Source organism: Aquimarina sediminis (genome assembly GCF_002895435.1).
Taxonomy (GTDB): Bacteria; Bacteroidota; Bacteroidia; order Flavobacteriales; family Flavobacteriaceae; genus Aquimarina; species Aquimarina sediminis.
Genome location: NZ_POYJ01000008.1, coordinates 115,343 through 173,013, shown reverse-complemented (window position 1 = coordinate 173,013; position 57,671 = coordinate 115,343). Strand labels below are relative to the sequence as shown.

At 33.0% G+C, this 57,671-nt stretch carries 47 protein-coding genes and 6 tRNA genes (2 of these 53 running past the window's edge); 13 read left to right on the top strand and 40 right to left on the bottom strand.

The genetic code is table 11. The features are described from left to right. On the bottom strand, window positions 1-655 hold the 5' end (the start) of the coding sequence (locus C1X07_RS17070) for a Fic family protein (protein WP_103071240.1). 656 nt of this gene lie to the left of the window's left edge; 655 of the gene's 1,311 nt are visible here — the first part of the coding sequence; its start codon is at window positions 653-655; the stop codon falls past the left edge of the window. 178 nt (window positions 656-833) lie between these two features. On the opposite strand from C1X07_RS17070, the gene C1X07_RS17065 reads away from it, so the two are divergent. The 3 genes from C1X07_RS17065 (at window position 834) to C1X07_RS17055 (ending at window position 5,295) form a co-directional block, all read left to right on the top strand. Beyond that, a complete protein-coding gene (locus C1X07_RS17065) occupies window positions 834-1,823 on the top strand; it encodes a response regulator transcription factor (RefSeq protein WP_103071239.1) in 990 nt (329 codons plus the stop codon). A gap of 83 nt (window positions 1,824-1,906) precedes the next feature. Then, on the top strand, window positions 1,907-4,225 hold the full coding sequence (locus C1X07_RS17060) for an outer membrane beta-barrel protein (protein WP_103071238.1): 2,319 nt from the start codon (window positions 1,907-1,909) through the stop codon (window positions 4,223-4,225). A gap of 215 nt (window positions 4,226-4,440) precedes the next feature. Next, window positions 4,441-5,295 carry a DUF6503 family protein gene (locus C1X07_RS17055; protein ID WP_103071237.1) on the top strand — a complete coding sequence of 285 codons (855 nt, stop codon included), beginning with the start codon at window positions 4,441-4,443 and terminating at the stop codon, window positions 5,293-5,295. Window positions 5,296-5,378: 83 nt separating this feature from the next. Here the strand turns inward: C1X07_RS17055 and C1X07_RS17050 are convergent, their stop codons facing one another. Then, complete coding sequence (locus C1X07_RS17050; protein ID WP_103071236.1) at window positions 5,379-6,440, bottom strand: M12 family metallopeptidase; 1,062 nt, start codon at window positions 6,438-6,440, stop codon at window positions 5,379-5,381. A 196-nt stretch (window positions 6,441-6,636) separates the two neighbouring features. Here C1X07_RS17050 and C1X07_RS17045 point away from each other — a divergent pair, with 196 nt between their 5' ends. Next, the gene (locus C1X07_RS17045) at window positions 6,637-7,098 is read left to right on the top strand and encodes a hypothetical protein (RefSeq protein ID WP_206604250.1); all 462 of its coding nucleotides are present in this window, start codon (window positions 6,637-6,639) and stop codon (window positions 7,096-7,098) included. Window positions 7,099-7,562: 464 nt separating this feature from the next. Here C1X07_RS17045 and C1X07_RS17040 read toward each other — a convergent pair whose 3' ends face one another. After that, a complete protein-coding gene (locus C1X07_RS17040) occupies window positions 7,563-7,880 on the bottom strand; it encodes a hypothetical protein (RefSeq protein ID WP_206604249.1) in 318 nt (105 codons plus the stop codon). 307 nt (window positions 7,881-8,187) lie between these two features. On the opposite strand from C1X07_RS17040, the gene C1X07_RS17035 reads away from it, so the two are divergent. Next, window positions 8,188-9,045, top strand: a complete 858-nt coding sequence (locus C1X07_RS17035; RefSeq protein WP_103071234.1) for a helix-turn-helix domain-containing protein — start codon at window positions 8,188-8,190, stop codon at window positions 9,043-9,045. Between the two features lie 4 nt (window positions 9,046-9,049). Here C1X07_RS17035 and C1X07_RS17030 read toward each other — a convergent pair whose 3' ends face one another. Next, on the bottom strand, window positions 9,050-9,832 hold the full coding sequence (locus C1X07_RS17030) for a S1/P1 nuclease (protein WP_103071233.1): 783 nt from the start codon (window positions 9,830-9,832) through the stop codon (window positions 9,050-9,052). A gap of 225 nt (window positions 9,833-10,057) precedes the next feature. On the opposite strand from C1X07_RS17030, the gene C1X07_RS17025 reads away from it, so the two are divergent. From C1X07_RS17025 to C1X07_RS17005, 5 genes are all read left to right on the top strand, one after another. Then, window positions 10,058-10,984, top strand: coding sequence for an alpha/beta hydrolase (locus tag C1X07_RS17025; RefSeq protein WP_103071232.1), 927 nt, complete (start codon window positions 10,058-10,060; stop codon window positions 10,982-10,984). 40 nt (window positions 10,985-11,024) lie between these two features. Continuing rightward, window positions 11,025-11,831, top strand: a complete 807-nt coding sequence (locus tag C1X07_RS17020) for a Cof-type HAD-IIB family hydrolase (protein ID WP_103071231.1) — start codon at window positions 11,025-11,027, stop codon at window positions 11,829-11,831. A 2-nt stretch (window positions 11,832-11,833) separates the two neighbouring features. After that, complete coding sequence (locus C1X07_RS17015; RefSeq protein WP_103071230.1) at window positions 11,834-13,732, top strand: M61 family metallopeptidase; 1,899 nt, start codon at window positions 11,834-11,836, stop codon at window positions 13,730-13,732. 85 nt (window positions 13,733-13,817) lie between these two features. Further along, a complete protein-coding gene (locus C1X07_RS17010) occupies window positions 13,818-15,122 on the top strand; it encodes a DUF819 family protein (protein ID WP_103071229.1) in 1,305 nt (434 codons plus the stop codon). A gap of 90 nt (window positions 15,123-15,212) precedes the next feature. After that, a complete protein-coding gene (locus tag C1X07_RS17005) occupies window positions 15,213-15,938 on the top strand; it encodes a DUF4369 domain-containing protein (RefSeq protein ID WP_103071228.1) in 726 nt (241 codons plus the stop codon). Between the two features lie 401 nt (window positions 15,939-16,339). Here the strand turns inward: C1X07_RS17005 and C1X07_RS17000 are convergent. The 8 genes from C1X07_RS17000 to C1X07_RS16965 all read right to left on the bottom strand — a co-directional run bounded on the left by C1X07_RS17000 (window position 16,340) and on the right by C1X07_RS16965 (window position 23,794). Next, window positions 16,340-16,413: transfer RNA gene (locus tag C1X07_RS17000), tRNA-Thr, on the bottom strand. A gap of 59 nt (window positions 16,414-16,472) precedes the next feature. Beyond that, window positions 16,473-16,739 carry a hypothetical protein gene (locus C1X07_RS16995; RefSeq protein WP_103071227.1) on the bottom strand — a complete coding sequence of 89 codons (267 nt, stop codon included), beginning with the start codon at window positions 16,737-16,739 and terminating at the stop codon, window positions 16,473-16,475. Window positions 16,740-16,862: 123 nt separating this feature from the next. Then, window positions 16,863-17,273: a 6-pyruvoyl trahydropterin synthase family protein gene (locus tag C1X07_RS16990; protein WP_103071226.1), complete on the bottom strand. Its 411-nt coding sequence runs from the start codon at window positions 17,271-17,273 to the stop codon at window positions 16,863-16,865. Next, window positions 17,270-17,836, bottom strand: coding sequence for an isopentenyl-diphosphate Delta-isomerase (gene idi / locus C1X07_RS16985; protein WP_241507277.1), 567 nt, complete (start codon window positions 17,834-17,836; stop codon window positions 17,270-17,272). The genes C1X07_RS16990 and idi overlap by 4 nt, the downstream gene beginning before the upstream one ends. A gap of 190 nt (window positions 17,837-18,026) precedes the next feature. Continuing rightward, complete coding sequence (locus C1X07_RS16980; RefSeq protein ID WP_241507276.1) at window positions 18,027-19,952, bottom strand: OmpA family protein; 1,926 nt, start codon at window positions 19,950-19,952, stop codon at window positions 18,027-18,029. Between the two features lie 65 nt (window positions 19,953-20,017). After that, a complete protein-coding gene (locus C1X07_RS16975; RefSeq protein WP_103071224.1) occupies window positions 20,018-20,974 on the bottom strand; it encodes a PorP/SprF family type IX secretion system membrane protein in 957 nt (318 codons plus the stop codon). Between the two features lie 52 nt (window positions 20,975-21,026). Next, window positions 21,027-23,510 (bottom strand): T9SS type B sorting domain-containing protein, encoded by a 2,484-nt coding sequence (locus C1X07_RS16970; protein ID WP_103071223.1) that lies wholly within the window; start codon window positions 23,508-23,510, stop codon window positions 21,027-21,029. Beyond that, a complete protein-coding gene (locus tag C1X07_RS16965; RefSeq protein ID WP_103071222.1) occupies window positions 23,504-23,794 on the bottom strand; it encodes a hypothetical protein in 291 nt (96 codons plus the stop codon). The genes C1X07_RS16970 and C1X07_RS16965 overlap by 7 nt, the downstream gene beginning before the upstream one ends. Window positions 23,795-24,350: 556 nt before the next feature. Between C1X07_RS16965 and C1X07_RS16960 the strand changes: the two genes are divergently transcribed. Then, entirely contained in the window at window positions 24,351-25,937 is a 1,587-nt protein-coding gene (locus C1X07_RS16960) for a peptide chain release factor 3 (RefSeq protein ID WP_103071221.1), read from the top strand. Between the two features lie 86 nt (window positions 25,938-26,023). Here the strand turns inward: C1X07_RS16960 and C1X07_RS16955 are convergent, their stop codons facing one another. From C1X07_RS16955 to C1X07_RS16820, 28 genes are all read right to left on the bottom strand, one after another. After that, window positions 26,024-26,338 (bottom strand): DUF3467 domain-containing protein, encoded by a 315-nt coding sequence (locus C1X07_RS16955; RefSeq protein ID WP_103071220.1) that lies wholly within the window; start codon window positions 26,336-26,338, stop codon window positions 26,024-26,026. Between the two features lie 67 nt (window positions 26,339-26,405). Further along, window positions 26,406-30,704 (bottom strand): DNA-directed RNA polymerase subunit beta', encoded by a 4,299-nt coding sequence (gene rpoC / locus C1X07_RS16950; RefSeq protein WP_103071219.1) that lies wholly within the window; start codon window positions 30,702-30,704, stop codon window positions 26,406-26,408. A 95-nt stretch (window positions 30,705-30,799) separates the two neighbouring features. Further along, the gene (rpoB, locus tag C1X07_RS16945) at window positions 30,800-34,609 is read right to left on the bottom strand and encodes a DNA-directed RNA polymerase subunit beta (RefSeq protein WP_103071218.1); all 3,810 of its coding nucleotides are present in this window, start codon (window positions 34,607-34,609) and stop codon (window positions 30,800-30,802) included. Between the two features lie 132 nt (window positions 34,610-34,741). Continuing rightward, entirely contained in the window at window positions 34,742-35,116 is a 375-nt protein-coding gene (gene rplL / locus C1X07_RS16940) for a 50S ribosomal protein L7/L12 (protein ID WP_103071217.1), read from the bottom strand. 68 nt (window positions 35,117-35,184) lie between these two features. Further along, a complete protein-coding gene (gene rplJ, locus C1X07_RS16935; protein ID WP_103071216.1) occupies window positions 35,185-35,706 on the bottom strand; it encodes a 50S ribosomal protein L10 in 522 nt (173 codons plus the stop codon). Between the two features lie 15 nt (window positions 35,707-35,721). Beyond that, window positions 35,722-36,417, bottom strand: coding sequence for a 50S ribosomal protein L1 (gene rplA, locus C1X07_RS16930; RefSeq protein WP_103071215.1), 696 nt, complete (start codon window positions 36,415-36,417; stop codon window positions 35,722-35,724). 18 nt (window positions 36,418-36,435) lie between these two features. Further along, window positions 36,436-36,873 (bottom strand): 50S ribosomal protein L11, encoded by a 438-nt coding sequence (gene rplK / locus C1X07_RS16925; protein ID WP_103071214.1) that lies wholly within the window; start codon window positions 36,871-36,873, stop codon window positions 36,436-36,438. A gap of 75 nt (window positions 36,874-36,948) precedes the next feature. Then, window positions 36,949-37,503: a transcription termination/antitermination protein NusG gene (gene nusG / locus C1X07_RS16920; RefSeq protein WP_103071213.1), complete on the bottom strand. Its 555-nt coding sequence runs from the start codon at window positions 37,501-37,503 to the stop codon at window positions 36,949-36,951. Between the two features lie 9 nt (window positions 37,504-37,512). Continuing rightward, window positions 37,513-37,710: a preprotein translocase subunit SecE gene (secE, locus tag C1X07_RS16915; RefSeq protein WP_103071212.1), complete on the bottom strand. Its 198-nt coding sequence runs from the start codon at window positions 37,708-37,710 to the stop codon at window positions 37,513-37,515. A gap of 104 nt (window positions 37,711-37,814) precedes the next feature. Further along, window positions 37,815-37,887, bottom strand: a tRNA-Trp gene (locus C1X07_RS16910). Between the two features lie 57 nt (window positions 37,888-37,944). Continuing rightward, window positions 37,945-39,132, bottom strand: a complete 1,188-nt coding sequence (gene tuf / locus C1X07_RS16905; protein ID WP_103071211.1) for an elongation factor Tu — start codon at window positions 39,130-39,132, stop codon at window positions 37,945-37,947. A gap of 57 nt (window positions 39,133-39,189) precedes the next feature. Next, window positions 39,190-39,261, bottom strand: a tRNA-Thr gene (locus C1X07_RS16900). 242 nt (window positions 39,262-39,503) lie between these two features. Next, window positions 39,504-39,576, bottom strand: a tRNA-Gly gene (locus C1X07_RS16895). A 105-nt stretch (window positions 39,577-39,681) separates the two neighbouring features. Continuing rightward, a tRNA-Tyr gene (locus C1X07_RS16890) sits at window positions 39,682-39,763 on the bottom strand. A 124-nt stretch (window positions 39,764-39,887) separates the two neighbouring features. Beyond that, window positions 39,888-39,961: transfer RNA gene (locus tag C1X07_RS16885), tRNA-Thr, on the bottom strand. Window positions 39,962-40,062: 101 nt separating this feature from the next. After that, a complete protein-coding gene (gene hpf, locus C1X07_RS16880) occupies window positions 40,063-40,365 on the bottom strand; it encodes a ribosome hibernation-promoting factor, HPF/YfiA family (RefSeq protein WP_103071210.1) in 303 nt (100 codons plus the stop codon). Window positions 40,366-40,432: 67 nt separating this feature from the next. Continuing rightward, the gene (locus tag C1X07_RS16875) at window positions 40,433-41,323 is read right to left on the bottom strand and encodes a tyrosine-type recombinase/integrase (protein WP_103071209.1); all 891 of its coding nucleotides are present in this window, start codon (window positions 41,321-41,323) and stop codon (window positions 40,433-40,435) included. 127 nt (window positions 41,324-41,450) lie between these two features. Next, window positions 41,451-41,645: a 30S ribosomal protein S21 gene (gene rpsU, locus C1X07_RS16870; RefSeq protein WP_024768892.1), complete on the bottom strand. Its 195-nt coding sequence runs from the start codon at window positions 41,643-41,645 to the stop codon at window positions 41,451-41,453. 88 nt (window positions 41,646-41,733) lie between these two features. Further along, the gene (locus tag C1X07_RS16865) at window positions 41,734-43,113 is read right to left on the bottom strand and encodes an alpha-amylase (RefSeq protein WP_103071208.1); all 1,380 of its coding nucleotides are present in this window, start codon (window positions 43,111-43,113) and stop codon (window positions 41,734-41,736) included. A 266-nt stretch (window positions 43,114-43,379) separates the two neighbouring features. Then, window positions 43,380-44,546: an acyl-CoA dehydrogenase family protein gene (locus C1X07_RS16860; RefSeq protein ID WP_103071207.1), complete on the bottom strand. Its 1,167-nt coding sequence runs from the start codon at window positions 44,544-44,546 to the stop codon at window positions 43,380-43,382. 140 nt (window positions 44,547-44,686) lie between these two features. Beyond that, the gene (locus tag C1X07_RS16855) at window positions 44,687-45,559 is read right to left on the bottom strand and encodes a ComEA family DNA-binding protein (protein WP_103071206.1); all 873 of its coding nucleotides are present in this window, start codon (window positions 45,557-45,559) and stop codon (window positions 44,687-44,689) included. Window positions 45,560-45,573: 14 nt separating this feature from the next. Next, complete coding sequence (locus C1X07_RS16850) at window positions 45,574-47,175, bottom strand: alanine/glycine:cation symporter family protein (RefSeq protein ID WP_103071205.1); 1,602 nt, start codon at window positions 47,173-47,175, stop codon at window positions 45,574-45,576. Window positions 47,176-47,274: 99 nt separating this feature from the next. After that, window positions 47,275-48,294 (bottom strand): potassium channel family protein, encoded by a 1,020-nt coding sequence (locus C1X07_RS16845; RefSeq protein ID WP_103071204.1) that lies wholly within the window; start codon window positions 48,292-48,294, stop codon window positions 47,275-47,277. Next, window positions 48,291-48,512 (bottom strand): PspC family transcriptional regulator, encoded by a 222-nt coding sequence (locus tag C1X07_RS25315; protein ID WP_103071203.1) that lies wholly within the window; start codon window positions 48,510-48,512, stop codon window positions 48,291-48,293. The genes C1X07_RS16845 and C1X07_RS25315 overlap by 4 nt, the downstream gene beginning before the upstream one ends. Before the next feature lie 29 nt (window positions 48,513-48,541). Then, window positions 48,542-49,828, bottom strand: a complete 1,287-nt coding sequence (locus C1X07_RS16835; protein ID WP_103071202.1) for a DUF2851 family protein — start codon at window positions 49,826-49,828, stop codon at window positions 48,542-48,544. Between the two features lie 641 nt (window positions 49,829-50,469). Continuing rightward, complete coding sequence (locus C1X07_RS16830) at window positions 50,470-51,450, bottom strand: helix-turn-helix domain-containing protein (protein ID WP_103071201.1); 981 nt, start codon at window positions 51,448-51,450, stop codon at window positions 50,470-50,472. A 142-nt stretch (window positions 51,451-51,592) separates the two neighbouring features. Beyond that, complete coding sequence (locus C1X07_RS16825) at window positions 51,593-52,954, bottom strand: pyridoxal-phosphate dependent enzyme (RefSeq protein ID WP_103071200.1); 1,362 nt, start codon at window positions 52,952-52,954, stop codon at window positions 51,593-51,595. A 96-nt stretch (window positions 52,955-53,050) separates the two neighbouring features. Continuing rightward, window positions 53,051-54,292, bottom strand: coding sequence for an ABC transporter permease (locus tag C1X07_RS16820; protein WP_103071311.1), 1,242 nt, complete (start codon window positions 54,290-54,292; stop codon window positions 53,051-53,053). An 8-nt stretch (window positions 54,293-54,300) separates the two neighbouring features. On the opposite strand from C1X07_RS16820, the gene C1X07_RS16815 reads away from it, so the two are divergent. Continuing rightward, on the top strand, window positions 54,301-55,581 hold the full coding sequence (locus C1X07_RS16815) for an exo-beta-N-acetylmuramidase NamZ family protein (RefSeq protein WP_103071199.1): 1,281 nt from the start codon (window positions 54,301-54,303) through the stop codon (window positions 55,579-55,581). 69 nt (window positions 55,582-55,650) lie between these two features. Further along, on the top strand, window positions 55,651-57,671 hold the 5' portion of the coding sequence (locus C1X07_RS16810) for a tetratricopeptide repeat-containing sensor histidine kinase (protein WP_164914185.1). Its footprint extends 145 nt past the window's final position; 2,021 of the gene's 2,166 nt are visible here — the first part of the coding sequence; the start codon lies at window positions 55,651-55,653; the stop codon falls past the right edge of the window.

Below are 57,671 nucleotides of genomic sequence, written 5' to 3'. Positions count from 1 at the left end.
TAAAATTAGTTAGTATCCTTGTCATTCTTCCATTTCCATCATCAAAAGGATGAATTGCAACAAATCTGTGATGAAAAACAGAAGCCAAAACAAGAGGGTGTATATCCTGATTACCCGCAGAAGTATTGTACCAATCTACTAATTCCTTCATCTTAATCGGAGTCTCCTCTGGGGTAGCATAATAATGAATCTCACCTGTTGCGGTTTGAACATGATTTGGAGAAGTTTTATATATACCTGATTGTATGAGCTTCTTGGTTTTTAAACCGTCTTTTGTAACTGCATCGTTATGATAATCTTTTCCAAGTACAAGTTTATGTAAACTTCTTATATCAGTTTCATTTAAATCTCTTTTACTAGCCACCATATCCATCATAAAATCAATAGCTTCATTGTGACCTTTGATATCTAAAGCATCTTTTAAAGGTTTCCCCTTTGCTGTTATTCCCTCCATTAGCAGAGCAATAGTTTCTCCATAAGTAAAAGAATTCCCTTCAATAGCATTTGAATTATAATTCCAATCTAACCTAAGTTTTTGAAAAATCTTGTCCTTTAACTCATTAGGTAGTGGTCTATGTTTATCTATTTCTTCTTTTAAAACATCAACTTCTTTCAAAAAAGGAAGTTCTTTACTTAATTTAACTACTGTATCCATTTTATCATTTTCTAACAATTGTAAATTTAGTTTATATTTTCAAAAGTGCGACTAAGAAAATTAATACAAAAGTTTGACTATCTTCCAATGACTATACTTAAACTGTTTTTTATATCCCACTTTGTTATATACTACAAAACTTTTACATTCGTATAGATATCTTCTATACATTGTAACAATGAAGAACTGGAAAAATATTTTTTTACCATTGTGCCTGATTAGTATACATCTATTTGGTCAAAATAGTGTTTCTGGCTATGTATCTCTTGAAAATCCAGAGGATTGGGAAAATAAAGTCTATTTAAGCAAAATTCATCTAGAAGAAGGTGCTAATTCTTTTACTGCTACTCCGATCGATTCATCAATAATAACAAAAGAAGGTTTTTTTGCATTTGATCAAGACTTATTTACAACAAAAGAGCATATTTACAAAGTAAAGCTTAAGCCCATTTCTACGAAAGACAAAAAAAATATTTCAAACAAAATAGAACATTTTAAATTATTCATTCTTTCTAAAAAAGATACACTACATTTTAATAAAGGTGAAGCCCTTTTTAAAAAATATACTACAAACAATGTTGCAGATCTAGAATGGCAAAAATTAAAAACATTTGAAGCTCAATATGAAAACTTAACCGATGATTTTGATCCCAAACAATACTTACTGGAAACCAAAGGGTATGTCAAAGATTCTTTGCAAATACTTTTAGTAAAACTCATAGGTATCAAAAAACTTGACGATCAAAATCTATTAGAAAAAGATGCCAGAGCCAATCCCGAATATTATGTAAGTTTATTACAAGAACTAAAATCCAGTGAACTCGACCCTTCTACATATCTATATTTAGAAAATAAATTAAGGATCATCACTCAGGAAATTACTGATCAAAAATATAAAATGAGTTTATGGATTAATGGTGTGACTAGTTTGGTTATTCTAATTCTAGTTCTAGTAGTGATTAAATTCTTTAAAAGGTTAAAAGAAAAAAAATCTATACCTTTAAGTAAGCAGGAAAAAATTATAAAAGATCTTATTCTTTTGGGTAAAAGCAATAAAGAAATTGCAAATGAATTGTTTATTAGCCTAAGTACTGTAAAAACTCATATAACTAACATTTACAGCAAATTAAATATTTCTAACAGAAAAGATTTATTACTTAAAAAGTAAAATCATACTGGTACTAGTACTTTTTCAGGCATAGCTTATTCTGCTTTTTTATCATTTTGGATAGTTATTTGCTTCAAAAAACAATGAAGCGAATCTTTTCCTACTTCCTCTTATTACTCTCTTATATTGTATATGGACAATCAAATTATACCTTATCAGGTTTTGTGTCGAATCAAAACAATATACCTGTAAAAACTGGAAATGTATTACTACTTGATGAAAACTCTAACCTTGTAAAGTATGCCCTTATCATAGAAGGAAAATTTACTTTTACGCACCTAAACACCAACAAATATATCGCAACCATCACCTCTTTAGGCTATAACAAAGAATCAAGAACTCTTTTTTTGGATGAAGATAAAATCCTTAACATCCAATTAAAAAAAAGTGTAATCGCTCTCGATGAAGTTACTATTAAAGCAAACAAGAACAACGTAACTATAAATAATGGTAACTTGAAAGTAACTATCAAAAATTCTATTTTCGAATCGCTACCATCAACTATAGACATATTGTCTAAACTCCCAGGGATTCAAATCAACCCCAATCAGGAATCTATTTTTGTAGTAGGAAAAGGAAGCCCTCTTATATATCTCGACAACCAACGAATTAGCCTGGATCAACTTAAATCATTATCCGTAGAAGATATAAAGGACATAGAACTCATAAGTAACCCTTCAGCCAAATATGAAGCTCAGGGAAGAAGTCTTATTTTTGTCACAAGAAAACATAACACTATTGATGGGTATAAAATTCAATTATCTGAAATAGCATCAATAAAAAAAAGGTTCAATAACTATCTAGAAGTAAACTCAAATTATAAAAAAAACAAATTAGAACTTAGATCTAATTTTAATTACAATCAACTAGGCTTTTGGGAAGGCGCTAGTTCTGAGCTTGCTCTTTTAGAAAACAATATCAAATCTCAATATCAAGTGACGGCAACAGGTCCCAGACCACAGTATATTATAGGTAGTGGTATATTTTACCAATTTAACAAAAATGATTATATCTCAGGGCAAATAAACTTAAGAGCACAAACCGATAAATTCCCTCTTAAAACCAATAGTATACTGCAACAAGAAACAAGAGAGGATCATATATTAACCGAAGTACAAAATGATGAAAAAAGAAATTTCTTAAGTAGTAATATCAACTTCAACAAAAAGATCAATCCCTCAACCAGTTTATTTTTTGGTTTTCAATATTCTAACTACATCAGACATCCTAAAAGCAGTATTTTTAATAATTTCAATAAAAAAGGTTTTGAATTATTACAGAATAGAGATCAACGATACGAAATAAGCTCTTTTGCCAGTAAAATTGACATTGAAAAAAGAATCAGTAAACGTGTGAAATTAGAAATCGGTGGTAGTATATCTAATGCCAATGCCCTTGCTTACTCCAACTTTAGCTTCATAAACCCCATTAATACGACTATCTCCAATTATGATTATAAAGAATCTAATTATGCCTCCTATGGTCAACTGTCAGGAAATTTGAACATAATTGAATATTCTATGGGTATGAGACTAGAAACCAATATTGTAAAAGGAGGGTTCAGAAGTGATAATGATTTATTAATAAATAGAAAACAAACTCAATATTTTCCAAAAATAAAAATTAATATACCTATTGATAGTACCAAAAGTATTTCTTTTAACTATAGCAAGACAATAAGAAGACCGCATTACTTAAATGCCAGTTCAATTAGCACGTTTATTAACCCTTTAGTAGAATTCTCAAGAAATGTAAACCTAGAGTCAACCATAATAGAAGAAGTATCTACTATTTTTCAATACAAAAAATCCACACTTGACATCAATTATTATAAGGAAAACAACCCTGTTTTCTACGATGTAATTTATGATTCTTTAGAAAATAGAGTTATATCTTCTCCACAAAATTTTGAAAAAGAATCTGGATATCAAATACGGTTTACGAATTTAGCATCATATAAATTTTGGAACTCTACAAACTCATTAACATTAACTCACAATAGTATTAAAAACTCTACGGCAATTAGTAATGAGGCAAAGCCATATCTTTATTACCACTCAAGTAATGAATTCAAACTTTCTTCTAAAACAACCTTAGGTTTAATTTTTTGGGGATTTACTAAACGAAATCAAAGTGTTTTTAAGAGAAATGCTCTTTTTGTGGCAAATGCATCTTTTTCAAAAACCTATTTTAATACTCTAATGGTGGCTATAAATTTTAACGATATTTTTAAAAACTTTGTGTATCAAGATAATTTTACTTCTAATAATATTGCTGTTCAGAATAATTTTTATGTGGATGGAAGAGAAGTTTCATTCACTATTAAATATTCCTTTGGACAAACAAAAAAATCATCCTTCAGAAATAAGAATATAGACCCAAATCTAGATCGAATACAATAACAATTTACACAGCTTATTCTCAACACCTTTTTCAAATCATATGGGGCAAGCGCCCCTACAATCTATTAAGAACATACAATTATTTTAAAAGCTATACCAAAAACGGCTAACACATAAATATACTTTAACCTTCTGTTACAATTTTCCTAAATGCTATTTTTCGAATATTGCTTTTTAGTAATTTTGATATACATAATACAAACCAACCATTACTTATGAAACATTTATTGATTCTGATTATTTCGATCGTAATTTTAAGCTGTACCAAAAACAAAAAAGAAGAAAACCAAACCTCTGTTACTACTGATAACAAAAAGGAAATGATTCCTACAGAACCAGATGGAGGCATTGGAGATGGCGGTTTACCTATAATAGACAACTATATCCAAAGCATCGAAAAAGCTCATAAAAAACCTGATTTTTTAAATCATAAAGCAATAAGTTTTAATATCAATGTTTTTTTTGATGGAAAACAGCATCTCGATGGAAAAATTACAATGCTTACTAATTCTACCAAAATTAGAATTGATAAAACAGATGATAGTAAATTGATCTATACAGGTAAAAATGTTTTTTTATGCCCTGAAGATGCCAAAGATGCAGGGGCTCGTTTTGATATGTTTACCTGGTCATATTTTTTTGGTTTTCCTTATAAACTAAATGATCCTGGAACAAAACTAGAACTTGAAGATTTGAGAATTCTTGATGGTATAAAATACCAAACAGCCAAACTTTCTTTTGAAAAAGAGGTTGGAGATTCACCAGAGGACTGGTATATTTTGTATACCGATCCAAAAGATAAAATTTTAAAATCGGCAGCTTATATTGTAACTTACGGGAACGATGGTGATATATCAAAAGCTGAAGAAGACCCCCATGCTATCTACTATAAAGATTTTATTACTATCGAAGGAATTCCATTTGCTACCAAGTGGGAGTTTTTTGGTTGGACCGAAGAAAAAGGTATAACGGATAAATTAGGAGAGGCTACAATTACAGATATTACCTTTCTAGAAGAAGAAGGTTCTATTTTTGAGACTCCGGAAAATGCTAAGGAGATTAAGTTGTAATACTACCACTATTTAAATGTAATATAGCCCTCTAAAATAAATTTTAGAGGGCTATATTGTGATATTTTCTTATTAGCCTCCTTTTAGTTATTTGCTATATCATTAAGATCAGGTATATCTTGAGTTTTTGATGATCTAGAAGTACCACATTGCCCTATTCGATTCCAGCCGCTAGAGGTTCTTTCATATAAATAGCCTCTGTAAGTTACACGATCACCAGGCTGATAATTTTGTGAGCTTGACCAAGGAGCAACTCCTTCACAAATATCATTTCCTCCTCCTCCAGGATACATAATACCTGTACCAGAGATATCACCAGAAGACAGTCCATTTCTTTGCGCATTATATGTAGATCCATTTTTTCGAACTATGGTTGGTTGACCATTAGCAGAAAAAGCGTAAGAGCCATATAACATAATCGAATTAAAATCTAAAGAATTCGTATACTCATCTCCATCATTTCCTTGTTGAGTATACGTCTGAAAGTTAAATGATCTTCCTGATTGTATATTCTGAAAATTAATGGTTATGTACTGATCTCTATCTTTTCTACTTTGTTCATGCCATAACCCAATAGCATGCCCAATTTCATGTATTGTATTACCTGTAGAACATCCACTTGCCAAATTAATATCTTGTCTACCTCCTGTACGCCCTACATAAGATGAACACCCATTACCAGATTTGAAATAGATATAAGCACTTTGATTTGTTCTTCTTACAAATTTAAGGCTTGTTTTGGCTTCCCAATGTGCTATTGCATCGGTAACCCTTGCTTGATTAGGCAAGCTACTTTGTATACTGTAATATACTGTATTATTTGGCCACCTTCTTCCAGTTCGACCAACACTTTTGCCATTTTTTGAAGACGCCATATTATCAGGAATAACATGCATATCTCCTTGCATAATATACTCACCATTTATCTTCTCTACCTCAACGGATTGTCCATTAAGTTGAATAGTTACCAGCTTTCCGGTAGTTTCAGGATAAGCCTGTTCTTGTAAAAAACCTTTTTCAGTTGTTGTAATAGTTTCTAATTGCCCCTGAGCATTGTCAAATTGTTCACTTTCGCAAGAAATAAAAGTTGTGCATGCAGTGAAAGCTAAAACACCTATTACGGTGTTTTTAAATACTGTTTTCATAATTAATAATATTTGAGTTTGTGTAATTCTTTTAACTCTGATCAATTCCTTTTATTGTTGCAAATACAATAAATTATTGCCTAAAAAATTGTAGTAAACTCTTGTTTTATCACACATTATCTAATCACATAGTGTAAAAGATGCCAGTATTTTTTGTATCTTTAAGAAGCACACATTTTTTTAAAACTTTATTCTCATGACTCCGCTTTTTAAAAAACTACAGCTCCCGCCCTCATTAGATGAGATATTGATCCTTAATGAACCTAAGGGATTTTGTAAGGAACTAGATTGCCTTAAAGACGTAATGGTAAAAGAATCTTTGATTCAGGTATCAGAAGTTGATTTTGCTATTGTGTTTATAACCGAAAAAAAACAAATAGAAAATCGTATCGAAACAGTTTATCCCAAATTAGTGGGTGATGCTATATTATGGTTTGCTTTTCCTAAAAAGAAATCTAAAAATTACACTTCAGAAATTAGTAAAGATTATGGTTGGGGTGTATTGGGTGATTATAATCTCAAACCAGTAAAACAAGTCTCTATAGATTCTGACTGGACAGCACTTCGTTTTCGAAAAGTCAGTTTTATTAAAGAAAATACAGATAAAAAAAGTTTTAGCCTTAGTAGAGCAGATAAGAAAAAACCAACTAGTGTTTAATAAGTTAGTACTTATACACTTTAGCTTTAATTTTTATAATCGCAAAGGTTTTCCATTTAATTCGGTCTAAAGAATTAACGAGAATAATACCATTTTATCTTCCACATCATAAACTACTGGTTTATTTAAGCGGTATTGCAGATTTTTTTGCAGATCTTGAAATACTATTTGTAGAAACCAAAACTATTTCGATTTGGGTTCTGATCGTAATGTTAATTTTATTTTCCCCGTGCATATCCAGATACTTATAAATAAAAAGGCTAGTTTACATCTACCTAAATCAATTTTAATATTCAGATTATTATTCCAATTCCCTCTATTGTATTGGGTACGCCAATACCTATAGCCTTATCAAAGGTTTATAACTAAAGGCAGAAAGTAACATCCAACTGACAGACGGCGTAGTAAAAACAAAAATCACTTATATGAAATGCCTCTCTGCAAAGAGGTAAAAACACTTTTTCTTATTTAATGACCCGATAGGGCTCTTTATTATAACTCATTGAGTTAATATCATAATGACTATTCTTAAGTAATACTATTGCAACAAAGCTTAATATGCAATATATAGAAGCCAAAAACCAATAATTGACATCCAAAAAGAACAGCATAAAAAATGTAAATAATGTTATGGTTGCAATTAATACTTCTTTGGTAAAAATTCCTAAAATCAAAAACATTCCGATTACGAATTCTTCAAAGGGCACTAAAGGAGCTAGAGCCTCTATAAGCTCTATATTGAATACTTTAGCACTACCAAAATACACATCCAATCTATCCAAAAATTTTGAATACCTAATAACATTATAAATACTGTAAAAAATCAAAAATATCCCTAGTGATATTCTTGTAGCCCGATATATAAAAAATTTAATCCTCATTATGAGATTTGTGTAAAATTTTGTGGTGCAAATTTAAAACTCACTTCAACTTCTATTCTTGTAAAAAATTACGGATAACTTGTACATAAATCCTGTAATCTATTCGTTATCAACAGCATCAAACCACGCTACCAAAACCACTTGGGCAAAAAGAATCCTTTTTTATTGATTTTATTTTTGTAACTTTAAAAATGTTAAATAATTCTTTATGAACCGTTATACCTTGCATGAGACTTTTGTAGTGCATCAGTATGCTATTGATGAATGGGAAGCAAAACCTCATAACCATAACTATTTTGAGATAATTTTTATCGAAAAAGGTTATGGGTATCATACTATTAATGGTATTCGGTTTCCCTATAAAGAAAATGATATTTTTTTGCTAGCGCCTGAAGACACTCATCATTTTGAAATCGAGAAACGTACTAGTTTTACCTATTTCAAGTTTACAGAACTTTTATTTTCCAGTAAAGTTAATTTGCCCGACAGGCAATACTGGCTGCAGAGAATTGAACAATTACTGCATCAACCCAATATTATCCCAGGGGATGTAATCTCTCATGAAGATGATAGAAAAATCATTTGGGATATACACAATGTTGTATTAGAAGAATTTAGAAATGAGAAAATCTATTATCAGGAGATTATTTCTAATGCAATAAGTACTATTTTAAGTATCATTGTTCGTAACATTTCTGAAAAATACAACTCGCATCAAAAGAACATTCCTGTAAATCATACCAAAATTGACTTAATTTTAAGCCATATTAGACAACATGTATATGACAATGACCTTACTAAGATCAATTTTTTGGCCAATAAATTTAATATGTCACAAAGTTCAATTAGCACATATTTTAAGAGAAAGACAGGAGAATCAATACACCAATATGTTACAAAGTATAAAATGAAGCTTGTAGAATACCGCTTGCAACATACAGAATTTACTATTGCAGAAATTGCATATCAATTGGGGTATACAGATGAAAGTCACCTTACAAAAACTTTCAAAAAGTATTTTTCAATGTCTCCAAAGCAATATCGAAAAGAACTCGCCATCCAATAAGAAGCTATCCAAATATTTCATTTAGTATTTTTGCTAATCGAACTCCTCCTTTTTGTAATTGAGTTCGTACTACCGGGAAATAATTATACATGTATTTATATCCAAGTTTTTCTCCAACATTTGCAGAAGCATATACTTCTTGAGCTAATTTTTGAGATTCATACACCCAATCTAAGATAGTGCCACTTTGGATATCTTTAATTTGTTTTTTTGATAGTACATTAGCATTTACAGCTAATTCAGTATAACTCATCCCATAATAATCTATCATCTCACTATCCCAAACCCTATGAAGATTGGAGCCTTCTCTAAACCAACGCACTTGAATATCATTTCCTCCCTTATCTTCTCCTCTACCAACATGCAACGGTTGATGAAGATCTCCAACAAAATGCACCAGCATTTTAAGATAAAATTCCTTATCCTTACTAGTAGATTTTTTATTTTTAAGAACCTCTATGCACTTATCAATTCCCTGAACCAAATCTCCATATTCGTTAGGGCTTTCTTCTCCATACTTTTTATCAAACGAAAAGTTAACATAATGCCACGGGCTATATCCTTTGTACTGCTTATCACTTTTAATTTCATCTGCAAAAACAGAAACAAAAGCAAGCCCTTTTCCGCTAAGAATGTTAGCTACATTGCGTTTAGCTTTCTTCGTCAAATATGTATCCGCAATCTGTCCCGTTACTCTATGACCAGTCTTGCCCCAATCATAATCTGACGAAAATCCAGATAACGAAATTAATAACAGTACAAATAAGCATTTATGTTGAAGTTTCATTTGTTTATATTTTGAGACAAAGATAAAAAAGGGTATGTTAGTGATTCGTTAAAATAATCATTATCACATAAACAATTTGTAATTGCATCTTAGTAATAATCCAAACCAAAATATACTAATAAATTTATCGTTCTATTGTTTATGCTTATTATTTTAACCGTAAGGCAATTTTACCGTTAAACAGTTTGTTATAAATTATTTATCCCATATAAACAAACATACATTATGAAGAGTAAACTTTATCTACTGATGACCTTGATCACTGCATTATGCCTCGCTCAAGAAAAAGAATATAATTCTGCTGTGGTCAAAATCAACAAATATATAGAGGGATCTTTGGTTACTCCATACTCTGATCACAATGTTCCTTTAGTTATTTTTATTATGGATTCGGGTGCTATTAATAGAGATGGCAATGATAGAATGTCTAAAAATGATACTTTTAAAAAGCTATCACATGAGCTAGCCAGATTAGGAATTGCTTCATATCGCTACGACAAAAGGCTTTTTAAAATGGATCATCTAGGTATTAAAGAGCATGAAATTTCTCTGGATCATTTTATAGAAGATGCTATATCAGTTATAGATTATTTTAATAAAAACGAAAAGTATCAAAAGATTGTTATTGCTGGACATGGGCAAGGTTCTCTTATAGGAATGATTGCTGCAAAAGGAAAAGCAAACGGTTTTATATCTATTGCTGGAAATGCTGTTTCGATTGATCAAGTAATTATAGAACAAATTGCCAAACAAGCTCCTGGGCTAGACAAAAGTGCATATGTCGCTTTTAAACAACTAAAAGAAAACGGAAGAGCAACTGGTTATGATCCTGCACTTGAATCTATTTTTAGATATGACTTACAATCTTTCATGAGATCATGGATGAAGTATGACCCTTCTGAAGAAATTCTAAACCTAGAAATGCCAATCTTAATCATACACGGTGATAAAGACCTACAGGTAGAACTAGCACAATCAGAAAAATTAAAAGAAGTAGCCCCACAATCTGAATATCTATTTGTCCAAAATATGAATCATATTCTGAGAGAAATTAAAGGATCTCGATTAGAAAATCATAAATCATATAATGAACCCTTTAGAAAAATAATACCTGAAGTTCTAACAGGTATTGCTAACTTTGTTAATCAATAGTTAATTTATAAAATTAAATAACTCAAACCATAAAAATCTAATGTCGCATCGTATTGTATTCACAGACATTGATGGAACTTTGTTAAATCCCCAAAGAGAACTTTCTGACTTTACTATTTCTCAAATCAAAAGAATTAAAAACACTATACCGGTAGTTCTTATTTCTTCAAGAATGCCAGATGCAATGCATCACTTACAGGAAGAATTAGAAATACAAAATCAGCCTTTAATCTGTTATAATGGGGGATTAATCTTAGTAGATCAAAAACCAGTTCATTCTACATTTATATCTCCTGATATTATAGAAAAAATTAGTAACTTTAATCTAGAACAGAAATTTCATATTAGTCTGTATCACAATAACGACTGGTTTGTTCCTGAAATGGATTTTTGGGCTAAGAGAGAAGCTAACAACACTAAGGTAAATCCGGTGGTAAAACCGATTCAAAATGTGATAAAGGAATGGAGAACGAATAGTAAAGGAGCTCATAAAATTATGTGTATGGGTGAAGAGGCATATATAGATCAAGCATATGCTTTTTTAGAAGACTCTTTTGGTGACACCTTACACCTATATCGTTCTAAACCAACCTATATAGAAATAGCGCATAAGAGTATTTCCAAATTAACAGCAATAGAAATCTTGCTAGACACTCATTTTGAAATCCCTATCTCCGAAGTAGTCGCATTTGGAGATAATTATAATGACATCGATATGCTAAAAGCTGTAGGAACAGGGGTAGCTGTTGCAAATGCAAAACCCGAAACTATAGAGATAGCAGATACCGTAACACTGGAGGGAAAACAAGATGGAGTAGCAACTTATATTCAAAAAAACATTTTATAACTGTGCGAAAAACGATTAAAACCATAAAAAGCTTAGTATTTGTAGTTGCAATATGTAATTTGATAATTAGTTGTAAAACTACTAAGCCTGTTAAGAATACTAAACCAATAATTATAAGTGCCACATTAAATCTTGTCAACGTAGTAGATGACAAAATAAAGGTAGAAGTTAAAATAAAAAACCTTGATCAGGACACTATTAGCTACTACTTGCCAAAAATTGTTCCTGGAACGTATCAGAATGATAATTATGGGAAATATGTTGAAGATTTCCAAGCTTTTGATCTTCAAGGCAATCCTATTCCTGTTCAAAAATTCAATGACAATCGCTGGAAAATTGATAACACCAAACAGTTGGATAAAATCACCTACTGGGTTAATGACACTTTCGATTCTGAAGACTCCCATGATGTCTTTTCTCCTACTGGAACCAATATTCTTAAAGACAAGAATTTTGTTTTAAACCTATACGCATTTGTAGGATACTTTGGTAACATGAAAGAGAATAAATACAAACTATTTATTAAGCACCCCTCTTTTTTAGAAGCTTCGACTTCGTTAGTAGAAGAATTGCCTGGCAACTCTTCTGCTGCTAAGAACGATATCGACTACTTTGTTTTCAAGAGATATGCAGATGTAGTCGATAATCCAATCATGTACTCAAAACCTAACAAAGTCACCTTTACCGTAAACGATATCGAAGTATTATTAAGTGTATATTCTTCTTCTAATAGCAAAGTTTATAAAGCGGCTTATATAATGCCTCAAATGGAGCGTGTAATCAGAGCACAAAAAAGTTTCTTGGGTGATATTAATTCCACAAAAAAATACAGTATTCTACTCTACTTATCATCTTCAAAATCAAACGATGCAAGAGGTTATGGAGCCTTAGAACATAATACCTCTACAGTAGTTGTATTGCCAGAATCTCTCTCTCCAGAAAAACTTGATGAAGCGCTAACTGATGTAGTTTCTCATGAATTTTTTCATATCGTAACCCCACTAACTTTACATTCTGAAGAAATACATAATTTTGATTATAATAACCCAAAAATGTCTGAACACCTTTGGCTATATGAAGGTACTACAGAATATTTTTCGATGTTGTTTCAAATTACTCAGGGGTTAATATCAAAAGAAGAATTCTTTGAAAGGATAATTGATAAAATAGAAGCTTCATCTTCTTTTGATGACACTGTTGCTTTTAGTACAATGAGTAAAAATATTCTGGTCAATCCATACCGTAAAAATTATAGAAATGTATATGAAAAAGGGGCGTTAATCTCCTTATGCCTTGATATCATTATGCGAGAAAATAGCGGAGGTGTCCTTGGCATATTAGATCTCATCAAAAATTTATCCAACGAATATGGAATTGACACTCCTTTTGAGGACAAAAAACTAATTGCGGCAATAGAAAAAGCTTCATACCCCGAAATTCGTTTGTTTTTAGAAAAACATGTTACTGGAAACACCCCTATAGATTATGAATATTATCTCAACAAGGTCGGCATCCATTATGGAATAAAAAACATACCTTCTTCTTACTTTATTTTTAAACAAGAGCCTTTTGTTACAGGGTCTGAAGCTTCTAAAGAGGTAATTTTTACTTCTGATATACCTTTTAATAGTTTTTTAAAAGGTCTTGGTATCATCGAAGGAGATGTTTTGATAAGTATTAACAAGAAAAAATACCGTCTCAAAAATATTTATGACCTATTCGGGGATTCTAATAAATGGAAAATAGGAGACGAAATTACTTTTAAAATCAAGCGGAATGGTAAAGTTATGACCCTTACATCTAATGTTGTAAAGCCTACTGTAGAAAAAATAATACTACAGCAAGATCCAAAAGCTACAGAACTTCAAAAAAAGTTATTCGAATATTGGGTTAACGAGTAAAAAATCCTCTTCAATGGTGGTATGCTTTGGTCTTCTTTAAATTAAATGTATTTTGCAATACATCTTTTTAATCACACAATCACTAATGAAGAGCATTCCTTTTTTTACAGATGACACTATTGTATTTGGTATTTTATTACTTTGTTTAGGGTTAGTTTTTTACACTTCTTCTATCAACAAGGGTTTCTGGAAAACTTTCTACAAATTTGTTCCTGCCATTTTATTATGCTATTTGCTACCTGCAATATTTAATTCTTTAGGTCTTATAGCTCCCAAATGGGAAGAGTTAGACGCTGATGGCAATATAATTGAGAAATCAACTAAAGTATACGATGTTGCCAAAAATTATTTATTACCTGCCGCTTTAGTATTGATGACACTAAGTATTGATCTCAAAAGCATTTACAATCTGGGTCCCAAGGCGCTCATTATGTTTTTAACTGGTACCCTGGGTGTTGTCATAGGTGGGCCAATCGCGGTTCTTCTTATCTCTTTTGTTTCGCCCGAGACGCTTGGTGGATCAGGATTCGATGCTATCTGGAGAGGACTCTCTACATTAGCAGGTAGTTGGATTGGTGGTGGTGCCAATCAGGCTGCAATGCTAGAAATTTATAAATACAATCCCGAGAAATATGGAGGGATGGTAATAGTAGACATTGTAGTTGCTAATATATGGATGGCTATATTATTGCTAGGTATTGGTAAGAGTGAAAGAATTGATCGCTGGTTGAAAGCCGATAATAGTGCAATCAAAGCTTTACAACAAAAAGTATCCAGTTATTCTGAAAGCATAACCCGAAACCCTACTTTAACAGATTATATCATTATGCTTTCGATAGCATTTACTACAGTGGGGCTTGCACACTGGGGAGCTTCAGGAGTTTCTGATCTATTATCTAGTAATTTCGAAATATTTAATGACAAGAGTTCTGCATTATCATCATTTACATCCAAATTCTTTTGGATGGTAACTATATCTACCGCAATAGGAATTATCTTATCATACACAAAAGCCAAACGATATGAAGGGGCTGGCGCTAGTAAAATAGGTAGTGTTTTTATTTATATCCTCATCGCCACAATAGGAATGAAAATGGATATTAGTAGTATTTTTGAAAAACCTGGACTCATAGCAATTGGTCTTGTATGGATGGCTATCCACGTTTTACTTCTTATCGGAGTTGCCAAATTAATTAAAGCTCCCTACTTTTTTCTTGCAGTAGGTAGCAAAGCTAATATAGGAGGAGCCGCTTCTGCCCCTGTAGTCGCTGCTGCTTTTCACCCTTCTCTGGCAACTGTAGGCGTTCTTCTTGCCGTTTTTGGGTATGTAGTAGGAACTTATGGCGCAATTTTATGCACTATCCTAATGCAAATAGCAGCTGGGAGTTAACAAAAGTAGGTTAGATTATAAAAATCTATGTCTCATTTTAAAATAAAACTTGCATCTTTGTGTCCCCAATTAAAAACCAAAAAATTGAGCATGAAGTATTTTTCTATTCTATCATTATTAATTGTTATTTTAATCAGTTGTACTTCTCCAAAAGAAGGAAATCTTACAATTTCGGGTAATATAAAAGGATTAAAAAAAGGAACTCTTTATTTGCAAAAAATACAGGACACTGTTTTGGTCAATTTGGATTCGGTAAATATCGATGGTAATTCTGAATTTATGTTCGTATCCAACCTTGAAGAACCTGAAATTCATTATTTATATCTTGATAAAAATGATGGAACCAGATATAATGACCGTATTGATTTTTTTGCAGAACCAGGGGAAATAATTATCACCACTAGTGTTCTTGACTTTGAAAGAGATATAAAAATACAAGGGGGTAAAAATCAAGATAAATATCTTGAATATAAAAAAATGCTAAAAAGATTTAATGAAAGAAATCTTAGGCTTATTAAAGAGAATTTTGAAGCTAGTAAACAAAAAGATGATGAAAAGCTTATAGAAAATGATAAAGCTTATAAAACTTTATTGAAACAAAAATACTTATACACTATCAATTTTGCAGTAAACAATAGGAAGTTAGAAGTAGCGCCTTACATAACTCTTAACGAAGTATACGATGCAAATATCAAATTTCTGGATACTGTAGCTAAATCTCTAAGTCCTAAGGTAAAAAAATCACTGTACGGCAAACAATTAATTAAGTATATAAAAGATAGAAAAGAGAAAGAGGCAGAAAATAACGATAAGTAATTTTCTTACATATATTTAGCGCGATTACCTATTGGAGAAGATCTACCCATAGACTTCTCCTTATTCTTTTTTCGAATATCTTCACAAAAACAGCTTATAATTGGTTTTTATCCTTACCATATGATATAACAGATAAAGCTCTAAACCATAACTATCCAATTTTTATAAGGTTTTAAAAAATTACTATCGTAACTTGTTTAAAATCTACAACTCTATAATAGGTTTTCCTTTTTTAAAATACTACCTCTTCAAATTGCACTGTCTATATTTCTACAGGAAACGTTTCCTTTAAAAACATAGAGGTTTCGTTTTTTTGCTGACTAAAATTGATCTTATTTATTAAAAGCTAGACCTTTAAACAAAAAAAAGTCCTAAACATTATATTTTAGGACTTTATAAAGAGCCGATGGAGGGACTCGAACCCACGACCTGCTGATTACAAATCAGCTGCTCTAGCCAGCTGAGCTACATCGGCAAAAACGGTTGCAAATATAATACCTACAACCGTTTTTACAAATATTTTTTAGAAAAATTTTACAACGCATTTACTTTTTCTACCAAAGCCTTTGCTGTTTTTTCTAAATCCTCGCGAAGTGCTTTAAAATGCTTTGAAGGATTTTCTAGTTTACGCTCATTAGCTCTAGCCATAAAACCATCAAAAGATGTTATTGCTTCATCAATAATTGCTTCTCCAGCCTTTCCATCCTTACCAGGGTTTTCTAGTTCCCACACATAAACTTCTTCTATAATATCTCCTAAAACGTAGTTTATATCTTTCTTAAGGTCTCTCTTATTTGCCATATCAAATTTGTTTTATGCAAAATTAGTGTTTTCAATTAAATATAAGAGTGTTAAAACTTAACTACTCTCTGTTTTTTTATGTATTAGTATAGTTATTGGTGTTGATAGTCTTATACAAGTTTCTTATTTACCATCATAGATTACAAAATTACGTGGGGTTTCATACAAGGTTATTTCTATATCGTATGAATCAGCAATCTTATTACGCAACCTGTTCCATATAACCACAGCAATATTTTCTACAGTCGGATTCATATTTTTAAATTCTTCTACCTCTTCATTAAGGTTTTTATGATCCATATACTCTTCTACTTCTGTTTTGATGTAGTCTTTTAAAATTTTAAGATCCATTAAAAACCCTGTTTCGGGATCAATTTCTCCTATAACGGCTACAACAAGTTCATAGTTATGACCATGATATTTTGGATTACTGCATTTACCAAATACCTGAAGGTTTTTTTCATCACTCCAATCCTTCCTATACAATCTATGTGCAGCATTAAAATGAGCTTTTCTACATGCTTTAATCCTCATAAGGTTATATGTGAATAAAATTTATTAAAGATGATCTTAAACCATTCTGTATATACGTCTGGGTGTTGAGAAATATCATTTTTAACCGCTTCAATTGACATCCATTTCCAATCTGCTACTTCTTCGGGGTTGATTTTTGGATCCTCTAGGTACTCTCCTATTAATACATGGTCATATTCATGCTCTGTAAGACCATTATCAAAAGGTGCTTTATATATAAATGATACCGAATCTTTTAATGGGGTAACAAATCCCATCTCTTCCTGCAGTCTTCTCATACCTGCTTCTATATTGCTCTCACCTTCTCTTTGATGGCTACAACACGTATTTGTCCACAAACCTGGAGAATGGTATTTGTGATGAGCCCTCTGCTGAAGCATTAATTCATTCTTATCATTAATAACAAATACCGAAAAAGCTCTATGTAGTACAGCTTTTTGGTGTGCTTCAAGCTTAGGCATTAATCCTATTTGCTCATCATTCTCATTAACCAGGATAACTTTTTCTTCTTCTTTCATTCTTTTTAATTGCTCCAAAATTACAAAATCATATGAGTAATTCATAATCCTTGAGATCAGCTGGTAAATTTGAACTTTAGGATAAAAAACACAAAAGAGTATTACCTTATAAATTGATTCAAATAAGATATTACCTCTTTAAACTTATTAAAAAAACTCTTACGATATATATGATAATAAAAAACACCTTAACAAGTAAGGCGTTTTTATATTTATTTGATTAACGTGATCAAAATCATTTAAGAATAATAAACTCACTTCGTCTATTTAACTGATATTCATCTTTTTTACAATTAGTCTCGTTACCACAATCATTAACCGGCTGTGACTCTCCAAATCCTTTTCCTGTCAATCTATCTGATGAGATACCTTTATTAACCATATATTTTACGGTTGCTTCTGCTCTTTTTTCTGATAAATACAAGTTGTATGCATCTTCTCCATGGCTATCTGTATGTGATCTAACCTCTATTTTCATGTCAGTATATTGATTCATCACTTCTATCACTTTAGCCAGCTCTACTTTTGCATCAGAACGTATATTATACCCTCCAAAGTCAAAGTAGATAGGTTTTAGGGATAATACTTTTGCCAAGTCATCACCTACATCAGCAGATTTTATTTTCTTCTCTAAAGCAAGTGGAGTATCTAATATCTGACTTTCCTTAAGCGTATTTATCAACTTTTCTAAAGTCACATACTCTTCTTTTTCTGCTCTTACAAAATAAGAAGACTCGCACTCTACCACTTGTTTATAACTTGCTTGGTCATCAGTCACAAAGCTTTGCACCAAATTATTATTACTATCGTATATAGAAACTTTAGTTCCTGGAAGTAACTCCTTGGTATCCTTATCTGTTACTAATCCTTCTATAGTAATTTTACAAGGTTCTTTTAAATCTTCTAACTGTAGAAAACCATAAATATCATCACTCCCTTTTCCTCCGTTACGATTAGATGAGAAAAACCCTCTTTTAGATTTTACATCAACAACATAAGCAAAATCGTCTTTTGAACTGTTAATAGGTCGCCCAATATTTATAATCTTTTGCTCTCTCCCAGGTTCTAAATTAAGGTTTGCAACATATACATCTAACCCTCCTAATCCAAGGTGACCATCTGATGAAAAATACAATCTATTATCAGCACTTATAAAAGGAAATGTTTCTTTACCTTCTGTATTAATAGCATCTCCCATATTTTTAGGAGTACCAAAACTTCCATCGTCATTAATCACTACCTCGTATATATCGGATAACCCTTTACCTCCTGGCATATCTGAAGAAAAATACAATATCTTTTCGTTATCACTTAATGCAGGGTGAGCAACAGAATATTCATCATCATTAAATGGCAAGCTTTCTGGAGAAGTCCATTTACCTTGATCATTCTTATACGAACGATATATTTTTAATTTATTAGTCCCTTTTTCATCTCTTCCTATTTTTCCATTATTAAAATTATTTCTAGTAAAATAAATAGTTTTTCCATCTTTGGTAAAAACAGGTGTAGATTCATGAAATTTTGAGTTTATTTCTCCATCTAATCTTCTTACTTTAGAAAAAGTATTACTAATAGAATCGTATTCCGATTTAAATAGATTTAAAAAAGCTTCATCATTCCATTGATGAATTGTTTTCTTCAATGATAGCGTATCTCTCGAGGAGCTAAAAACGACGCTTTCTCCATAAAAAGCAGTTCCAAAGTCAGCAAATATCGAATTGATTGGCGAATTTTCTATTTCATACCTACCAGACTGAAAATCAATTTGTTTCAAATAATCAGATCCGTTTTTAAACAGTTTTGCGCGTTTATCACCATCACTAAGCTCTGCAAATTTCTGCATATATTTATCAGAATCTTCATACCTTTCTACTGATTTTAATGTCTGAGCGTATCTGAAGTAATATTCTGGCTTTACTTGATCAGGAAACGAATTCACCAATTCTTCATACCACTTTAACGCATCTTCAAATTGGCTATTGAAGTAATAGCTATCCCCTAGATTCATAAAAAGATCCGCACTTCTATATCCCTTTTTGACTACCTTAAGATATGTTTCTTGAGCATCGATATATTGATATCTATCATATTGATCTTTTGCTTTTTGAAGTTTTTTTTCTTGAGAAAAAAGAGTGCTACTTCCTGAAAAAAGTAACATAAAAACCAATAGTGACTTGAGTAAATACCGCCCCATAATTTTGTGTAATATTGTTTAAAGTTTAATTAAAAGAAACGTGGTGTTAACATTCTATTGTATTTCTTAAAGAGTTCGAATCGTAACATAACTTCGTAACTCCCATCATTAAATTGTGTTTGCCCTAATTCTGTTGTCTCTCTATCATAAGCAAAACCTATCATTAAAGAATCGGATATCTGAAAGCCTGCCATTGCACTTACAGCTGCACTCCATCTATATGCGGCTCCAAGAGTTAAACGATCATACAACAAAAAATTAGCAGAAAGATCTACTTGCAAAGGTGCTCCAAAAACAAGCTTACTTAAAACGGCTGGCTTAAATTTTACATCGTCACTTAAATCAAATACATGCCCAGCAATCAGATAATAATTAACACGTTCTTCTGCCAAAAAACTAACTGCCGTACTACTATTACTGGTCGTGCTTTCATCAAAATGATCTGTTTCCAAAAGATTAGGAGCACTTAAGCCGACATAAAATCGATTTGTATGATAATATATTCCTACTCCAACATTAGGGCTAAATTTATTATCAATATTGTTTTCAAACAAAGCATCATTACTATTAAATTGAGTTAACTTTTGAAAATCTACATTCAACAAGTGTCCTCCTGCTTTTAGTCCTAAACTTAATTTCCCATATTCTGAAGTTGGTATCGTATATGAAAAATCTATATCAAAATAAGTTTCATCAGTAGGACCAATTTCATCATTTACAATTGACAATCCCAAACCAATACGCTCACTACCTCCAATAGGTGTATTAAGGGTTATGGTTTGAGTTTTAGGAGCTCCATCTAATCCTACCCATTGGCTACGATGAAGTCCCATAACACTAAGCACCCCTCGACTACCTGCATATGCTGGGTTAATACTTACAGTGTTGTACATATATTGAGTATACTGTGCATCTTGCTGAGCACTTATAGAGGACGTAGTCATACTAATAACTACGAGCATAAAAATTAATAATAATTTATTCATAAGTGTTTTAATTCGATTAGGGAATAACAAATATATAATATTCCGAATACATTTATTTATTTAAATACAAGTAACCAGCCTTTGACTTACTAGTATTGCTTGCGTTTTGATATTTCAATACATAATAATATGTTCCTACAGGTAACCCATCATTCTCTTTGATAGTTTGTCTTCCTTCACTTATACCTTCAAAATATGCCACTCCTGGTTGTTCATATCCATCTCTTTCAAAAACTTTTACCCCCCATCGGTTAAATATTTCTAAGGTGTTATCAGGAAAATTTTCTAAGCCTACAATTCTGAATTGGTCATTGATACCATCTCCATTAGGGCTAATTCCATTATACACTCTAATTTCATCATCAACATCACCAATACTAACAAATCCATTATTCTCTTCAGTAGTAGTACCCACAACTGTTACTGTTGTTGGATCTGTTCCCTCTGTTTGAAAGCTACCTACTGGCAATGTTGTATTATCTATATCCACTATGGTTATACCTTCAGGCACATTAGCCAAGTAATCACCATCTGCATTTGTAGCTACTGTTTGCTCTACACCATTCACGTCTGTAATAACAATAGTAATCCCTTCCAGGTCCGGCTCATTAATACCTTGTATTCCATTACCGTTTAAATCATTATAAACATGTCCAACAACTGTAGCATTTGGAATAGCATTAACAGTAATTATTATAACCGCATCATCGCAAACCACAGGAGTCGCAACACTACATAACGTATATGTTATTGAATACTCTCCCGGAGGTGTATTTGGCGCAACAGATATTTCTCCTGTAATCATATCCAAGCTAACTCCATCTCCCAAATCAGGGTCTGCAATAGCAGTAATGGTAACATCAGTCCCTAAGCTTGCAGCATTATTATTTAATACATCATTATCATTAACAATATTTATAGAAGTACCTCCTACAGTACCATCTATACTTACACTATCATCATTGGCAATTATAGTTCCTGTCACTGTTATTACTATAGTCGCATTATCACAAACAACAGGCGTAGCCACACTGCATAAAGTATAATCTATTGTATAATCTCCTGGAGGAGTATTAGGAGCAACCGATACCTGACCGGTTACTGGATCAAAAGTAACACCATCTGTAGGGATAGGATCTGTAAATGTAGTAACTGTTACATCTGTCCCTAAACTTACCATATTAGCATTTAGCGTATCATTATCATCCACAACATTAATAGAGTTTCCTCCTATATTACCATCAACACTTACACTGTCATCATTTGCAACAATAACTCCTGTTACTGTTATTGTTACGGTAGCATTATCACAAACTATTGGCGTTGCTGTACTACACAATGTATAATCTATTGTATATTCTCCCGGAGGGGTATTTGGTAACACCAACACTTCTCCTGTAAAAGCATCTAAGCTAACACCATCCCCTGGATTTGGATCTGTAACACTCGTAATCGTTACATCTACTCCCAAATTTACAGGGTTACTATCTAATGTATCATTATCATCTACAATATTAACTGAGTTACCTCCTACATTACCATCTATACTAACACTGTCATCATTAGCTACAATAATACTTGCTACTGTAACCGTAACTGTAGCATCATCACAAACCAATACCCCACTCTCATCATTACACACGCTATAAATTATTGTAACAGAACTACCTTCTTCTCCAATAGCAGGAGTGTATCCCATCTCTCCAGTTGACGCATCAAAGGTCACAGTACCTCCAGCAGTACCTCCAACCTGAGATATACTGGTTGTGCCCAAGTTGGCAGCATCACTATTATCCAAATAATCATCATTTCCTAAAATATCAATACTTTCACTAACACCAACTGTTCCTGTAGCGGTATCATCTACTGCAGTAGCAACTAATGGGTTAGGATCACTTACATCAGGATTACCATCACCATCGGTATCGGGATCAACAATCTGTAAAACTAAATCATCTATAAAATTCCAGGTACCCTGGCAAGTCCCTGTTGCCATTACCTGAAATGAGAAAACACCACTCGAAGGAGCTGTGAATGTAACTGTAGGTCTACTCCAAACATCCTCAACGGTAGTCGTAGGAACGGTAGCTGTTAATGTCCCATCTAATCTAACTTCTAATTGGGGTACGCATGCAGCATGTCCAGGTCTTGTTTCTATAAGATAGTCAAAAGAGAATGAATACAACTCCCCCCCCACCAATGTAACATTTTGGCTTATTCCTTCTTGAATTGCTCCAAACATCCTAACTCCAACATAACAACCACCATCAGGAGAAGCAGTTCTGGGTTCATTTACAATATACCAAGCTCTCTGTGTTTCTGTAGATCTATCAGGAGTACCCATTCCGGTCCAACCATCTGGCACTACATCAAATGCAGCATTATCTGAGGTACAGTCAACACCAGCGACATCAAGACCAGGGTTTGTTAATATATTTTGAGCAAATCCACTATTAGAAAAAATTAAAACAACAAAAGCTACAATTCTAAAAAGTAACTTAAATTTTCTTTGCAAAAACTGAGTAAAATCTAACATACGCAATATACTAATCGATTAACATTATTTGGATTATCCTTTACATCAAGGCAATATTCTAAAGTGTCGTATCTATGCTCAAAATAGAGAGCAATAGATTTGTAGAGTGTTAACCCAATTGCATTGCCAACACATTCAAAAAAATACTTTTTGTAATCGAAAAGAGATTTACTTGGTCTAGTTTTTTCTTTAGAAAGAAAAACTAAAAGAGAAAAAACAAAGGTATCTAATTGTATATCCTTGTTTTGCCCCCACCAAAATTGTAATGATGTATTTTTTTTCATTTTGACAATGTATTTGTATTGTAAAGTAAAAACCAGAGGGGGCAATTAGTTTCTACAAATTCTTGTATTCAAAAAAACCTCACTAAAAGTAAGGTAATACCACATTAATATTTATTGCAAATATGATGATAGATTTACATTTTTCTTTATTTTTTTTTTAAAAATTATATTTTTTCGATAAGAAACTCAAATAATCGATAAAGACAAGTATAATTACTCAGCAAGCATCCATTTCTTACGAAAAAAAAACGCCAAAGTTTTGATATTTAGAACACTTCGTATATTTAGTATCCTTTTGACTAGATTGCATTTTTGCACTAGAATAGGGAAGTATTTTACAACATCCGATGAATAAGTCGTATTGTTCATTTTAGTACTATATTTGCATCCTCATTAGATCTAACACAAAACAGGTTATTGGTTTTTATAATATTATTAAGATATTCTTTAAAGCACCTTAATGAGAACTTGAAGATGCTATATTAAATTTTGCTCTAATACAGAATAGAAATTCTAATTACAACATTTTCAGATTTAGAACAATAAACAAACGAAGATGAAATTCATAGATGAAATTGGGAGACGAAGAACCTTTGGGATCATCTCTCATCCCGATGCAGGTAAGACTACATTGACAGAAAAATTATTACTTTTTGGTGGTGCAATCCAAGAGGCTGGTGCAGTAAAGTCTAATAAAATTAAAAAAGGAGCTACCAGTGACTTTATGGAAATCGAGCGTCAACGTGGTATATCTGTGGCTACCTCTGTTCTTGCTTTTGAATACAAGGACATAAAGATAAATATTCTCGACACGCCTGGTCATAAAGATTTTGCTGAAGACACCTTTAGAACACTTACTGCTGTCGATAGTGTTATCGTAGTTATTGACGTAGCAAAAGGTGTTGAGGAACAAACCGAAAAATTAGTGTCTGTATGTCGGATGAGAAATATTCCGATGATTGTTTTTATCAATAAATTAGATAGAGAAGGGAAAGATGCTTTTGAACTTCTGGATGAAATTGAACAAAAATTAGGTCTTACTGTAACTCCTTTAAGTTTTCCTATCGGGATGGGATACGATTTTAAAGGAATATATAATATCTGGGAGAAAAACATCAATCTTTTTAGTGGGGATAGTAGAAAAAATATCGAGGAGACTATTAAAATTTCAGATTTATCTTCTCAGGATCTCAATGATACTATAGGAGATACGGCGGCAGACACATTGCGTGAAGAATTAGAATTGGTTGAAGGTATATATCCTCAATTTGATAGAGAATCTTACCAAGAAGGCACACTACAACCTGTATTCTTTGGTTCTGCACTAAACAACTTTGGAGTTAGAGAATTACTCGATTGTTTTATTTCCATTGCTCCTACTCCCAGACCTAAAGAAAGTGATATTAGGTTAGTCAAACCTGAGGAAAAAGATTTTACCGGATTCGTCTTTAAAATTCATGCAAACATGGATCCAAAACATAGAGATCGATTAGCATTTATTAAAATAGTATCGGGAACCTTTGAAAGAAATGTGCCCTATCTACATACTAGGCATAATAAAAAGTTTAAATTTTCAAGCCCCAATGCTTTTTTTGCTGAGAAAAAGGAGATTGTAGACATATCATATCCTGGAGATATCGTAGGCTTGCATGATACAGGAAATTTTAAAATAGGAGATACTCTTACCAAGGGAGAAATACTTCATTATAAGGGAATTCCGAGCTTTTCTCCAGAACATTTTAGATATATCAACAATGCCGATCCTTTGAAGTCTAAGCAACTAGCTAAAGGTATTGATCAACTAATGGATGAAGGAGTTGCTCAGCTTTTTACTTTGGAACTAAATGGACGAAAAGTGATTGGTACGGTCGGTGCTCTCCAATATGAAGTTATTCAATATAGGTTAGAGCACGAATATGGAGCAAAATGCACCTATGAAAATCTAAATGTTCATAAAGCTTGCTGGATTGAAGCTGAAGATGAAGACAATGATGAGTTTAAAGATTTTAAGCGAGTAAAAAGTAAATTTCTTGCAAAAGATAAACAAGGTCAATTAGTCTTTTTTGCAGACTCTTCCTTCAGTCTTCAAATGACTCAGCAAAAATACCCTTCAATTCAGTTTCATTTTACATCAGAATTTTAGAGTAAAAACACTAAAAAATATTAAAAAGCCTTCTTTGATAAGTTATCAAAGAAGGCTTTTTAATATTTTTTATAACTTTCGTTTTATTAAGCTTCTCCCGTAGGTCCAAAATTCATAGGTATTGGTGCCTGCTCATAGTCTTTTATCTCTCCATGGGCAGATTCAAATCTATTCACATTATCGGCAAGAGCTTTTAATAACCTTTTGGCATGCTGAGGAGTTAAAATAATCCTACTCTTCACCTTACTTTTGGGTCTTCCAGGCATAATATTCACAAAATCAACTACAAATTCAGAAACCGAGTGGTTAATAATAGCAAGATTGCTATATGTTCCATCTGCTACGGTTTCATCAATTTCAATATTTAATTGATTTTGTTTTTGATTTTTATTATCTGCCATATCAAATATATTTTAATTCCTTTTTGTATCAAAAAAGAAAGCCTGCCTAGAGAGGCAGGCTTTTATTTTAGTTATAATTAACTTCTTGTCTTTGTTCCATTCGTTCTTCAAACTCTTCATTTGAACCAACAATGATACTTTCGTAATCTCTCATTCCTGTTCCTGCTGGTATTCTATGACCAACAATTACATTCTCTTTAAGACCCTCTAGTGTATCAATCTTACCACTTACAGCAGCTTCGTTTAATACTTTTGTTGTTTCCTGGAATGAAGCAGCAGAGATAAATGACTTAGTTTGCAGCGAAGCTCTGGTAATACCTTGTAGTATTGGAGTCGCCGTAGCTGGAGAAACATCTCTTGCAACAACTAAATTTTTATCATCTCTACGTAAAGAAGAATTTTCATCTCTTAAATCACGAGGAGAAATTATCTGTCCTGCTTTAAGATTTGCACTATCACCAGCATCTTCGACAACCTTCATTCCAAAAATCTCATCATTCTCTTCAATGAAATCAGATTTATGAACTAATTGATTTTCTAAGAAAATAGTATCTCCTGGATCCTGAATTCTCACTTTACGCATCATTTGGCGTACTACTACCTCAAAGTGTTTATCGTTTATCTTCACACCTTGTAATCGATATACTTCTTGTACTTCATTAACCAAATACTGTTGTACAGCTGAAGGTCCTTTAATCTTAAGGATATCTTCTGGTGTAGTAGATCCATCTGATAATGGCATTCCGGCACGAACATAATCATTCTCCTGAACAAGTATTTGATTAGAAAGTTTAACTAGATACTTTTTAATTTCACCTATTCTAGATTCTACTATAATTTCTCTATTACCACGCTTAATTTTTCCGAAAGATACTACACCATCTATCTCACTTACAACAGCTGGGTTAGATGGATTACGCGCTTCGAATAATTCAGTTACTCTAGGAAGACCCCCTGTAATATCTCCTGCTTTAGCAGATTTACGTGGTATTTTCACAAGAATTTTACCTACTCCAATCTTATCGCTATCATCCACCATAAGGTGAGCTCCTACCGGTAAGTTATAAGAACGTAGTACTTCATCTCCTTTTCCTAATACATGTAATGTAGGAATCTTTTTCTTATCTCTAGATTCAGATATTACTTTTTCCTGGAAACCAGTTTGCTCATCAATTTCTACCTGATAAGTAGCACCTTGCTCTATATTTTCATATTTAACTTTACCAGCAAATTCTGAAATAATAACCCCATTATACGGATCCCATTGGCAGATAACTTGATCATTTTCGATCTTATCTCCATCCTTAATAAACAATTGAGAACCATAAGGAATTAAGTTCGTACTTAAAACAATTTTTGTTTTAGGATCGATTATCTTCACTTCAGAAGTACGAGAAATTACTACATCAATCTCATTCCCTTCGTTATCTTCACCTTTTACTGTTTTAAGTTCTTCTATTTCCGCTTTTCCTGGGAATTTAGATCTAAGTTGATTTTCTTCAGAAATGTTACCTGCAATACCTCCTACGTGGAATGTACGTAAGGTAAGCTGTGTACCCGGCTCTCCAATTGATTGAGCCGCTACAACTCCTACAGCCTCTCCTCGTTGCACAGTTTTACCTGTTGCGAGATTACGTCCATAACATTTTACACAAATTCCTTTCTTAGCTTCACAAGTAAGTGCAGAACGAACTTCAACTGATTCTACAGGAGAATCTTCAATAAGTTTAGCGGTAACATCATCAATTTCTACCCCTGCCTCTACTAGAATTTCCTGTGTTAAAGGATTTATAACATCTAGTAATGCTGTTCTACCAACAATTCTAGCTGCAAGTCCTTCAATAATCTCTTCATTTTTCTTTAATGGGCTTACTTCAACACCACGAAGTGTTCCACAATCCTCTATATTGACAATAACATCTTGCGCAACATCTACCAAACGACGTGTTAAGTATCCAGCATCTGCTGTTTTAAGAGCGGTATCTGCAAGACCCTTACGAGCACCGTGAGTAGAGATAAAGTATTCAAGGATCGAAAGTCCTTCTTTAAAGTTAGAAAGAATTGGGTTTTCGATAATTTCACCACCAGCAGAACTAGCTTTTTTAGGTTTTGCCATCAATCCACGCATACCTGTTAACTGTCGTATCTGCTCTTTAGATCCCCTTGCACCAGAATCAAGCATCATATATACCGAGTTAAATCCTTGTTGATCTTCTCTAATACGTTTCATAGACAATTCTGTCAATTCTGCATTAGTAGAAGTCCAAATATCAATAACTTGATTATAACGTTCGTTATTGGTAATAAGACCCATGTTATAATTAGATACAATATTATCTACCTGAGAGTTTGCATCTGCAATCATGGTGTGCTTCTCTGCTGGGATAATAATATCTCCCAAACTAAATGATAGTCCACCTTGGAAGGCAAAATTATATCCTAAAGTCTTGATTTCATCTAAGAACTCTGCAGTTTCAGGAACACTTGTCACTTTCAAAATCCCTCCGATAATATCTCTAAGTGATTTTTTCGTCAATACTTCATTAATATATCCTGCTTTTTCCGGAACCTTTTCATTAAATAATACTCTACCTGCAGTAGTTTCAATTATTTTAGTAACTAACTCTCCGTTTTCAATATCTTTAGTACGTACTTTGATATTTGCATTAATATTAAGTCGTTTCTCATTATATGCTATAACAACTTCTTCTGGAGAATAAAAAACAAGGTCTTCACCTTCTATTTTCAATTCTGGAGTAGATCTACGTGATTTGGTCATATAGTATAGACCAAGAACCATATCCTGAGAAGGTACTGTTACTGGCGAACCATTAGCTGGATTAAGAATGTTATGCGATGCTAACATCAATAACTGAGATTCTAAAATTGCTTCAGGTCCTAATGGTAAGTGAACCGCCATTTGATCTCCATCAAAATCGGCATTAAATGCAGTACATACTAATGGGTGTAGCTGTATTGCTTTACCTTCAATAAGCTTAGGTTGAAATGCCTGTATCCCCAAACGGTGAAGTGTTGGCGCACGGTTTAGTAATACTGGATGTCCTTTTAAGACATTTTCTAGGATATCCCAAACTACAGGTTCTTTTCTATCTATAATTTTCTTTGCAGATTTTACTGTCTTTACAATACCACGCTCAATCAATTTTCTGATTACAAATGGTTTGTATAATTCTGCAGCCATATTTTTTGGAAGACCACATTCGAATAATTTCAATTCTGGTCCTACAACAATTACAGAACGTGCTGAATAATCCACACGTTTACCTAGTAAGTTTTGACGAAAACGTCCTTGCTTACCTTTTAATGAATCAGATAAAGATTTTAAAGGTCTGTTAGAATCTGTTTTAACAGCAGAAGCTTTACGTGTATTATCGAATAATGAATCAACAGATTCCTGAAGCATACGTTTTTCGTTACGTAAAATAACTTCCGGAGCTTTGATTTCCATCAAACGCTTTAAACGATTATTACGGATAATCACACGACGATACAAATCATTCAAATCAGATGTTGCAAAACGACCCCCATCTAGAGGAACTAATGGACGTAATTCTGGTGGAATTACGGGTACCACTTTAAGAACCATCCATTCTGGGTGGTTTTCTCTGTTTTTATTAGCATCTCTGAAAGATTCTACAACCTGAAGACGTTTTAACGCTTCTGTTTTTCGTTGTTTTGACGTTTCATTGTTTGCTTTATGTCTTAACTCATATGACAGTACATCAAGATCGATTCTTCTAAGAATCTCAATAAGACACTCTGCCCCCATCTTAGCGATGAATTTATTAGGATCTGTATCATCTAGATAAAGATTCTCTTGAGGAAGACTATCTAAGATATTTAGATATTCTTCTTCTGTAAGGAAATCCATTTTTTGTACTGGTTCTCCTTCTTCATTTTTTGCAATACCAGGCTGAATTACTACATATCGTTCGTAGTAAATAATCATATCTAATTTCTTAGATGGAAGCCCTAACAAGTATCCTATCTTATTTGGTAAAGAACGGAAATACCAAATATGTGCTACAGGCACAACTAGATTAATATGACCAACACGGTCTCTTCTTACTTTCTTTTCGGTTACTTCTACCCCACATCGATCACAAACAATACCTTTGTACCGAATTCTTTTATATTTACCACAAGCACATTCAAAATCCTTTACAGGTCCAAAAATACGCTCACAGAACAAACCATCACGTTCAGGTTTGTGAGTACGATAATTGATAGTTTCGGGTTTTAGCACTTCTCCCTGAGATGCCGCTAAAATCGACTCAGGTGAAGCTAAACCTATAGAGATTTTATTAAACCTCTTTACTGTATTCTTATCATTATTTCTTGCCATAATATATGGTTACTTAAGAATTATTGTAATTTAAAATTGAATAAATGATGTTAATCGTACCCTAAGCAGTGGCAAAGGGTACGAATGAACATATATTATTCTTCTAATCTGATATCCAGTCCCAGACCTTTCAATTCATGCATTAATACATTGAATGATTCTGGTAATCCAGGTTCTGGCATTGGTTCTCCTTTAACAATACTTTCGTATGTTTTAGCTCTTCCAATAACGTCATCAGATTTCACCGTCAATATCTCACGTAGAGTAGCTGAAGCTCCATATGCTTCAAGTGCCCATACTTCCATCTCTCCAAAACGCTGACCTCCAAATTGAGCCTTACCTCCAAGTGGTTGTTGTGTAATCAACGAGTAAGGTCCTATAGAACGTGCGTGCATCTTATCATCTACCATGTGACCAAGCTTAAGCATGTATATTACACCTACTGTAGCTGGTTGATGGAAACGGTCTCCTGTTCCTCCATCATAAAGATAAGTATGTCCAAATCTAGGAATACCCGCTTCATCCGTAAGTTCATTAATTTGATCTAATGATGCTCCATCAAAAATTGGAGTGGCAAACTTTCTCTGTAATTTTTGCCCAGCCCAACCTAATACGGTTTCATAAATCTGTCCGATATTCATACGTGAAGGTACCCCAAGTGGATTCAATACGATATCTACTGGTGTTCCATCTTCCAAGAATGGCATATCTTCTTCTCTTACAATACGCGCAACGATACCTTTGTTACCGTGACGACCTGCCATTTTATCTCCTACCTTAAGTTTACGTTTCTTAGCGATGTAAACTTTTGCAAGTTTTATAATTCCTGAAGGTAACTCATCTCCTACAGAGATCGTAAACTTCTCTCTTCTTAGATTACCTTGTAAATCATTTTCCTTAATTTTATAGTTATGAATAAGGTCAGCAACCATACTGTTTAGATTATCATCAGTGGTCCATGTTCCTTTGGTAAGATGCGCATAATCATCTACGCTATTAAGCATTTTCTGAGTATACTTTTTACCTTTAGGAAGAATTTCTTCTCCCAAATCATTCATAACTCCTTGAGATGTTTTACCACCAACGATAACAAATAGTTTATCTACTAAATCGGATTTTAACAATTCGAATTTTGTATCGTATGATCTTTCTAAAATCTCAATATCTTCTTTATCTTGAGAACGTTTTCTTTTATCCTTTATAGCACGAGCAAATAATTTTTTATCAATTACCACACCATGCAATGAAGGAGAAGCTTTTAATGAAGCATCTTTAACATCCCCAGCTTTATCTCCAAAAATTGCTCTTAATAATTTCTCTTCAGGAGTAGGATCACTTTCTCCTTTTGGAGTAATTTTACCTATTAAGATATCGCCAGGTTTGATTTCGGCACCTACACGTATCATTCCGTTTTCATCAAGATCTTTAGTTGCTTCTTCAGAAACATTAGGAATGTCGTTTGTAAGTTCTTCGTTACCTAGTTTAGTATCTCTAACTTCAAGAGAATACTCATCGATATGTATTGAAGTAAAAATATCTTCTCTTACTACTTTTTCAGAAATCACGATTGCATCCTCAAAGTTATACCCTTTCCACGGCATAAAGGCTACTTTCATGTTTCTACCAAGAGCTAGTTCTCCTTTTTCTGTAGCATATCCCTGACACAATACCTGCCCTTTATTCACTCTGTCCCCTACATTCACAATAGGTTTTAGGTTAATATTTGTACCTTGGTTGGTCTTACGGAATTTTATTAATTCATATGTTTTAGAATCCCCGTCGAAGCTTACCATTCTTTCTTCTTCGGTTCTATCATACTTAATAGTAATTCTTTGAGCGTCTACATACTCTACAACTCCATCACCTTCAGAGTTAATCAATACTCTAGAATCTGAAGCCACCTGGCGCTCTAAACCTGTTCCTACGATAGGTGCATCAACTCTTAAAAGCGGTACAGCCTGACGCATCATATTCGACCCCATCAAAGCACGGTTTGCATCATCATGCTCTAAGAATGGAATTAAAGATGCAGAAATAGAGGCTATCTGATTAGGTGCTACATCGGCGTAATTTACATTAGTTGGATCAATCACAGGGAAATCACCTTCCATACGTGCAATTACCTTATCAGCAGTAATATCTCCTTCATCTGTCTGAGGGATATTAGCTTGTGCAATAAGTTTCTCTTCTTCTTCTTCTGCACTTAGATATCTAAATTCTTCAACATCTACTTTACCATCGGTTACTTTACGGTAAGGAGTTTCTAAGAATCCCATTGAATTAACCTTAGCAAAAACTGCTAGAGAAGAAATCAAACCAATATTTGGTCCTTCAGGTGTTTCAATAGGACATAAACGTCCATAATGTGTATAGTGAACATCACGTACCTCAAAACCAGCACGCTCACGAGATAAACCTCCAGGTCCAAGAGCCGAAAGTCTACGCTTGTGTGTTATCTCTGCCAATGGATTCGTTTGATCCATAAATTGAGACAACTGGTTTGTTCCAAAGAATGAATTAATTACAGAAGATAAGGTTTTAGCATTGATCAAATCAATTGGTGTAAATACCTCATTATCTCTTACATTCATACGCTCACGAATTGTACGAGCCATACGTGCCAAACCAACTCCAAACTGTTGAGATAATTGTTCTCCTACGGTTCTAACTCGACGATTAGAAAGGTGATCGATATCATCGATCTCAGCTTTAGAATTAATTAATTCTATTAAATATTTTATGATGGTAATAATATCTTCTTTGGTAAGCACTTGCTTATCCATTGCAATATCAAGACCAAGCTTTTTATTCATTCTATAACGACCTACTTCACCTAAATTGTATCGTTGGTCTGAGAAGAATAGTTTATCAATAATACCTCTTGCAGTTTCTTCATCAGGCGGTTCTGCATTACGTAATTGACGGTATATATGTTCTACTGCTTCTTTTTCTGAATTAGTAGGGTCTTTTTGTAATGTATTATGGATAATTGCATAATCTCCCTTTTGATTATCCTCTTTGTGTAACAAAATAGTTTTTGCTCCTGAGTCAATAATCTCATCCAGGTGATCTTTATCAAGAATCGTATCACGATCTAATACGATCTCGTTACGCTCTATTGAAACAACTTCTCCTGTATCTTCATCAACAAAATCCTCGTGCCATGTATTTAGTACACGAGCAGCTAATTTACGTCCTAAAACTTTTTTCAATCCGGATTTAGAAACTTTTACTTCTTCTGCAAGATCAAATATTTCTAAAATATCTTTATCACGTTCAAAACCAATTGCACGGAAAAGTGTTGTTACCGGTAATTTTTTCTTTCTATCGATATAAGCGTACATTACACTGTTTATATCGGTAGCAAATTCTATCCAAGACCCCTTAAAAGGAATTACTCTTGCAGAATATAACTTAGTTCCATTGGCATGGAATGATTGTCCAAAGAATACTCCTGGTGAACGGTGTAATTGAGATACCACAACTCGTTCTGCACCATTGATACAAAACGTACCACTAGGAGTCATATAAGGGATTGTACCTAAATAAACATCCTGAACAATAGTTTCAAAATCTTCATGTTCTGGGTCTGTACAAAATAGTTTCAGACGTGCTTTTAAAGGGACACTATAAGTAAGACCTCTTTCTATACACTCCTGAAGATCGTATCTCGGAGGGTCAACGAAATAATCTAGAAATTCTAATACAAATTGATTACGTGTGTCTGTAATCGGGAAGTTTTCCATGAAGGTATTATATAGACCTTCGTTTCCTCTTTCTTCAGATTTTGTTTCTAATTGAAAGAAATCCTGAAAGGACTTGATCTGAATATCCAGAAAATCTGGGTAGTCAGGTCTATTCTTTACAGAAGAGAAATTCAATCTTTCAGTTTGCGTTGCTAACATCAATGGACGGAATTAAATTAAAATTTTTAAAAAAGGTGCGTATTTTAATACTAAATATTTATATACGCAAAATGGTTTAGACCTTAGAGAATATTCTCCAGGTCTAAACCTATATGTCAATATATGGCAAGCTTACTTAAGCTCAACCTCTGCTCCAGCCTCTTCTAATTGAGCTTTAAGAGCTTCTGCTTCATCCTTAGCTACTCCTTCTTTGATTGCACTAGGAGCATCATCTACTAATCCTTTAGCATCTTTAAGACCTAGACCAGTAAGTTCTTTAACTAGTTTTACAACAGCTAACTTAGCACCACCTGGAGCCTTAAGGATTACATCAAATTCAGTTTTTTCTTCAGCAGCTTCTCCACCACCAGCACCACCAGCAGCAACAGCTACTGCAGCCGCAGCAGGTTCGATACCATATTCTTCTTTTAATATATCAGCTAACTCATTAACTTCTTTTACTGTTAAGTTAACTAATTGTTCTGCGAAATCTTTTAAATCTGCCATTTTCTATCGTTTTAAATAATTTTTTAATTGAAATATAATTTGTTAAAAAAGTGCGTACACTACTATTATTATCCTTCTTTTTCGGATAATGTTTTAAGGATACCGGCTAGTTTTCCTCCGCTAGACTTTAACGCAGATACTACGTTCTTAGCAGGAGATTGTAACAATCCGATAATATCTCCGATAACTTCTTCTTTAGACTTAATATTAACTAAAGCTTCAAGGTTTTCGTCACCTACAAATACTGTTTCCTCAACATATGCTCCTTTAAGCACAGGTTTTTCAAATTTCTTACGAAATTCTTTAATAACCTTTGCTGGTGCATTCCCAGTTTCAGAAAACATTATTGAAGTATTACCTTTTAATGTATTTGATAAATCTTCAAAATCCTTATCAGAATTCTCCATTGCTTTTGCAAGGAGCGTATTCTTAACTACTTTTAATGATACATTAGCTTTAAAACAAGCTCTACGTAAGTTTGAAGTTGTTCCTGCATCCAAACCTGAAATATCAGTTAAATAGATATTAGCATTTTCAGCTAACTGAGCAGTTAAGTCTTCAATTACTAGTGATTTTTCTTCTCTTGTCATAATCGTTTATCTTAATTACCCAGCAAAGTTTTTAGTATCTATCTCTACACCAGGACTCATTGTTGATGATATATATATTGATTTAATATATACTCCTTTTGCAGTCTGTGGTTTTAACTTTACTAATGTTGTTAATAATTCTTTAGCATTACCTGCTATCTTTTCTGCATCGAAAGAAGATTTACCTATAGCAGCATGAACAATTCCTGTTTTATCTACCTTAAAATCAATCTTACCTGCTTTAACATCAGAAACAGCTTTTGCTACATCCATAGTCACTGTTCCTGTTTTTGGGTTAGGCATTAATCCACGCGGTCCTAATACTCTACCTAGTGGTCCTAATTTACCCATAACACTAGGCATAGTGATAATTACATCAACATCTGTCCAACCACCTTTGATTTTATCAAGATATTCATCAAGACCAACGAAATCAGCTCCAGCTTCTTTTGCTTCAGCTTCTTTGTCTGGTGTTACCAATGCTAATACTTTAACATCTTTTCCTGTTCCGTGAGGTAATGTTACCACACCACGTACCATTTGATTTGCTTTACGCGGATCTACGTTCAAACGAACAGCAAGATCTACAGAAGCATCAAAATTAACGTTTGTTATTTCTTTTACTAAAACAGAAGCTTCATCTAATGAATACGCTTTGTTCTTATCAACTTTAGCGTTTGCTTCTTTTTGTTTTTTAGTTACTTTTGCCATTTTGTAAACGTTTTTGGATTAAAAAGGAGCTTGTCCTTTTACAGTTACACCCATTGAACGAGCAGTACCAGCAATCATTTTCATAGCAGATTCTACAGTAAATGCATTTAAATCTTGCATTTTATCTTCTGCTATTGCACGAACTTGATCCCAAGTAACACTTGCTACTTTTTTACGATTAGGCTCTCCAGAACCTTTCTTCTGTTTTGCTGCTTCCAGTATCTGAACTGCCGCTGGTGGAGTTTTTATAACAAAGTCAAACGACTTGTCTTTATACACGTTAATTACCACTGGTAATACTTTACCAGCTTTATCTTGTGTTCTACCATTGAATTGCTTACAGAATTCCATGATATTAACTCCGGCAGCACCTAAAGCAGGTCCAACTGGTGGAGACGGGTTCGCCGCACCTCCACGAACTTGTAATTTTACAACCTTACTTAACTCTTTAGCCATTTTTCAAATTTTAAATTAGAATTATCCTATAAGTGGAAGCAAAAGAACAATTCTGGATCTATAATGTAACAGTTATTATATTTTTTCTACTTGCATATAACTTAATTCTAATGGTGTTTTTCTTCCAAAAATCTTAACCATCACCTCTAGTTTACGCTTCTCTTCATTAACTTTTTCGACAGTACCATTAAATCCATTAAATGGACCATCAATCACTTTTACAGTCTCACCAACTGTGTAAGGAATAGCAACATTATCTGTTTTAACCGCTAGTTCATCAACTTTTCCTAGCATTCTATTTATTTCTGCCTTCCTTAATGGCACAGGATCTCCTCCTTTTACTTCGCCAAGAAATCCAATTACTCCATTTATAGATTTAATAATATGAGGTATCTCTCCAGCTAAATTAGCTTCAATCATCACATATCCTGGAAAATAAACTCTTTCTTTGTTTATTTTCTTTCCGTTTCTAATTTGTACTACTTTTTCTGTAGGCACTAGTATTTGGGAAACATAATCTTCAAGTCCCATATGCGCAATTTCTCGCTCTATATAGTCCTTAACTTTGTTTTCTTGACCACTAACTGCTCTTACAACGTACCACTTTTTGGAGTTATCAACTTCAGCCATATTAAAAATTTAAGATTTAACCAAAGTAAAATAATACTCTATAAGATTACTAAATGAAGTATCAATTCCCCATATAACTAAAGAAAATATAACCGAAAAAACGATTACAATCACGGTAAGTCTCTGTGCTTCTGCCCAAGGAGTCCAAGTCACATGATTTTTCAACTCACTATATGATTCTGAAATATAATTTATTAATCCTGCCATCTTATTTTATTTTTTAAACGAAACAAAACCAACGCTTTTGTTTCGTTATAAAACCTTTTATTTTAACAATTCATACTTTAACTAAAAAGTATGAATTGATCTTGCACGGGTTGAGAGACTCGAACTCCCGACACCTGGTTTTGGAGACCAGTGCTCTACCAACTGAGCTAAACCCGTAACATAAGTCAAGGTATTCGTTTTAGCGAATACCTTAACTTTTATATACTATATGTATTAGTCTAAGATTTCAGTTACTTGACCTGCACCTACAGTTCTACCACCTTCACGGATAGCAAAACGAAGACCTACATTCATTGCAATTGTTTGAATCAACTCAACAGTAATAGTTAAGTTATCTCCAGGCATTACCATTTCTACTCCGTCAGGAAGAGCAATATTTCCTGTTACGTCAGTTGTACGTACGTAGAACTGAGGACGGTAGTTATTATGGAATGGAGTGTGACGTCCACCTTCTTCTTTCTTAAGGATATACACCTCAGCTTTGAATTTTTTGTGTGGAGTTACAGAACCTGGCTTAGTAATTACCATACCACGAGAGATTTGAGTTTTCTCAATTCCTCTTAATAGGATACCTGCATTATCTCCAGCTTCACCTCTATCAAGGATCTGACGGAACATCTCAATACCTGTAATAGTAGAAGTTAACTTTTCAGCACCCATACCAATAATTTCTACAGGATCTCCAGTATTAGCAATACCAGTTTCTATACGACCAGTAGCAACAGTACCACGACCAGTAATAGAGAATACATCTTCAATAGGCATTAAGAAATCTTTCTCAACATCACGCTTAGGCAATTCGATCCAAGAATCTACAGCTTCCATTAATTCTAATACTGTATCAACCCATTTCTTTTCTCCATTAAGAGCTCCTAGTGCAGAACCAGCAACAACAGGACCATTGTCTCCATCATACTCATAGAAAGAAAGAAGATCTCTTACTTCCATTTCAACTAGTTCTAATAATTCCTCATCATCAACCATATCCACTTTATTAAGGAATACAACAATTCTAGGAATACCAACCTGACGTCCTAAAAGGATATGTTCACGAGTTTGTGGCATAGGTCCATCAGTAGCAGCAACTACTAAGATCGCACCATCCATCTGAGCAGCACCAGTAACCATGTTCTTTACATAATCCGCGTGACCAGGACAGTCAACGTGTGCATAGTGACGGTTAGCTGTTTGGTACTCTACGTGAGATGTATTAATTGTAATACCTCTTTCTTTTTCTTCAGGAGCGTTATCAATAGTATCAAAATCTCTCGCTTCAGAAAGACCAGCATCTGCTAATACCTTAGTAATCGCAGCAGTTAAAGTTGTTTTACCGTGATCTACGTGTCCAATAGTACCAATATTTAAGTGCGGTTTGGAACGATCAAAAGTTTCCTTTGCCATAATTAATTTATTTAATCTTAGTTATATATTAGTGTTCAATTTATGCTTTGCACTAAGAGCCAATGACGAGATTTGAACTCGTGACCTCTTCCTTACCAAGGAAACGCTCTACCCCTGAGCTACACCGGCTTTTTAACGAACATAATGACAAATTAGAGTACTTTCATTAACTTTAGAAAGAAATCTAATCAATCATTACATTTATGTAAAAAATCCAATCTTAACTAAACCATTAATTAAGATCTGCTTTATTCAGAACCAGAGACTGAGTTAAACCAGACTCTACTCACACAGGCTTTTCACCCTGCTTTCTTTTATTAATCAAAATAAAGCTCTAAGAACATTATATGATGGTAAAGAAATTTCTTGAGAGCGGGAGACCGGGTTCGAACCGGCGACATTCAGCTTGGAAGGCTGACGCTCTACCAACTGAGCTACTCCCGCATTTAGTATCAAACTATAAGCACATTACTTATATCTAAAACTTTTTTCAAGATTACTTTTATTTAGTAATCCTAAATTCGAATGATTCCGAATTTTTAATTTTAGTGGGGAGAGCAGGATTCGAACCTGCGAAGACGTAGTCAGCAGATTTACAGTCTGCCCTCGTTGGCCGCTTGAGTATCTCCCCAATTGATTATTCAATATTTCACGATGAACGTGTGAATTTTGAGTGCGCAAAAATAGTAATTTATTTTAGATTTCAAAACTCTATCAAAAAAAAGTTTTTTTTATTTAAAAAAGAACCTTTTTTGAGCCGATGGAGGGACTCGAACCCACGACCTGCTGATTACAAATCAGCTGCTCTAGCCAGCTGAGCTACATCGGCTTTTCACTATGTTTCTGAACATAAAAAAGTCCGCTATTTCTAACGGACTGCAAATGTATAGAATTTATTCCTTTCACAAAACTATTTTTCAAAAAAAATAATCAAACATGTGCATTTAATTTTTCTTTACGTTTTCTTAACTGTCTTTCTAATGAACTAACACACTCATCCACACCTTCTTCGAAGGTTTTGTTAATTTTCTTGGTCATAAACTCACTTCCTGGCACATTTAATAAAATCTCTGTAATTTTATTTTCTTTACCACTTGTATTCATAACTTTTAAAAAAACATCTGCGTGAATTATTCGATTAAAATGAGTTTCTAATTTATCCAATTTACTTTGTGTAAAATCTACCAACTTTTGATCTACATTAAAATTTACAGATTGCAAGTTCACTTTCATACTTTATTAGTTTAATTAGTTGAACAAAATTTTAAGCCAAAAAGAGCGACAAGAAACAACCCATCTTTTACTTTTTATTCCTTGGATGAGATTTTTCATATACTTTAGCTAATTGCGCTACACTATGATGAGTATACACCTGTGTAGCGGCCAAACTAGAATGACCAAGTAATTCTTTTACAGCATTTAAGTTCGCTCCTTCATTTAGTAAATGTGTCGCAAAGGAATGCCTTAAGATATGCGGACTCTTTTTTACTTTTGAAGATGCCTTACTAAAATAGCCATTTATCACTCGATATACAAGTGTTTCGTAGATTTTAACTCCTTTTTTTGTCAAAAGCAAAAAGGGTATTTCGCGACCTGCAATCAAATCAGACCTTAGAACCAAATATCGTTTTAGCGTTCCACAAACAGACTCTAAAAGCGGTAAATACCTCTCTTTATTCCGTTTACCCAAAACTTTTACTTGCTTTTTAACCATATCAACATCAGAAAGCCTAAGATTTACCAACTCTATTCTTCTCATCCCCGTAGCATAAAACAACTCAACAACCAACCTGTCCCTAACACTCTCAAAATCTTTATCATCCACCAATCCCTCTAGAACCCCTTCAACTTCTTGCGAAGAAAATGGTATTTGGAGCTTTTTAGAAACCTTTAACGCTTGATGTTTTGCCAAAGGATTCTTTTCTATCTGCTCTATTTTAAGTAAAAACTTATAATATGTTTTAAGAGAAGAAACCTTTCTATTAATAGTTCTATTAGAAATCCCGGCATTAACAAGACTAACAATCCACGAACGGATTTGAGAATAATTAGCTCCTTTTATATCAGAAACCTCATACTCCCTCTCATAAAACTCTAAAAAAGCCAATAAATCCGCTTTATAAGCAGTAACCGTATGATTAGAGTATTTTTTTTCGAGTAGCAGATACTCTATAAATTCTGAAATAAACATAAAAAAACCGTTAGAAAACAAAAGTATAAAACTTTTAGTATCCTAACGGTTAAAATTTATGTTGAAAAACGGTATCCAGTTTCTTATAATCCTAAGAAACCCTCTATATAGACAACGTTAACTACTCTTAAATTTCTTCTTGATCTCTTAAGTGTTGAATATATTGTGCTTTTTGAATCTGCGCTCTTCTTTCAACAGAAGGTTTTGAAAACGCTTGGCGTTTACGAAGCTGACGCATCGTCCCTGTTCGATCAAATTTTCTTTTAAAACGTTTTAACGCTCTATCTATATTCTCTCCGTCTTTAACTGGTATAATTAACATAGTGGCACCTCCTTTCTTTAGAAATAATTAGGGTGCAAAGATAACACAAAACTATTATCCGCAAAGTTTTCTTGAATAATATTTAATTTTATTTCACAGACCACACAGAATACCCTTTTGGTGGTGCTTGAATTTTTACCCACTTACCCACTTGAGTGGTTGGTTCCCACCCAGAATTACCAGTATAATCTTTAATCTTTTTGCTTGACCAATTTGTCTCAATCCATCTTTCTTGCCAAGAATTTGAGTTATTAATATAGACCACCAATCCACTTTTAGCACCTGCTCCATTTCTCCTAGAAATGTACTCATCATTATCTGTCCAAAGATTGGTTGTGTTTCCTGCAGCAAGGTTATTATGAATCCAAATCAGATTATTCATTTTGCTTTTATCTAACCATTCCTCATAATCGCTATAAAAAATAGCAGGATATCCTTCATGAGTTAAGATATATGCATAAGCTAATATCTTATTATTTATTATTTCATCGGTATCATGATTAGCCACAAAGGTAACTGCTCTCAATGGGTTTCTTTTCCACAACATATCTTCACTAAGAGCATTTAAATTATTACCCATAAATGCATCTCTCATTTTATAATAACATGCAAAATCAAAAGCAGACATCTGTGCCTGATCGGTCCACCATGCTAATGTATTAACATTTGCGTCCCAGTATTCTCCAACAGCAAACCCACCAACTGCCTGATTAAACTCTTTTGCGACCCATGGTTCAAAACCCTTTACATAATCAAATCTCCACCCATCAAACTTCATGGTATTTTTATAATACTTAGCCACAGAGTTAGACTTATTCCACAACCAATCCTGAACATAGCTTTTATGGTGACACAAATCGGCAAATCCGCCAAAAACACCCGAGTCATTATTATGATAATCATTTGGATGAAAATCATATTGACTTCGCTCAAACAAACCTGACATAGGATTATAATCGGTATATGTATTTGTATTTGTAAAAATATTAGCCTCGGAGTCTCCTCCACTATTATGATTTATAACTATATCTGCAATTACACTTAGACCATTATTATGTGCAGTAGTTATCAAACTGGTTAATTCTGACCGCGAACCAAATCTGGTTTCTGTGCTTCCCATTTGGTTATACTCTCCAAAATCATAATAGTCAAACGGATCATACCCCATAGAAAAAGGTCCATTTTGAGCTTTACTGACAGGTGGTAACCAAATAGCATCTATCCCTGCATTGCTCCAGTCATCGACTTTTCCTTTAACAACGTTCCACCAAGTACCTCCCGCAGGAACATCCCAATAAAAAGCTTGCATCATTACCCCAGAACCTATTTGCTTTAAAGCTTTTGAAGAAACTTCTTTATTCAACTCTAAAGATTCGGATTCTTTCCTATCCAAAACTTCATCTTTACTACAACTTACTAACAATAACGTTAGAGTAATAAGCACATAAAAAACTGTATTGATTTTCATATTTAATTAGTATTTGCGTTAATTTTTTATCAAATTAAGTATTAAAAAAAAGCTGAAAACGTTTGCGTAACCTCTCAAACGTTTGCGTGTTGATAAAACAATAAAATTTAACGTTTTATACTAGTAAAATCATTTTTCAACAAAAAATTCAAGTATTCGACCAAAGGACTCAAAGTCTTTACATTCTTCAATACTTTATTTTCATAAAAAAAAGACCGAAAGCAAAGCTTCGGTCTTTTTAACAACATTTAATTATATCTATATTATCAAGTTGCTGCCTTATATTCTTTTTTGTCTATTATCATTTTAGCAATTACTTCTCTAAGAATCTCAGAAGTTCCACCTCCAATAGGCCCTAACCTACTATCTCTAAGCAATCTTGCCATAGGATACTCTTCCATGTACCCATATCCTCCAAGTAATTGTAAACATTTATATATTGCCTCATCGGCAATTTTAGTAGAAAGAAGTTTAGACATACTTGCTTCTTTTACTACATATTGTCCATCATTAAGACGTTTGGCTACAGAATAGTTAAATTCTTTACACATTTCTACTTCACTTGCTATATCCGCTACGGTATGCCTTAATGCCTGAAACCTATCTATCTTCTTTCCAAAAGCCTCTCTTTCGGACATGTATTGTATAACATACTCCAACGCATACTCTGTTCTAGCATGAGCGTTAACCCCCATTATCAATCTTTCTAAAGCAAAATGTTGCATAATATATGAGAACCCTTTGTTTTCTTCGCCCATTAAATTATGAACAGGGATTTTCACATTATCAAAAGCAATTTCTCCCGTATCCGAAGCTTTCCAGCCCAACTTTTCCAATTTTGTAGCAGATACCCCGGGAGTATCTCTATCAATAACAAAAATACTAATACCTTTATTCCCGAGTTCAGGGTTAGTTTTTGCAGCTACTACGAGATAGTCGCTATACACCCCGTTAGTAATAAAAGTTTTGGATCCATTAATAATATAATGATCACCTTCTTTTACAGCAGTTGTTCTCATACCTGCAACATCAGAACCTCCGAATGGTTCTGTTATACACAGGCAGCCAATCTTTTCTCCAGTTATACTTGGTCTCAAATACGCTTCTTTAATCCTATGATCACCTTCCTTATTAATATGTGTCATTGCCAAATAAGCATGAGCCCACATTGCGGCAGCAAAACCACCCGAATTAATTTTTTGTAATTCCTCGAGAAATATCACAGTGTAAAAAAGATCTAAATCCAACCCACCATATTCTTCGGGATATGCTATTCCAAAATATCCCATTTCCCCAAATTTCTCCCAGATAAATCGGTCGATATCTCCTGTTTTTTCCCACTTATCAATATGCGGAGTAACTTCTTTTTTTAAAAACTCCCTAAGACTTTGTCTAAATAATTCGTGCTCTTCTGTAAAATACATACTATTCATATGATAACTATAGCTTTTTTTGTAAACATACCTCTTCTTATTATGATAATCGTATACTATCCTACACCCATTTCCATTAAAGAATTAGATGTTAATCAATTATTGATTATTCACAATTCACGGTCTTTTTTTTCCGATTCTTAATTTAATGTCAAATATAGCTTTATTCTATCTATTTTTTCTAGAGAAAAACTGTCGATTTTCCCTAATTCATTAAAGTTAGTAATATCTCCTTCTTTTTCTATAAAATCCTTGATATCCAATACCATTTCAAAATCAAAATAGGGCACCTCTAATAGTTCGTTGACCGTAGCACTATTAACACTAACTTTCTTTATTTTTTTAGGAGTTTTTACTGTAAACAGAGATAAAATCTTATTTCTTTGATTCTCATACAAACCTATAATATCTTTCAACTGTATATCGCTTACATATCCACCTATTTTACTTCTATATCTTATAATTCTGTTTGCAATAAAACCAGGTATTCCAACCTCTTCTTGAAGTTCTTTTACTGAAACTAAATTCAAATCTTTTTTTTGAGAAAACGATTTATAAAAATACTTCTTTTTTGAATGCTTCTTTCCTGTAACCTTTTTTTGGGTCCATTCAGGAAATTTAAACAGAGGAGAGATTAAAGAAAGTAGCGAATCTGAAACTTGAGTAACTTTTTTAAAATCAGCATTAGAATTAATCCATCTACCTGACTTTCTATATTCATAAAGCCTATCTAGTTCTTTTGCAGAAAGTCCAAGCCTATAACCTTTGTAATCAGAAATAAAATTGGGATTAAAAGGCTTTAAAACATATTTTTTATTTTCTTGCTCTGTTAACTCTTTAAGAGAATCAACTTGTCTTTGAAATATAGCCAATTCGACAAAATCCCCCTCTGAGTTTGTTGAATTTGTAGAAAAATAATATCCCAAGATGACAACAAACAAGATGATAGATAAAAGAAAAATCCCATTTCGAAAACGTGAATGTACTTCGAAATGGGACTTTTTATATCGCATAAGAAAAGCTTTGCTTAGCTTTTAGAAACTTTTATAGCTTCAAAATATCTCGCTAATTGTTTTTTAACTACCGGGAACAAAAAGAATAATCCTACCATATTCGGGAACACCATTGCAAATATCATAGCATCAGAGAATGCCCAAATAGAATTCATACTTGCCGCAGCTCCTATGACCACAAAGGTTAGGAACAATATTTTGTACACTAAATCTGCAGCTTTACCTCTTCCAAACAAAAATTTCCAAGACTGTAGACCATAGTACGACCAAGATATCATAGTTGATACTGCAAACAACACCACTGCAATTGTTAAGAAGACATTAGAATAAGGGATGTATTTTGCAAAGGCCATAGAAGTTATTCCCGCACCTTCATATGATACTCCATCAATAAACACAGCTCCACTACCGTCTCCTCCATACTCAAAAGCTCCTCCAAAATTAAAAATAATTATAACCAAAGCTGTCATTGTACAAATCACCACGGTGTCGATAAACGGTTCTAATAATGCAACAAGTCCTTCACTCGCTGAGTAATTAGTTTTTACAGCCGAATGAGCAATCGAAGCCGATCCAGCACCTGCTTCATTAGAAAAGGCAGCTCTTTTAAATCCAACTAATAAAACTCCTATTATTCCTCCTACCCCTATTGCTTTAGGATTGAAAGCTTCTGAAACTATCATCCCAAGTGCATCATCAACATAAGAGAAGTTACTAAATATGATATACAAACAGGCTAATAAATACATTACAGCCATAAACGGAACTACTTTTTCTGTTACGGAAGCAATTCGCTTAATTCCTCCAATAATAATAATCCCAACAAGAATTGCCAAAGTTACACCTATCCAAAAACCTGCTCCTGTACTTTCAAATCCCATTAACTCTTTTAACACAATGGTTGCCTGATTAGATTGCGCTGCATTACCACCTCCAAAAGAACCTCCTATACAAAATATTGCAAACAAAGCGGCAACAATTTTCCCTAGGGTTTTAAAACCTTTATCTTTTAATCCTTTGCTCAAGTAATACATTGGTCCTCCATACACAGTACCATCTTCACCTACATCTCTATATTGAACCCCCAGAGTACATTCTACAAATTTGGTAGACATCCCTAATAGCCCACAGATGATCATCCAAAATGTTGCTCCTGGACCTCCTAAAGCAATTGCCAGTGCTACCCCTGCTATATTACCGTTACCAACTGTACCAGAAACTGCAGTAGCTAAAGCTTGAAAATGACTAACTTCTCCTTCTTTAGACTCATCACGTATTGTATCTCTAATATCTCCATCAACAGCTGCCGATGGATCTCCTAAACTATGCCCTTCTACATCATCATATTTTCCTCTAACTACGTTAATCGCTTTTCCAAAATATCTAATATTAGGAAAACCAAAATATAATGTAAAAAACAAGGCACTTAGTACCAATAATATGATTACAAAAGGTGCGCCTGCAAAAACTTCAAAAAAGACAATACTGGATACTGCATCTGAAAACGGTTTAAAAGCCTCGTCAATTTTTTGATCAAGACCTTTTTCTGTAGTCTCTTGTGCAAATGTTAAAAAAGGTATGGTGAGTGCTAAAAGTGAAAGAAGAATTCTCTTCATGATTTTGTAAATTAATTGAATTTAATTGTTAAGAAGTGAGCAAGATGCTAAAAAAAACACTTGTTTACAATTTTTTTAAAGGTTAAATATTTCTAATTATCAAATATCGAACTCCTTATTCAAAAGATTTATTTGTTCAGGTCGTCCTAAAACCACAACCTTAGAACCAGGTTTTAGTAGCGTAGTAGCTTCTGGGTTCACGATGTATTCTCCCTCTGGTGATTTATATCCTATTATAGTACATCCTGTTCTTGACCTCATATCAATATTAAGAATAGTTCTTTCTTTTTTATCATCAAACATATCTTCAAAAGAGATTTCTTCAATATTTATGGATCTTTTGCCAACAATAGAAAGGTTATCCAAAAATTCTATTAAATCAGGCACAACTACCAATGACGCCATATGATCTCCACCAATACGATCTGGCATAATAACATTATCTGCCCCAGCTAATCTTATTTTTTTATACGAGGTATCTTGAGAGGCTCTACTTATTATTTTAAGCTTTTTATTAATTTGTCTTGCAGAAAGTACTATAAATAAATTATCTGCATCTTCGGGCAATGTGCAAATTAAACAGCCAGCATTCTTAATTCCAGCATCTATCAGCACTTCATCTTCTGTAGCATTACCTTTTAGAAACAACAACTGTTCGTTTTGGTATCGCTCTATTATATCACTATTATTCTCTATAATAATAAAAGGTTTATCATAGGCCTGTAATTTCATCGCTGCTTGCTTACCATTACGTCCATAACCTACAATAATGATATGATCTTTGAGCTTACTTATCATTTTTTGTATTTTTCTATGTTTAAATTTTTTAGGATCGTTTTTATTAATAATAAATTCGGTAATAACCGATACAGAATATGCAAATATAGACACACTAGTCGCTATTAGAAATACTGCAAACAACTTGCCTTCATCATCTAACGGGACTATTTCTCCAAAACCAACGGTCGACATTGTGATTACGGTCATATACAGAGCGTCAATCCATGAATAATCAGAAAAAAAACGAAAACCCATTACTCCAATAGCTACTACAAAAATGAGTAATAGTACTGCCACATATACCTTTGATCTACTACGCCTGTTAAACACTCTTATCATAAATCAAATACAGAAGTTCGTTTAGTATAAACCAAATCTTTCAATTTTAGCCAGAAAGCTATATTAAGATATATCACAAAACCTAAACCAACTGTGGCAAAAGTTAAGTATATAAAAAACAAACGCACATTCTTAGCTCTCATTCCTAACCTATCGGCTAATCTTGAAGAAACATAAAACCCATTGCGTTCTAAAAACTGTCTTAGATTATAAAGCATACCGCAAAATAAATATATTATCCTAAATTCTATTCACCATTCAATAAATAATTCCCAATTGCACATTTTAAACATGCTTTTTGATCACAATACGCGTTTTTTAACTGAATTATTGCCTGAGAATCCATCGCACTTGTTATTGGCATCCTCAAATCAATAAAATTATCTACAATACTGTTTTTCTCAAAAGATAATTGAGATAATAAATCAAAAATTTCCTCTTCGTTATTTCTTCCCAGTTTTTTGACATACAGAAACTTGATTGGTATAATAGTATTGATCAAAATTAAATCAACAAATACCTTTGTCAGTCTCTTCTTTTTAGTTTTTGATTTTTTTTGAAATGTATAATGGTTTTTCCAAAAATCACTTGTATCAATATCAAAAAGATCATAAAACTCTTCAATAGTATTGATCTTAATAATTTGATTAAACAGCTTATGATTTTTAAAATATAGCATGGCAAATTGCGCTAATCTTATAGTAGGAAAATTAGATGGTCTAAGTCTAAAAAACCGAAATGGTAGTACTCCTAAATTCTTCAATTGAAATTTGGATTTCAAAAACAGGTATTCTTTTCTTAATACGTCTCTATACTCTGCCTCTCCTTTTATTGAATGTTGTAAAAAACCTGCCTGACCAAATAACAAAGCTTCTAATTGATCCAAACTACCTGAGCATTTTCTTATTATCGAAAAATCTATTGAATGTGTCAAACTCAAAAAAGCTTCTCCATTTACTTTTAAACCAAAATTTTTACCCAAAAGCTTAAATAGAACAGCTTCCCAGTCATTGGCAGATTCATCTAGTAGTTTTAATATAAGTATTGATTTTTGCTCTAGTCTTTCTAGATATAGTCTTTCTTTCCAGTTAGACAATACAAATTGAGAAACTTCTGGTAAATGTCTTGCACATGCAATCCATTGTTTAGAATTTTGAGCAAAAAGTATTCGATAACGCCTTAGTAATTCATCAGTGATATAATCCTTAAGCTGTAATGTAGAAATAACGGAATTATCTTTTCTAAATATTTCCATATCGTCTTCCCAAACCACATGAAGTATCACATTATCGTATCTCGGATCATTTTCATGGTTATGAACATACCAGTCACTTGATTTGATATGAACTTCTACATTACCAGCCCACTTTTGACCATGAACAATAAGCTTGGCATTGAAGAAATCTGGTCCAGAATTTTGGATATTATGTGTTCCTACATGCAAAAGTATGAGCTCTTCTTGCTTTGTTGTTTTCAGGTGAGAAAGTTCAAATTTCTTGTATTTCCAAAGATATTGGAGAAAATCTTCTGTCATATATCCTACATATTATGTTTATAGTTTTTTAAACTTGCCGATGTATAAACAAGTGATGCTAGCTATTAAACATTTTAGGTAGGATAAAATAACAACTATAGCTTTTCTAAAATAGTAGATGAAATTAAGAAAATTAATTCGATTCTTACAAATAATCACCCATAATGTTAACCAAATCCACAAAGTGTAAAATAAACAAACAGTCTACTAAAGTCTATTGCTACACTTCGAATATTTTTATGAATTCTAAATGGTCAATGATTTAATCCAAAAAAGAGTAAAATTCTGGATATACCCCAAAAAAACTAAGGTCTATTTTTAGAAAACCACAAAAAACAGAAACTAATGCCATACAAATAGTATGATTATCACGCATAATTCTTAAAATCAAGTTAATTATTCATAAAAATGTACTATTGGTAAGATTTTCTGTATTAATGGAATGCCCAACAACAATTTCATTCCTTTACTTTGTTACTAGAATTAAAAAGGGAAAATTAATTCATTTAAAATATAAAGATTACAAAACCCTAAGCTAAGTTGAGTTTGTGTTAGGTTATTGATGGTTGCCATTTTTGGCGACCATCTTTATTTTACCCCATTTCTAAAAATGCTTATTATAATTCATTTAGACCTTAGAATTATATACTCACATCAGGATAGATATCAAATTTATTAAAAAAAGCTTTTCTAAATTTTGAAGAATTAGAGTAATTAAGTGTATCCATTACCTCTCTAATAGATAAGCCTTCTCCTATTATCATATTATATGAAATCTCGAGCCTTTTATTATTAAAAAACTCTAGAGGTGTTTGGTTATGAATCTCTTTGAACATGTTAAAAAAATTAGTCCGACTCATATGTGCCATTGCCGCTAATTGATCTACCCCAACAAAAGGTTCTTTGATATTCTTTTTCAGATAATCACTTACTTTATAAATATTACCAACCTGTCCACTATTAATATTAAAGGGATTGCTTTCTGTCTCCCAACGCAACACATCTTTCCAAAAGGTTTCTAGTAATCTAATTCCACGTGCAACGAAATACAAATAATTTTCTACTTTATCGATATCTGGCTGCACAATCTGATCAAAGAGATTGGACTGCTTATAAGAAAGGTAAAACTTATTAATGTCCTGATGAGAATAGCGTATATAGCTGTCAACTTTATCAGCCATTTCTTTGCTTTTTAACACATAGGGATTGGTATAAGAGCTTTTTAATACAATCATAGTAGATTTTACCTCTGCTCCTTTAGTAATAAAAACCTGTTCTCCCTGCTGAGCATCCATACATCTCATATTACCAGGAGTATAACTATCAGAATAGGTACTTATGATATGATCTTTTTTTAGTTGATGATTTAAAGCATATTTTCTAAAATGAAGTATAATATCCTTTTCTTCAAAGGGTTGTCGTACATATTCAATATCAGCATTAGCCTTATAATTATTTATTAAAAGAAAGACTTCAGAAGATATCTTATAATATGCCAAATACCCTTCTCCTATTTCGGGAGGGAAATAAATTCGATCTGTAGAACTATTTGGATCCAATTGCGACCTAAAATAGTTTCTTAGTTTATCGATATCAGAAAAATCAAAAGAGTATCTATACATGCTACTATCATTTTACACATATTTCTTTAGTTTGGATCTAACCAAGTTAATCATTCCTAAAAAAATAAAAAAGCATAAAAACAACCCCTGTATTAGCAGGTAAACCAATAGAGGGGGTTAATTATGTTTTAAATATAAGAATTTATTTCATATGACTAATGACGTCATATTTTGTAATGATATGATGTTTTCCATTTTCTAGAGCAACTAAAACCGCCGGATTACCATTCCTAATAAGTTTAGAAATCTCCTCTAATGACGTTTTGGCACCAACAATCGGAAAAGGATCTTTCATAATATCTTTGATAGGTGTATTATCCATATTTTTATCATCCAAAAAAGCAGTAAATAGAGCACTCTCATCAATAGCTCCTACAAATCCTTCGCTATCAATTACTGGTATTTGTGATATTTGAAATTTACGCATACGTTCAATGGCATGTGATACTAATTCTTCTGTTTTAACAGTAATCAATGGTTTTTCTATATGATTTTTCACTAAATCATCTGCAGTATATACTTCTTCTTCCAGAAACCCTCTCTCTCTCATCCAATCATCATTAAACATTTTTCCTACATATCTACTCCCATGATCATGGTATAAAATAACAACAACATCATCCTTGGTAAAATGTTCTTTTAATTGAAGTAACCCTTTTATAGCTGCTCCAGCGCTATTACCCAAAAACATTCCTTCTTCTTTTGCCAATTTTTGTGTGTATATAGCTGCATCTTTATCGGTTACTTTAGTAAATCCGTCAATAACCGAAAAGTCAACATTTTTAGGTAAGATATCCTCTCCTATCCCTTCTGTTATATATGAGTAAATTTCATTTTCATCAAAAATCCCAGTTTCATGGTATTTTTTAAAAACAGATCCATAGGTATCTATGCCCCATATTTTTACATTTGGATTTTTTTCTTTCAAATATTTCCCAACTCCAGATATCGTACCACCTGTGCCAACTCCAACAATAAAATGGGTTACCTTTCCGTCGGTTTGCTCCCATATTTCTGGACCAGTACTTTCATAATGTGCTTGGGCATTAGATGGATTATCATATTGATTCACATACCAAGAATTAGGGGTTTCTTCTGCTAATCTCTTTGAAACAGAGTAATACGACCTAGGATCATCGGGCTCTACATTTGTTGGACAAACCATTACTTTTGCTCCTACTGCCCTAAGAATATCCATTTTTTCTTTTGATTGCTTATCTGCCATCACACAAATCAATTTGTATCCCTTGACAATAGCTACCAAAGCTAATCCCATCCCAGTATTTCCAGATGTACCCTCAATAATAGTACCTCCGGGTTTTAACCGACCATCTGCTTCTGCATCTTCAATCATTCTCAACGCCATTCGGTCTTTTACTGAATTTCCGGGGTTAAAAGTTTCATACTTGGCCAATACCAAAGCATCAACATCTTTTACCATCGCATTCATTTTTACCAAAGGTGTATTTCCTATGGTTTCTAGTATATTATTTGCGTATTTCACTCCAAATATTTTTAACTGTCCTGATCATAGACATTTTAACATAGCAAAGATACAATCTACATTACCGATTGGCAATTTTTAAGAAAGAATAACATTTTATTGAAAACGAATAGATTTTGTAGGTGATATCTTAGCAATAATATAGGAAGGGATAAGTAGCATTAGTAAGCACAAAATCATGGTTCCTAAGTTAAGTAATACAATATATCCCCAATCTATATATACTGGCGCAGTACTCACATAGTAGGTCTCTGGATTAAGCCCCACAATACCATATCGCTGCTGAATAAACAGTAAGCTCACACCAATAAGGTTACCCCAAAACAGACCTATCAAAATTAAATAGCCCGCATTGTAAAGAAATATTTTTCTAATACTCCAGTCGCTAGTCCCCAATGCCTTTAATATCCCTATCATTGGAGTTCTCTCTAGAATTAAAACCAACAAAGCGGTAATCATATTAATTCCCGCAACCAAAATTATAATGCCAATAATCCCGATAATATTGAGGTCAAATAATTTCAACCATTCAAAGATAGTTCCGTATTTCAAAGTAATCGTTTGGCTATCTAAAGTAGAAGGAATATTCTCGTAGATCTCCTGTCCTTTTTTATCTATCTCATCAAAGTTATCTATAAAAACTTCAAAATTTCCGACCTCATCCGGCTTCCATTTATTCATTTTTATAACGTGCCTTATATCTGCAATAAGAAAAGCTTCATCAAACTCCTGAAATCCTGAATTATATATTCCTACAACCTTAAATGCTCTAATAAAATGTTTTGATTTTGAAGCGGTATTCTTTTTCAAAAAATAAGTTATTGCTTTATCTCCTAAATGGATCCCCAATCGATTTGCAATATGCGATGATATTAAGACTTCTTCATTAAGTTCTTCTCCAAAATCTGGTATTCTTCCTTCGACAAGATATTCTTTAAAAGTATTCCAGTCATAGTCTTTACCAACTCCTTTAACCACTACTCCATCAAAATCTGTCTCTGTACGTATCAATCCCATTTTACTCGCCACGCCTTGTATATGCTCTACACCATCAACATCAGTAAATTCTGGATAAAATTCTTGATTCGATGATATTGGAACAAGAGATTCAACGCTACTATTATTATCAAAGCTAGAAATCAAAACATGCCCATTAAAAGCAGCTACTTTTTCTCTTATTTTGTGCTGTAATCCTACGCCCGTAGCCACTGTTATCAACATCATAATCATACCTATTGCAATAGCAAAAATTGCAATTTTTATAATTGGAGTGGATATGCTACTTTTATGTTCCTTACCTTTGATAAGGCGTTTAGCTATAAAATACTCGAAATTCAATCTCAAATATGGTTTTTGTTAGAAATGCATTCAAAAATACATTTTTATTCCTTCTCATTATTTTTATTTTTTGTCTATATGGAATAAAAACATCATTCTCCTCTTTTTTTTCAGTGTCTGAAAACCTTACTCCTAAAACATCAGTTGCTAAGGATAGTATAAAAAAGCAGCTGCCAATCATCGTAGGAGCAAATCTTACTGGTGAATATATTCCTATTTTAGAAAATAAAAAAGTTGCAATTGTAGGCAATCAGACTTCGGTTATTTTTAGAGATAGTATAACGAATAAGAATTATACTCACCTTGTAGATTCCCTACTCTCCAGAAATATCAAAATTCAGAAGGTTTTTGCTCCAGAACATGGTTTTAGAGGAAAAGCCGATGCTGGAGAGTTAATAGCAGATGGTAAAGATATCAAAACAGGGCTTCCCATTATTTCTTTACACGGTAAGAACAAAAAACCTTCTCAGCAATCTCTATCAGACGTTGATATTATTGTTTTTGATATACAGGATGTAGGAGTTCGATTTTATACTTATATATCAACCTTGCATTATGTTATGCAAGCATGTGCAGAAAATAACATTCCTGTTTTGATATTAGATCGACCTAATCCTAATGCACATTACATCGATGGACCAACCTTAGAACCAGAACATTCTAGTTTTGTGGGCGTACATCCCATACCTCTGGTTCATGGAATGACTATTGGTGAATATGCAAAAATGGTAAATGGTGAAGGTTGGCTTGGAAAAAACTTAACCTGCAACATCAATATTATACCTGTTAAAAACTATACTCATAGCACTACATATAGCCTACCAATACGACCTTCTCCTAATTTACCTAATGACAAGGCTATCAATTTATATCCAAGTCTTGGTTTTTTTGAAGGCACCACAATAAATGCAGGTCGCGGAACCGAAACACAATTTCAAATTTTTGGCTCCTCTGATCTTCCTGTAGAGAAATATGATTTTGCTTATATCCCTAAACCAAACTTTGGTTCTAAATACCCCAAACATAGAGGAGAGGTGTGCTACGGAAAAGATTTAAGAGAAAGTAAACATCTGGATTCGATTAATCTAGAATGGCTAATTAATGCATATCGTAATACCAATGCTAAAGAAAAATTCTTTAACACAAAATCTTTTACTATTCATGCTGGGACCAAAAAACTAGAAGAACAAATCAAACAAGGTCTTACTTTTCAAGAAATTAGAAATACATGGGTAAAAGACCTTCAGGAATTCAAAATTAAAAGAATACAATATTTGATTTACCCATAATCTCGTAAAATACACAAAAACCCCCATTTTCAGGGGTAGTAGTACATGCCAGAATTAATACATTTGCTTATGTTAAGATTTTTACGTAAGATTAATGTATGCTTTATCTTTATCCTTCCGCTTATCCTAAGTGCGCAAATGAGAGAGGGGAAACTTCCCCCTGTTCCAAAAAAAATAAACACCTATAAAGAGGAAAAAAAACTACTTGACAAAGCATATTCATTTCTTGAAACCGATAAACACCAAGAAGCATACAAAATAAGCCATAGGCTTTTAAAAAAAACATTTTATAAGGATACTAGATTATACTCTTCAATAGTCTTAGGATCTTATTTTAATTATAAAAACCTGGCAGATTCTGCATTATATTATGGAAATAAATCTGTAGAGCTTATTGGTCAAAAAAAAGATTCTGTTTCTAGACTACGATTATCCATGGTATACAATATCATAGCGAATGCATATAGCGATAAAAGTTTATTAGAAGAAAGTAAAAAATGGCACCTTAAAGGGATTGAAATTGCCCAAAGATATGAAGCAAAGGGACATTATTACCAGAAAATACACAATTTAGCAGCAACCTATATTAGATTAGGTGAATATGATTACGCCATTCAACTTCTAGAATCTTGTTTGCAATTTGAAGGCAAGTCAGAATTTACGTTTACCGTTTATATTAGTCTCGCAAGTGCACACTCATTAAAAAATAACAACGAACTTGCTTTATCATATTTAAAGAAAGCCCTTGCCTTTTTTAAAAATGGCGAAAAATCAAGAAATGAAGTAATAATCTTGCAAAATATTGGTGTTCAATATCATATTATGGAAAACTATGATGAAGCAATTAAGTATTATAATCGCGCATGGATTATAGGTAAAGAAAATGGATTCCATAGACCTACCATCGATGCAATGATGAATACCGGACTTGTATACCAAGATCAGGGAATGCATGATAAAGCCACATTATCTTACAAAGAAGCTTTACTCCTCTCAGAAAACTTAGGGTTTTTAGATAAACAAACCACTATTTATAGTCATCTTAAAAAAAGTGCAGCAGCCCAAAACAATTTTAAAGAGTCGTATGACTACTTTACAAAAGAAATAGAAATAAAAGATTCTATAAGAAGTCTTCAAAAAGAAAAAGAGATCAATGAATTAGAAATTAAATTCAAAACTCTCGAAAAAGAAAAGGAGATATCAATACTAAGAATCGAAAATACCAATAGAGAACTTAAGCTCAAAAATCAAGAAGAAGCTATAAAAAATCTTAAGTTACAGCAAGAGGTTGAAAAAAAAGAAAATGAATATAGAATTCTATCTTTTCAAAATGCCTCAGAAAAAAAAATAAATGAAATCGCCTTATTAAAAAAAGATCAAGAGATTCAGGAGTCCAAATTAGCTCGACAAAAAAGTATTAAAAACACTATACTGTATTCATTTTTGATTCTTCTTATCCCTATTATTGGATTACTCATCACGTATTATCAAAAACTGCAAACGCAAAGTGAATTAAACAAGAAGCAAGAGGAAATAAGTAAACAAAAAATCACTTCTTTGGTTAAAGATCAGGAGTTAAAACTTATTAAAGCTTTGATAAAAGGTAAGGATAAAGAAAGAAAACGAATAGCACAAGAACTACACGACAGTATCGGTGGAAATCTGGCAGCTATAAAAATACAAGTAAACAATACTGTTATTAATGGCAATAAGGAGCACATAAAAACTATTAATAATCAATTAGATGATACCTATGAGCAGGTACGTGATTTATCGCACAATCTGGTTCCCAAAAAATTTAGCAAAAACAATTTTAGCGATGTCCTCGAAGAATATTTTAATAATATTGGTGATGCAACAAACCTAAAGACTTCTATCACTGTATACCCTAGGACCGAAATTGATCTAATGGACGAAATTTTACAAATTGAAATTTTTAAGATCATACAAGAACTAATAACCAATACCATTAAACATGCCAAAGCCTCTAGCATAGAACTTCAATTAAATCTGGTAGAGGGTGCAGTAAATGTAATGTTTGAAGATAATGGTGTTGGGTTTAACACGCAAAATCAGATTTCTGGAATTGG

Coding starts and splice junctions, on each gene's coding strand:
- C1X07_RS17065 (WP_103071239.1), top strand. CDS start 834: ATGAAGAACTGGAAAAATATTTTTTTACCATTGTGCCTGATTAGTATA.
- C1X07_RS17060 (WP_103071238.1), top strand. CDS start 1,907: ATGAAGCGAATCTTTTCCTACTTCCTCTTATTACTCTCTTATATTGTA.
- C1X07_RS17055 (WP_103071237.1), top strand. CDS start 4,441: ATGAAACATTTATTGATTCTGATTATTTCGATCGTAATTTTAAGCTGT.
- C1X07_RS17050 (WP_103071236.1), bottom strand. CDS start 6,440: ATGAAAACAGTATTTAAAAACACCGTAATAGGTGTTTTAGCTTTCACT.
- C1X07_RS17045 (WP_206604250.1), top strand. CDS start 6,637: ATGACTCCGCTTTTTAAAAAACTACAGCTCCCGCCCTCATTAGATGAG.
- C1X07_RS17035 (WP_103071234.1), top strand. CDS start 8,188: ATGAACCGTTATACCTTGCATGAGACTTTTGTAGTGCATCAGTATGCT.
- C1X07_RS17030 (WP_103071233.1), bottom strand. CDS start 9,832: ATGAAACTTCAACATAAATGCTTATTTGTACTGTTATTAATTTCGTTA.
- C1X07_RS17025 (WP_103071232.1), top strand. CDS start 10,058: ATGAAGAGTAAACTTTATCTACTGATGACCTTGATCACTGCATTATGC.
- C1X07_RS17020 (WP_103071231.1), top strand. CDS start 11,025: ATGTCGCATCGTATTGTATTCACAGACATTGATGGAACTTTGTTAAAT.
- C1X07_RS17010 (WP_103071229.1), top strand. CDS start 13,818: ATGAAGAGCATTCCTTTTTTTACAGATGACACTATTGTATTTGGTATT.
- C1X07_RS17005 (WP_103071228.1), top strand. CDS start 15,213: ATGAAGTATTTTTCTATTCTATCATTATTAATTGTTATTTTAATCAGT.
- C1X07_RS16995 (WP_103071227.1), bottom strand. CDS start 16,739: ATGGCAAATAAGAGAGACCTTAAGAAAGATATAAACTACGTTTTAGGA.
- C1X07_RS16990 (WP_103071226.1), bottom strand. CDS start 17,273: ATGAGGATTAAAGCATGTAGAAAAGCTCATTTTAATGCTGCACATAGA.
- idi (WP_241507277.1), bottom strand. CDS start 17,836: ATGAATTACTCATATGATTTTGTAATTTTGGAGCAATTAAAAAGAATG.
- C1X07_RS16980 (WP_241507276.1), bottom strand. CDS start 19,952: ATGTTACTTTTTTCAGGAAGTAGCACTCTTTTTTCTCAAGAAAAAAAA.
- C1X07_RS16975 (WP_103071224.1), bottom strand. CDS start 20,974: ATGAATAAATTATTATTAATTTTTATGCTCGTAGTTATTAGTATGACT.
- C1X07_RS16970 (WP_103071223.1), bottom strand. CDS start 23,510: ATGTTAGATTTTACTCAGTTTTTGCAAAGAAAATTTAAGTTACTTTTT.
- C1X07_RS16965 (WP_103071222.1), bottom strand. CDS start 23,794: ATGAAAAAAAATACATCATTACAATTTTGGTGGGGGCAAAACAAGGAT.
- C1X07_RS16960 (WP_103071221.1), top strand. CDS start 24,351: ATGAAATTCATAGATGAAATTGGGAGACGAAGAACCTTTGGGATCATC.
- C1X07_RS16955 (WP_103071220.1), bottom strand. CDS start 26,338: ATGGCAGATAATAAAAATCAAAAACAAAATCAATTAAATATTGAAATT.
- rpoC (WP_103071219.1), bottom strand. CDS start 30,704: ATGGCAAGAAATAATGATAAGAATACAGTAAAGAGGTTTAATAAAATC.
- rpoB (WP_103071218.1), bottom strand. CDS start 34,609: ATGTTAGCAACGCAAACTGAAAGATTGAATTTCTCTTCTGTAAAGAAT.
- rplL (WP_103071217.1), bottom strand. CDS start 35,116: ATGGCAGATTTAAAAGATTTCGCAGAACAATTAGTTAACTTAACAGTA.
- rplJ (WP_103071216.1), bottom strand. CDS start 35,706: ATGACAAGAGAAGAAAAATCACTAGTAATTGAAGACTTAACTGCTCAG.
- rplA (WP_103071215.1), bottom strand. CDS start 36,417: ATGGCAAAAGTAACTAAAAAACAAAAAGAAGCAAACGCTAAAGTTGAT.
- rplK (WP_103071214.1), bottom strand. CDS start 36,873: ATGGCTAAAGAGTTAAGTAAGGTTGTAAAATTACAAGTTCGTGGAGGT.
- nusG (WP_103071213.1), bottom strand. CDS start 37,503: ATGGCTGAAGTTGATAACTCCAAAAAGTGGTACGTTGTAAGAGCAGTT.
- secE (WP_103071212.1), bottom strand. CDS start 37,710: ATGGCAGGATTAATAAATTATATTTCAGAATCATATAGTGAGTTGAAA.
- tuf (WP_103071211.1), bottom strand. CDS start 39,132: ATGGCAAAGGAAACTTTTGATCGTTCCAAACCGCACTTAAATATTGGT.
- hpf (WP_103071210.1), bottom strand. CDS start 40,365: ATGAAAGTGAACTTGCAATCTGTAAATTTTAATGTAGATCAAAAGTTG.
- C1X07_RS16875 (WP_103071209.1), bottom strand. CDS start 41,323: ATGTTTATTTCAGAATTTATAGAGTATCTGCTACTCGAAAAAAAATAC.
- rpsU (WP_024768892.1), bottom strand. CDS start 41,645: ATGTTAATTATACCAGTTAAAGACGGAGAGAATATAGATAGAGCGTTA.
- C1X07_RS16865 (WP_103071208.1), bottom strand. CDS start 43,113: ATGAAAATCAATACAGTTTTTTATGTGCTTATTACTCTAACGTTATTG.
- C1X07_RS16860 (WP_103071207.1), bottom strand. CDS start 44,546: ATGAATAGTATGTATTTTACAGAAGAGCACGAATTATTTAGACAAAGT.
- C1X07_RS16855 (WP_103071206.1), bottom strand. CDS start 45,559: ATGCGATATAAAAAGTCCCATTTCGAAGTACATTCACGTTTTCGAAAT.
- C1X07_RS16850 (WP_103071205.1), bottom strand. CDS start 47,175: ATGAAGAGAATTCTTCTTTCACTTTTAGCACTCACCATACCTTTTTTA.
- C1X07_RS16845 (WP_103071204.1), bottom strand. CDS start 48,294: ATGATAAGAGTGTTTAACAGGCGTAGTAGATCAAAGGTATATGTGGCA.
- C1X07_RS25315 (WP_103071203.1), bottom strand. CDS start 48,512: ATGCTTTATAATCTAAGACAGTTTTTAGAACGCAATGGGTTTTATGTT.
- C1X07_RS16835 (WP_103071202.1), bottom strand. CDS start 49,828: ATGACAGAAGATTTTCTCCAATATCTTTGGAAATACAAGAAATTTGAA.
- C1X07_RS16830 (WP_103071201.1), bottom strand. CDS start 51,450: ATGTATAGATACTCTTTTGATTTTTCTGATATCGATAAACTAAGAAAC.
- C1X07_RS16815 (WP_103071199.1), top strand. CDS start 54,301: ATGGTTTTTGTTAGAAATGCATTCAAAAATACATTTTTATTCCTTCTC.